At 53.5% G+C, this 57,671-nt stretch carries 47 protein-coding genes and 4 pseudogenes (1 of these 51 running past the window's edge); 17 read left to right on the top strand and 34 right to left on the bottom strand.

Features of this window, described 5'->3' with window-relative positions; all coding sequences use genetic code 11:
- Positions 1–447 precede the first annotated feature (447 nt).
- Positions 448–684 (top strand): hypothetical protein, encoded by a 237-nt coding sequence (locus LIW51_RS24000; protein WP_227377602.1) that lies wholly within the window; start codon positions 448–450, stop codon positions 682–684.
- A 329-nt stretch (positions 685–1,013) separates the two neighbouring features.
- On the opposite strand, the gene tbsP is transcribed toward LIW51_RS24000, so the two are convergent.
- The 11 genes and pseudogenes from tbsP to LIW51_RS23950 form a co-directional block, all read right to left on the bottom strand.
- Positions 1,014–1,832 (bottom strand): transcriptional regulator TbsP, encoded by an 819-nt coding sequence (gene tbsP / locus LIW51_RS23995; protein WP_227377601.1) that lies wholly within the window; start codon positions 1,830–1,832, stop codon positions 1,014–1,016.
- Positions 1,833–2,235: 403 nt separating this feature from the next.
- Positions 2,236–3,171, bottom strand: a complete 936-nt coding sequence (locus tag LIW51_RS23990; RefSeq protein WP_227377600.1) for a protein kinase family protein — start codon at positions 3,169–3,171, stop codon at positions 2,236–2,238.
- Between the two features lie 1,241 nt (positions 3,172–4,412).
- Positions 4,413–5,168, bottom strand: a complete 756-nt coding sequence (locus LIW51_RS23985; protein ID WP_227377599.1) for a DUF7260 family protein — start codon at positions 5,166–5,168, stop codon at positions 4,413–4,415.
- Between the two features lie 160 nt (positions 5,169–5,328).
- Positions 5,329–5,766 (bottom strand): SWIM zinc finger family protein, encoded by a 438-nt coding sequence (locus tag LIW51_RS23980; protein ID WP_227377598.1) that lies wholly within the window; start codon positions 5,764–5,766, stop codon positions 5,329–5,331.
- A 191-nt stretch (positions 5,767–5,957) separates the two neighbouring features.
- The gene (locus LIW51_RS23975) at positions 5,958–6,401 is read right to left on the bottom strand and encodes a hypothetical protein (RefSeq protein ID WP_227377597.1); all 444 of its coding nucleotides are present in this window, start codon (positions 6,399–6,401) and stop codon (positions 5,958–5,960) included.
- 3 nt (positions 6,402–6,404) lie between these two features.
- The gene (locus tag LIW51_RS23970) at positions 6,405–6,947 is read right to left on the bottom strand and encodes a DUF7342 family protein (RefSeq protein ID WP_227377596.1); all 543 of its coding nucleotides are present in this window, start codon (positions 6,945–6,947) and stop codon (positions 6,405–6,407) included.
- 404 nt (positions 6,948–7,351) lie between these two features.
- Positions 7,352–7,501 (bottom strand): hypothetical protein, encoded by a 150-nt coding sequence (locus LIW51_RS23965; protein WP_227377595.1) that lies wholly within the window; start codon positions 7,499–7,501, stop codon positions 7,352–7,354.
- Positions 7,502–7,790: 289 nt separating this feature from the next.
- A complete protein-coding gene (gene pdhA / locus LIW51_RS23960; RefSeq protein WP_227377594.1) occupies positions 7,791–8,909 on the bottom strand; it encodes a pyruvate dehydrogenase (acetyl-transferring) E1 component subunit alpha in 1,119 nt (372 codons plus the stop codon).
- Positions 8,910–9,186: 277 nt separating this feature from the next.
- Positions 9,187–9,360 (bottom strand): DUF8008 family protein, encoded by a 174-nt coding sequence (locus LIW51_RS40495; protein WP_497007396.1) that lies wholly within the window; start codon positions 9,358–9,360, stop codon positions 9,187–9,189.
- Between the two features lie 55 nt (positions 9,361–9,415).
- Positions 9,416–10,099: pseudogene (locus LIW51_RS23955) on the bottom strand (DUF8008 family protein); the annotation flags it as partial.
- Between the two features lie 483 nt (positions 10,100–10,582).
- Positions 10,583–11,215 (bottom strand): LysE family translocator, encoded by a 633-nt coding sequence (locus LIW51_RS23950; protein ID WP_368411837.1) that lies wholly within the window; start codon positions 11,213–11,215, stop codon positions 10,583–10,585.
- A gap of 504 nt (positions 11,216–11,719) precedes the next feature.
- Between LIW51_RS23950 and LIW51_RS23945 the strand changes: the two genes are divergently transcribed.
- The 3 genes from LIW51_RS23945 (at position 11,720) to LIW51_RS23935 (ending at position 16,232) form a co-directional block, all read left to right on the top strand.
- Positions 11,720–13,744, top strand: coding sequence for a hydantoinase/oxoprolinase family protein (locus LIW51_RS23945; protein ID WP_227377591.1), 2,025 nt, complete (start codon positions 11,720–11,722; stop codon positions 13,742–13,744).
- Positions 13,745–13,746: 2 nt separating this feature from the next.
- Complete coding sequence (locus LIW51_RS23940; protein ID WP_227377590.1) at positions 13,747–15,717, top strand: hydantoinase B/oxoprolinase family protein; 1,971 nt, start codon at positions 13,747–13,749, stop codon at positions 15,715–15,717.
- A 104-nt stretch (positions 15,718–15,821) separates the two neighbouring features.
- Positions 15,822–16,232: an SWIM zinc finger family protein gene (locus LIW51_RS23935; RefSeq protein WP_227377589.1), complete on the top strand. Its 411-nt coding sequence runs from the start codon at positions 15,822–15,824 to the stop codon at positions 16,230–16,232.
- A gap of 505 nt (positions 16,233–16,737) precedes the next feature.
- Here LIW51_RS23935 and LIW51_RS23930 read toward each other — a convergent pair.
- Positions 16,738–17,061, bottom strand: coding sequence for a hypothetical protein (locus tag LIW51_RS23930; protein WP_227377588.1), 324 nt, complete (start codon positions 17,059–17,061; stop codon positions 16,738–16,740).
- A gap of 581 nt (positions 17,062–17,642) precedes the next feature.
- Here LIW51_RS23930 and LIW51_RS23925 point away from each other — a divergent pair.
- The gene (locus tag LIW51_RS23925; RefSeq protein ID WP_227377587.1) at positions 17,643–19,508 is read left to right on the top strand and encodes a cation:proton antiporter domain-containing protein; all 1,866 of its coding nucleotides are present in this window, start codon (positions 17,643–17,645) and stop codon (positions 19,506–19,508) included.
- A 78-nt stretch (positions 19,509–19,586) separates the two neighbouring features.
- Here the strand turns inward: LIW51_RS23925 and LIW51_RS23920 are convergent, their stop codons facing one another.
- From LIW51_RS23920 to LIW51_RS23910, 3 genes are all read right to left on the bottom strand, one after another.
- Positions 19,587–20,831 carry a cation:proton antiporter gene (locus tag LIW51_RS23920; RefSeq protein ID WP_227377586.1) on the bottom strand — a complete coding sequence of 415 codons (1,245 nt, stop codon included), beginning with the start codon at positions 20,829–20,831 and terminating at the stop codon, positions 19,587–19,589.
- Positions 20,832–20,938: 107 nt separating this feature from the next.
- Positions 20,939–21,346, bottom strand: coding sequence for an NAD-binding protein (locus LIW51_RS23915; protein WP_227377585.1), 408 nt, complete (start codon positions 21,344–21,346; stop codon positions 20,939–20,941).
- 284 nt (positions 21,347–21,630) lie between these two features.
- Complete coding sequence (locus tag LIW51_RS23910; RefSeq protein WP_227377584.1) at positions 21,631–22,110, bottom strand: Lrp/AsnC family transcriptional regulator; 480 nt, start codon at positions 22,108–22,110, stop codon at positions 21,631–21,633.
- An 85-nt stretch (positions 22,111–22,195) separates the two neighbouring features.
- Between LIW51_RS23910 and LIW51_RS23905 the strand changes: the two genes are divergently transcribed.
- Positions 22,196–22,633 carry a hypothetical protein gene (locus LIW51_RS23905; RefSeq protein WP_227377583.1) on the top strand — a complete coding sequence of 146 codons (438 nt, stop codon included), beginning with the start codon at positions 22,196–22,198 and terminating at the stop codon, positions 22,631–22,633.
- Positions 22,634–22,971: 338 nt separating this feature from the next.
- Here LIW51_RS23905 and LIW51_RS23900 read toward each other — a convergent pair whose 3' ends face one another.
- The gene (locus LIW51_RS23900) at positions 22,972–23,829 is read right to left on the bottom strand and encodes a DNA-binding protein (RefSeq protein ID WP_227377582.1); all 858 of its coding nucleotides are present in this window, start codon (positions 23,827–23,829) and stop codon (positions 22,972–22,974) included.
- Positions 23,830–24,095: 266 nt separating this feature from the next.
- Between LIW51_RS23900 and LIW51_RS38720 the strand changes: the two genes are divergently transcribed.
- Both LIW51_RS38720 and LIW51_RS23895 read left to right on the top strand, forming a co-directional pair.
- Positions 24,096–24,224, top strand: coding sequence for a hypothetical protein (locus tag LIW51_RS38720; protein WP_255767535.1), 129 nt, complete (start codon positions 24,096–24,098; stop codon positions 24,222–24,224).
- 213 nt (positions 24,225–24,437) lie between these two features.
- Positions 24,438–25,727: a PQQ-binding-like beta-propeller repeat protein gene (locus tag LIW51_RS23895; protein WP_227377581.1), complete on the top strand. Its 1,290-nt coding sequence runs from the start codon at positions 24,438–24,440 to the stop codon at positions 25,725–25,727.
- A 926-nt stretch (positions 25,728–26,653) separates the two neighbouring features.
- Here LIW51_RS23895 and LIW51_RS23890 read toward each other — a convergent pair.
- The 6 genes from LIW51_RS23890 to LIW51_RS23865 all read right to left on the bottom strand — a co-directional run bounded on the left by LIW51_RS23890 (position 26,654) and on the right by LIW51_RS23865 (position 36,979).
- Entirely contained in the window at positions 26,654–28,159 is a 1,506-nt protein-coding gene (locus LIW51_RS23890; protein ID WP_255767534.1) for a primase-associated protein, read from the bottom strand.
- A complete protein-coding gene (locus tag LIW51_RS23885) occupies positions 28,156–29,055 on the bottom strand; it encodes a bifunctional DNA primase/polymerase (RefSeq protein WP_227377580.1) in 900 nt (299 codons plus the stop codon). Before LIW51_RS23885 ends, LIW51_RS23890 begins: the two co-directional genes overlap by 4 nt.
- Positions 29,052–33,257, bottom strand: coding sequence for an ATP-binding protein (locus LIW51_RS23880; RefSeq protein WP_227377579.1), 4,206 nt, complete (start codon positions 33,255–33,257; stop codon positions 29,052–29,054). The genes LIW51_RS23885 and LIW51_RS23880 overlap by 4 nt, the downstream gene beginning before the upstream one ends.
- 32 nt (positions 33,258–33,289) lie before the next feature.
- Positions 33,290–35,509 carry a VirB4 family type IV secretion system protein gene (locus LIW51_RS23875; protein WP_227377578.1) on the bottom strand — a complete coding sequence of 740 codons (2,220 nt, stop codon included), beginning with the start codon at positions 35,507–35,509 and terminating at the stop codon, positions 33,290–33,292.
- Positions 35,510–36,400, bottom strand: a complete 891-nt coding sequence (locus LIW51_RS23870; protein WP_227377577.1) for a TraC-like domain-containing protein — start codon at positions 36,398–36,400, stop codon at positions 35,510–35,512.
- Between the two features lie 186 nt (positions 36,401–36,586).
- Positions 36,587–36,979 carry a hypothetical protein gene (locus LIW51_RS23865; protein ID WP_227377576.1) on the bottom strand — a complete coding sequence of 131 codons (393 nt, stop codon included), beginning with the start codon at positions 36,977–36,979 and terminating at the stop codon, positions 36,587–36,589.
- A 133-nt stretch (positions 36,980–37,112) separates the two neighbouring features.
- Here LIW51_RS23865 and LIW51_RS23860 point away from each other — a divergent pair, with 133 nt between their 5' ends.
- Positions 37,113–37,745, top strand: coding sequence for a hypothetical protein (locus tag LIW51_RS23860; RefSeq protein WP_227377575.1), 633 nt, complete (start codon positions 37,113–37,115; stop codon positions 37,743–37,745).
- Positions 37,746–37,789: 44 nt separating this feature from the next.
- Here the strand turns inward: LIW51_RS23860 and LIW51_RS23855 are convergent, their stop codons facing one another.
- A complete protein-coding gene (locus tag LIW51_RS23855; protein ID WP_227377574.1) occupies positions 37,790–38,083 on the bottom strand; it encodes a hypothetical protein in 294 nt (97 codons plus the stop codon).
- Between the two features lie 144 nt (positions 38,084–38,227).
- Positions 38,228–38,503 carry a DUF433 domain-containing protein gene (locus LIW51_RS23850; RefSeq protein ID WP_227377573.1) on the bottom strand — a complete coding sequence of 92 codons (276 nt, stop codon included), beginning with the start codon at positions 38,501–38,503 and terminating at the stop codon, positions 38,228–38,230.
- 86 nt (positions 38,504–38,589) lie between these two features.
- Between LIW51_RS23850 and LIW51_RS23845 the strand changes: the two genes are divergently transcribed.
- Positions 38,590–38,964 (top strand): helix-turn-helix transcriptional regulator, encoded by a 375-nt coding sequence (locus LIW51_RS23845; RefSeq protein WP_227377572.1) that lies wholly within the window; start codon positions 38,590–38,592, stop codon positions 38,962–38,964.
- 703 nt (positions 38,965–39,667) lie between these two features.
- Positions 39,668–39,925, top strand: coding sequence for a type II toxin-antitoxin system RelE family toxin (locus LIW51_RS39475; protein WP_227377571.1), 258 nt, complete (start codon positions 39,668–39,670; stop codon positions 39,923–39,925).
- Positions 39,926–40,044: 119 nt separating this feature from the next.
- Here the strand turns inward: LIW51_RS39475 and LIW51_RS23835 are convergent, their stop codons facing one another.
- Positions 40,045–40,281 carry a metal-dependent hydrolase gene (locus LIW51_RS23835; RefSeq protein WP_227377570.1) on the bottom strand — a complete coding sequence of 79 codons (237 nt, stop codon included), beginning with the start codon at positions 40,279–40,281 and terminating at the stop codon, positions 40,045–40,047.
- 29 nt (positions 40,282–40,310) lie between these two features.
- Here LIW51_RS23835 and LIW51_RS23830 point away from each other — a divergent pair.
- Positions 40,311–40,520: pseudogene (locus tag LIW51_RS23830) on the top strand (hypothetical protein); the annotation flags it as partial.
- A 454-nt stretch (positions 40,521–40,974) separates the two neighbouring features.
- Here the strand turns inward: LIW51_RS23830 and LIW51_RS23825 are convergent.
- From LIW51_RS23825 to LIW51_RS23810, 4 genes are all read right to left on the bottom strand, one after another.
- The gene (locus LIW51_RS23825; protein WP_227377569.1) at positions 40,975–41,217 is read right to left on the bottom strand and encodes a hypothetical protein; all 243 of its coding nucleotides are present in this window, start codon (positions 41,215–41,217) and stop codon (positions 40,975–40,977) included.
- Positions 41,218–41,462: 245 nt separating this feature from the next.
- Positions 41,463–41,879, bottom strand: a complete 417-nt coding sequence (locus LIW51_RS23820) for a helix-turn-helix domain-containing protein (protein ID WP_227377568.1) — start codon at positions 41,877–41,879, stop codon at positions 41,463–41,465.
- A gap of 300 nt (positions 41,880–42,179) precedes the next feature.
- A complete protein-coding gene (locus tag LIW51_RS23815) occupies positions 42,180–42,455 on the bottom strand; it encodes a MarR family transcriptional regulator (protein WP_227377567.1) in 276 nt (91 codons plus the stop codon).
- Between the two features lie 171 nt (positions 42,456–42,626).
- On the bottom strand, positions 42,627–42,830 hold the full coding sequence (locus LIW51_RS23810) for a hypothetical protein (protein WP_227377566.1): 204 nt from the start codon (positions 42,828–42,830) through the stop codon (positions 42,627–42,629).
- Positions 42,831–43,113: 283 nt separating this feature from the next.
- Here LIW51_RS23810 and LIW51_RS23805 point away from each other — a divergent pair, with 283 nt between their 5' ends.
- Positions 43,114–44,904 carry an aldehyde ferredoxin oxidoreductase family protein gene (locus LIW51_RS23805; RefSeq protein WP_227377565.1) on the top strand — a complete coding sequence of 597 codons (1,791 nt, stop codon included), beginning with the start codon at positions 43,114–43,116 and terminating at the stop codon, positions 44,902–44,904.
- 120 nt (positions 44,905–45,024) lie between these two features.
- Here LIW51_RS23805 and LIW51_RS40490 read toward each other — a convergent pair.
- A pseudogene (locus LIW51_RS40490) lies at positions 45,025–45,138 on the bottom strand (DUF8073 domain-containing protein); the annotation flags it as partial.
- Between the two features lie 396 nt (positions 45,139–45,534).
- Here LIW51_RS40490 and LIW51_RS23800 point away from each other — a divergent pair.
- Positions 45,535–46,194 (top strand): helix-turn-helix domain-containing protein, encoded by a 660-nt coding sequence (locus LIW51_RS23800; RefSeq protein WP_368411814.1) that lies wholly within the window; start codon positions 45,535–45,537, stop codon positions 46,192–46,194.
- Positions 46,195–46,330: 136 nt separating this feature from the next.
- Here the strand turns inward: LIW51_RS23800 and LIW51_RS23795 are convergent, their stop codons facing one another.
- Positions 46,331–48,079, bottom strand: coding sequence for a BCCT family transporter (locus LIW51_RS23795; protein ID WP_227377563.1), 1,749 nt, complete (start codon positions 48,077–48,079; stop codon positions 46,331–46,333).
- Positions 48,080–49,088: 1,009 nt separating this feature from the next.
- Positions 49,089–49,794 (bottom strand): annotated as a pseudogene (locus LIW51_RS23790) (NAD(P)/FAD-dependent oxidoreductase); the annotation flags it as partial.
- A gap of 297 nt (positions 49,795–50,091) precedes the next feature.
- Here LIW51_RS23790 and LIW51_RS23785 point away from each other — a divergent pair.
- Both LIW51_RS23785 and glyA read left to right on the top strand, forming a co-directional pair.
- Positions 50,092–50,952, top strand: coding sequence for a methylenetetrahydrofolate reductase (locus LIW51_RS23785; protein ID WP_368411813.1), 861 nt, complete (start codon positions 50,092–50,094; stop codon positions 50,950–50,952).
- A gap of 176 nt (positions 50,953–51,128) precedes the next feature.
- On the top strand, positions 51,129–52,376 hold the full coding sequence (gene glyA / locus LIW51_RS23780) for a serine hydroxymethyltransferase (protein WP_227377561.1): 1,248 nt from the start codon (positions 51,129–51,131) through the stop codon (positions 52,374–52,376).
- Positions 52,377–52,602: 226 nt separating this feature from the next.
- Here the strand turns inward: glyA and LIW51_RS23775 are convergent, their stop codons facing one another.
- Positions 52,603–53,988, bottom strand: a complete 1,386-nt coding sequence (locus LIW51_RS23775; protein ID WP_227377560.1) for an aminomethyltransferase family protein — start codon at positions 53,986–53,988, stop codon at positions 52,603–52,605.
- 319 nt (positions 53,989–54,307) lie between these two features.
- The gene (gene folP / locus LIW51_RS23770; RefSeq protein ID WP_227377559.1) at positions 54,308–56,701 is read right to left on the bottom strand and encodes a dihydropteroate synthase; all 2,394 of its coding nucleotides are present in this window, start codon (positions 56,699–56,701) and stop codon (positions 54,308–54,310) included.
- Positions 56,702–57,020: 319 nt separating this feature from the next.
- Between folP and LIW51_RS23765 the strand changes: the two genes are divergently transcribed.
- Positions 57,021–57,671, top strand: the 5' end (the start) of a protein-coding gene (locus tag LIW51_RS23765; protein WP_227377558.1) for a formate--tetrahydrofolate ligase. Its footprint extends 1,077 nt past the window's final position; the window shows 651 of its 1,728 coding nt (coding positions 1–651); its start codon is at positions 57,021–57,023; its stop codon lies beyond the right edge, outside the window.

The raw sequence follows: 57,671 nt of genomic DNA, 5'->3' as shown, positions 1-57,671 counted from the left end.
ATGTGTATGATTTCAAGTAAGATTGTAACATTTAATAACATAATCTGTCTATTCCATGTATTATTAATACGTGACGAGTTGGTCCCCACGTATTTGGTTGGTAGTTCTTGGTTAGTATGATATACTAACCAGTACCCGGTATGTCGTGAACTCATTCTCATATGGAATAGACTCGTCTCGTTGTGAGCGCACACTTTCATCTAACGAAGGTGTTCATCCTGCAAGCCAGTGTTTTGTTTCACTTCCGCTCTGGTTGGCTGACCTCTTTATCGATGGCCTTCGAAGAAGGATCTGTTGTCGTCGTAACCCAGTACACGGCGTGGCTCCTATGCCCCTACCCACCCTGACACGCCGTGTGCTCCCCTTGCATCATCAGACCAATAACGAGGCGAGTGTGCATATTATCCCGAGGATTTACGTCGGTAGTAATTGTCCATGATTATATCGATGATTTCGAATCGGCGACCACCGCTTACACCACTTGCGCAAGACGCGCTCGATACACTCGCAAGCAAACTTCCGAGTGAGGGAGAACTCACGTACGAGCACGCGTACGCGATTCTCAAGGATCGCAAGGAGCTTGAGCAGCCCGCTGCTGAAGATATCATCGAACGACTCTACATGCGGGGCCACATCTACGAAGTTGAAGGAAAGCTTCGGCTGACTGATCACCGACCTGAATAGCGAGGATGGCATCGGTGGCAAAGCCATAATCGGCGCTCAAATTCAACGGTTCCTAACTCACTCCCTTCTCTGTTCGATTACCTCGATAATCTTCGCTGCCGTCGTCCGAATTCGTCCAAGCCGCTCTTGAATCACATCCACATCATCGTGATTCGGTCGTCCGTCGACATCACTACACAGTACTCGCGATATATATTAAGCAATAACAATAGCGTCTCTTCCCTGTTGAGCTGTGTTCCGCAATCCGGGCATATTTTATCTGGAACCCGAGTGACGCTCATCGATTCACAGATGAAATGAGGAATATAAATTTTTCACAGTCCACGATCTCAGGCGGTTATCTCGCTCTCCGTCTCTTCTATCATCTCGTCTGGATCCATATCTGCCATCGATTCATCACCAAGTTGGAGTCGGAGGCGGGGACGCCCCACATCGATTGGGACTTTTTCAGTATCGATCAATCCGAGGTCTTCTAATCGCGTTTTGGTGCGGGAGAACGTGGCTTTGCTTGCCACCCCGACATCTTCACCCCACTTACTGATATCGTACAGAAGGACGTTGTTTCGTGCGGCAATCATCAAGGAGATAACTACTTCATCTGTCCCATCAGCTTCAATTGTTTCTACAGACTCGAGAATAGCTTCGAAATCGTCTGCAGTGTCGTCACCGATTTCCTCTCGTAGCGTTTCCTTAACTTGCGACAACGGCGGTGTTCTAAGGGAAAATTCGCTTGCGTTTTCCCATTCGTTCATGAACGTTTCTCGCGCCTGGTCAACAAACTCGCTCTCATCAGACCGAAGTCCCTTCACTTCTCCGTCCATCGTGATCAGTGAGACGACTTCATCTTCGGTGACGAGCATCGAATTTCGCCGAATTTCTTCTGATGTTCGAAGCGAGAGTTTTTCTTGGTCAACGAGGTCCGCGGCTTTGCTCGCGATGATGAAATCATTGACCATCTCTTTCAGACCCATCGGATCAGATATCACGCGAAGTTCCGGAATATCCTCGTCTGATTCGGTAGTGACGGTGATGAGCGCTTCCAGTTCTTGTTTTGACGGATTTACAATGAGGATCGGCTCTGACGCCTCTTCGAGGATCGTTTCAGCCAATTCTTCGACGTCGCTGCCAATCAAATCTGCTGTTGACATACAATCCTAGTTAACAATGAAATACTTAGTTCTGAACCCGTTTCTAATGGGAAATCAAGGGTTGAAGAAACTATGATGTTGCTTACTGAACTAGAATACATGGTCGAAAAAGTAGCGGAGTTATCTGACATCAACTTGATGAGCTAGAGAATGCAGAGATTATCGCTGTCGACACGAAATTCGAGAATCAGGATGACTGGAGATACCAGTGCCAGGCAGACAAGCGAGCAAAGTAACGAGAATAGCCAGACCGGCGTTGCAGTTGCCTTAAACTACGCTGAAGACATCGAGCAGGAAAATGAAATAAACTTTGGAGATGGCCCGCCACCGCAACCGAATAGCCTCAGTAACCTCCCCTGGTAATCACACTGCGTAGCGACACTCTGATTCGACGACTTTTGACTTACTCACTACTCGTTCCGACTACCTCAATAATCTTCGCTGCCGTCGTCCGGATTCGTCCAAGTCGATCGTGAATCACATCCGCATCATCGTCCTGCCACGCCGCGAGGTAGAATGCTGATCCACTCGTATCGAGATCGAAATACTGACCGACGATGTACGCGACGGCTTCCGCCTCGACTTCGCGTTTCGCTCGTTCACACTCGTTGTCGATATCAAAATACAGCAGTGCGTGCGCGTATTCGTGGATAAGCGTCACAGCGAGATCCGCGTGATTTGCTCGAGCTTTTACCTCGACGATTGGCTGGAGGTCGTACAGACTCCGCTGTTTGTAGACACCCTTTGCCTCTCCGTGTTCCCAGTCGTCAACGTCGACGATTCGAACCGTCGCACCGAGATCATCGGCTGCATCTTGAAGGGTGGGCACGAGATTTCCAGCATCTCCTATTGCCGCGGTCTCCAATTCGGGAAGTGGTTCACCCTCCGTCTGAGACACATCGAAAACAGCCGTGAGTTTGAATCCGACCAGTCCCTTCGACCACGCTTCAGGTGGTGTCTTGTCATATTCACATTCACTTTGTTCGTGGTAACTGGGCGAGTTCTCGCATTCGGGACACTGCTTTGTGATGATCGGCGCCCAGATCCAGATTCCGTTCTCTCCTTCCTGGACGTGACGATCGAAGTCGGTCCGCCAGGTGTTGTACCCAGCGACCTTCGTCGCACTTGGACATTGAAGAGTGATCAAGAGCGTGTTCCGATGGGAGTAGTCGGGGAATTTGGATTGAACAGTTAACCACTCCTGAAATTGCTGACTTGCTCTCGCCTCGTCAGTCAACGCAGTGAGCTCATCGATCCATTGTTCGATCGTGTTGTGCATCTGGTCGCGTCGGGTGTCGTAATCGTCGAACGACACCGCAGAGTCGGTACTCGAAGCCATTGGTTTTTCGAACACGGACGCTTCTTTTGAGCGCCCCGCACCCCTGAGGGGCCGAAAAAATCCCCGTGGAGTAGTGGAATCAGAGCTACCAGCGCTTCTTGGGTGGTACCGCCTTCGATTCTGTCGTACCAATTCGAGATTGTGTGAGCCGTCTACTAGATTTCTGTGCGCCGCTTGGCGTCTCATCAACCGAACAGTGGCTGCGATATGGTTTTCGATGCTGATCGATGTCTACATCATTCTGATACCAAATTGAGAAGAGGCCGAATTATTTATTGTGTTGGGTAAAAAAGGTCAGATCATATGCCGCTCCCTGTCATAGTGCGGCGGTGGCTCTCTGTGGATGAGAGCGTTATTCGCGAGTGTCGCGATTGCGGGACGTCACTCGAAACTACCGAACAGCCGTGCCCTACCTGCGGATCGACTGAAACCGTGGCGTTCGACGTTTCATAATCCCGTTTTGACGTGGTTGGGAGCTGGCTTGACCTCCATATTAGGTTGATACTAGATACGTCGCAGTCACGCTTGCAATGGTCTATCTTGATTCAGGCGAGAGAATCCCGCCCTTGAGGGTGGGAGTGAATCGCCGTCTTTGTTCATTTCACTGTACGGTATAGTCTTAGGTGCTTTCCCGCCGTTTCTATGTTTATCCGACGCGGTATGTCCGCGCCCATGCCGGGACAATTGGGCAATATCGGAGTTCCAACCCATATCCATCAAAGGTATCCCCTTCGAAAGGACGGTGAGGATACCGACGAAAAACAATCAGGTAACTCCAAGTCCTTCGCAGGATAGGAGTAGCGGTCACGTGGCATGGCCAGCACCTCGTCGGTGTGTAAACCCTAAGAGAACAACGAAACAAGGACCGGCCTTGTGGGAACCCTCGTCGTTTACGACGAGGAGGATGTCACCTCCGCACTGAAGTCTTTGAGTGAGGGTTCAGTGTTCGTCTCCGTGATTTAAAGTTGATAGTTGTCGGCGAGGGCCATTTGCCGATGCACCGCTATTTCTGGTCGATTGCTCATCCGAATCGAGTCTCCACCTTCTTTCGGGGTGCAAAAAATTGCTTGTGATCAGCAATTCTGGTGATCAATGGCTCAAAAGAATCATTTGCCTACTGTGCCACCCAGACCTCCAATTTGAAGGCTTTTAGCGCTCGTACTGCCTGCTGACTTATGCACAGTATCTCGCCGTCTGGGGTCATCTCACTTACTCGGGGCGCCGGTATCATCGCCCCACTATTAGATCTTCCCAGCCCAGTGGCGAAGTTCGATCTGATCAAAAAGCTGGCGCGCTGTTGCGAGGGCCGCCAGCCCTGGATAGTCAGTCTCAATGTCTGCATAGATATATGACGTGAATAGGTTCTCATTCGATGTCTTGCGCTGATGGAGATACGCTTGCTGGTCGTGCGTCAGCTCTTCAAGTTGTTCTTGGATTGTGCCCAATCTATCACTTCGCTCAGCAAACAGGTACTCGCCTCGTTCGATTGCCGCTAATTCGTCACCGATTTCGGCAAGCGACCCGTGAAGCTCTTCCAGTCGTTGTCGTTCTGCTGCCAATATCGGCAGTGTTTGCTGGCGGGTTTCGATGGCCGCTTCACTCGCATCCTGGAGTTCGTTCCACAAGAGCTGTGACCACGTCGCGGACCCGCCGGTCAGTCCGGCTGCCACATCGGCGCCGAATTCATTTGTAATACTCTCGAGGGGAGTCTCCTCACCGTATTCGTCCTTCCAATGGTCGACTGCCAGAACCGTCTCATAATAGGCGGTTTCAACAGCCCCCTGGAACGTGTATTCGGCTTGAGATGGAAACCGAACCGTCTCTTGGAGTGATCCACCGTCAGTTCGATAGGGGTGTGGCGGGATCGCGGCAAGCCGGTCGAGAAAGTCCTCGAAGGCGTCGATTTCAGCCTGGAGGTAGGATTCTTCGTCAGTGAGGCGTCTCTGTACGTCCGGGAGTGACGTGCGCTCGATTAACTGGTTCCTGCTCTGTGCCATTGATACTCAATAACATACTACTGAGTGAGGATTATTATACTTTATTGCCAACTAAAAATAGTGAACTTTATACAATGAGGCGTTCTTATTGCCGATATCTCGATCAAGCTACGAAAGATAGACCATTCTGCGAGAAGAACAGACTCACACGTGATTCACGCTACTCCTCTGGGAGATCGCGACGCCCGGATCGGACACAGGACCAACACGGAAAGCCACTAAGTCTATCACAGTAACAGTCGGCTGGCTGGTTCGTGTCGCTGTCTTCCGCATGATTTTCAGGCTCGTTCTCGATTTGTATCCCACCGTCTGCGACAAGGGAATGGTCTGTCGCTGCCTGCAGGAGTGGCGTTCGAATCGCAACGCCAACCCGATGTTTGCAGGCTCCCTCATAGCGATCATCCGCAGGACATTCACAGGCGATGGGGATTCCATCATGAACAGTGACGAGATATTCGGGATCCGCTGGATTCGCGTGACTCGTATTCCGAACGAGGACACCCCTCGTTTCGAGTGAAAATTCGAGGGCTTCATACTGGGCGCGCTTTGCGACTCGTTTAATGAACGTCAATTGGGACAGGACGTTTTTACTGGACATACCCGCTCCACGAGGCACATCTGATTCGCCCCGCACCCCTTGGGGGCACAAAAACACGTTTCTGGCGATGAGTACTAATTCGATATCCAGTTATCCTTCACCTGGCTCTCTACAGAGTGCGGCACATTCAAACGTACGTTTCTATATAAGAATTACAGAATGATTAGTGACTATGTGTGCTCGGTGCGCAACTAACCGTGGTAGGTCGGGAGTCTTTCCTCCAAGAGATTCTCAATAATTTCCCAGAGGATGAGCGAGGAGGTCGTGTGCTGAAGCGTAACTGCTTGATGAGTCGTTTCTCCGTCAATCGAGTACTGGAAATGCGCTCGCCCGAGGTCTGTGTGATCTTTGTCTTGGTGCCATCCAGCGTGGAAATCTGTGTTTGGGTCGCTATAGTTGACGCGAAACCAATCATGTGGGATTTGACGATACCACTCGATAACGAGTTGGGGTGCCTCTGGACCAGTGGGTGGATTGATGCGGCTCGGATCAAAGGTTGCCTGCAGCTGTTTGGCTTCAACGTCATCCGGAACGTACTCGATCGTTGTGATATGTGGCACGCGTTCGAGGACATCGCGTTTGAGTTGCTCGTACAACTGTGCGTTCGGATTTCCGCCTGGATGTGGGACGGACATCCGTCAGTTACCAGCCTCGGCACGCTCTGTATTTGGGGCCAAGAAATCCCACTCACGAATCGCAAATCCAACAATCTGAATTCGCTGTTGGAGATGATCCCAGTCTCGAGCGATTGTCCGTCGCTGAGCTTCTTCATCCGAGCTGAGGGTCTCGTCTGCAATCGTTGCTCGCAATTGATTGGGTGACTCGACTGCGTACGTTTCTTCCCAATCCCGAATTTGGGTTTTCATCTCGCTAAGCCGATCGGTCAATTCCTCGACTGTCCGGTGACCATCACGAAGTCGGACTGCCTCTTGCATTGCCTGCCGACGATAGTCTGGATAGTAGGTTGTGTGAGCGCCACTCTCATCACGGCGAAGCACGCCATCATCCACGAGTCGCTCAAGGACGCGCTTGGTCGGCTCGTGTGACCACTCTGCCTCCGAGGCAATCCAATTCACGGTACGGGGTTCAGACACTTGGCGAGCGACCATCCGGACACGGTCTTCACCTGTCGTCTGACGCTCCATGAGCCCTGTTTCCGGTTCTTCTGGATTCTCGTCCATGTCTGTACTAATGGACTGCAACTCCATATAGATTGAGTCACATTCATCCTATATCGAACCTCTCAACTAAATCGATCTATCGACACTCTCCAGACCAAGTGGTGCTGATTTTATTCCTAGCCCCAGTAGATATGGATGAATATTGCTAATTGCACCCTTAGAGGCGACAAGACACGTTCTTGACGATCGCAGAAAGGGATCGCTCGTAGCAAAGATCGACAGGCGAATAAGTTGGTCAATCGAATCGGTAAATCGCAATCCCGTCATGATCGCATTCCGGACACACGCGCGTTTCGACCTCGACCGTGGTTCCACACTGCCGACACTCGGCGATGACAGTGCTGTGCGACCGGCTAGTAATTGCATCAGGCGGTCTTTCATGCGAGCTCTGGCCTGTGATTGATTCATTGTTCGTCGATGACGAGGCTACAGTCATCGCAAACTGTTTCGATCACGTTGGTAGTGACCTGGCCGCCACATCTGTGACACTGGTTGGTTAGTTCGCTCGGTACGTCTTCGTCGAAGTCGGTTGCGTAGCTGTCGCTGAGTATCATCGAAATCACTCCTCATCGAGACGCTCAATTTCGAACGCCCCGCACCCCTCTGGGGGTGAAGAAATTCCATGCAGTCGAAGCATATCGGCAGATAACACACGAATCAGATAATGACTATCAAAAATAATTTTATTTAATTTGATGGCTTTGAGCATCGGTCAACGTGTCTATTGTAGTAGTCTTCCCCCTCTCGTCGTCGATAGTTGGGTCTTATTGATGCTGAAGCAATGTTCGTGCACACACTGAGTGGGGAAGTAGACAAATATGAACAGATCGACCTTTAGATCGATTATTCCTCTTGGAGCAGCGCCTCATCGCCGTACGTCTTACGGAGCGAGCGTAAATACTCGCGTTGATTCCGAAGTCGATTAGTCGGTTCAGCGTACGTATAGTCGAACATCTCATCTGGATTGGCATCGTGTTCCTCCACTGGTTCGATCAGATTTGCAAGGGTAGCGTCGATTTCAGAATTAATATGGCTAATCTCGTTGTCATCGAGGCGATCTGTGTTGCGGAGGAATGATTCGAACCGACTCAGTGGATCACGCTGGCGCCAGCGTTCTACATCTGCTTGGTCACGATACACTGAGGGGTCATCGGCAGTCGTATGTGCGCCGAACCGGTATTGAACTGCTTCGATCAGAGTCGGACGTAAGTGACCGTCAGTCGGTTGTTTTGCCTTCTTGCGAGCAGCATGCGTTACGGCATACATCGCAAGCGGATCCATGCCATCGACCTGTACGCCTTCAAAACCATAGGCATGAGCTTTCTGTGCGAAGGTCGCACTGGCGGTCTGGCGCTCGACGGGGACGGAGATAGCCCATTGATTATTGTTGCAAATAAACACCGCCGGAACGTCAAACACACCCGCGAAATTGAGCGCCTCGTGGAAATCTCCCTCCGACGTAGCACCGTCACCGAAGTGGGCAACCGTCACGTGGTTATCATTTTGTAATTTTGCCGCCCATGCCATCCCGACCACGTGCGGGAGGTGATCGGCGATAGTGATATTGAGTGGCAGAATGTTCTCATCTGCGAGTGCTGCGTTCCCGTGTTCATCACCTGCCCAGTACAGTAAGTACTCCCACGGGAATCCTCGTGCGACAACAGCGCCGTGTTCACGGTATTGGTAGGAGATGATATCATCGTCGGCCAGTGCATACGTTGAGCCGATTTGTGCACCCTCTTGGCCAGCTAATGATGAGTAGGTTCCAAGACGACCCTGTCGCTGTAAACTGATGATCCGCTCATCAAACCGACGACAGAACTGCATATCGCGGTACATTGCCACAAACGTCTCATCATCAAGGTCGGGCACGAGCTCTGGTGTGACAACGTGGCCTTCAGCGTCCAATACTTGTATCCGATCACTTGGATCGCGTGATAGTAGCTTAGTTGTGCGTATCATTCACTATCGAATACGTTGCCCGACCGGTCACAAGAAACATAGGGTCGACAACGACGGAATTGACCATGTAGTTCCGACCACAATTGCGGTGGCCAGTATTCACTCTCTCCCTCCCGCTGGTTTGTCGCCGATAGCCGCCGATACAACTGCCGTACTCACGAGTAGCCGTACACCGTCAGTCCCGAACTGTGTCAATTCGGGACGTCCACACCCGCGGTCGTGTCGGAGTTCGTGGTAGAGTTGTTACCCTCTCGGGCGTGATTTCGTTCCGACCACGTTACTCTCCGGCAACCGTGTCTGTGGCCGGAGCAGTGTCCGTGCTCTTGTTCGTAACTTCATCTGGAAGCTCGACATCTGCTTTCAACACGAGCCGAGTTTCTTGATAGCACAATCCGTCCTTGGATCGCTGGCGTTTGATCTTCCCGAGCCGATTTTTCGATAGCTCGCACATTGCGTCCATCGTCCGTCGGGCAAGTTCCTGACAGTACTTCTTGCATCACCCCGGACTCTTTCAGCCGAATCCACTCGGCGAGATCTGAGGCATCGAGAAAAGCACGAATCTCGCCACTGCCATTCGACCAGAGTGAATACCGACTCGTATCGTCGCGTTCGCACCACACCTTGGCTGCGAGTTCGTCGGGTTTGCGGTTGGTCACTGACGTGAGCATTTCATCGTCGTAGCGAGCCAATCGTTGAATCGGCAAAAGATCGGCCGTTGAATGGGCAACTACACCACCGCGACCGAAAGCGTCTTCTTCACCGGGAAGGCGAAAGTAGGTCTTCCCATCGTCTTTCGTGATGCGTTTGAGTCTATTTCCCGCGACGGTGAGCCGGTCTTCCTCGACGTTCTCGGCGAGCAAGTGGGCACCTTTTTCGAACTCATGGGCTTGCAACTCGTCGATCCGCTCGTCGCAGGCCTGCGTTTTGCGGGCAATTGCTGTCCGATGGGCCTTTGCTTCGTCTGCTGTGTTCGCTATATTCTCTACGTGGTCTTCAAGCTCTTCGATCTGGGAGTCTTTCTGCTCAAGGTCGACACGGAGATCTGTGATTCGCTCGTCTTTCTCTGCTACTTTTGCTTCGAGGTCGTCGATACGGTCGGCAAGCGTCTGGATATGGTCGGCGAGGTCACTGACCGATAGCTCGTCGCCATCGAGAGTACTGGATGCTCCGGAAACAGTGGTGTTACTCATTGGCATGCACCTCCGTTCTGAGTGCGGTGCTGTCGTCCGGTGTGGAGAGCCGAGGAAAGTGTGCAATAGTGGTGAGCGAACCGATACAGCGGGCGGTCGTGCACTGGCGGTGTGCGTATACTCGATGACGGTCATGGACGAATCAGAAGGGCTAGCGGTGCAGTGGTAGGTGGCTTGCTGCGTAGCGTGCTGTGTAGTCGTCGTGAGCGGTGGTGCGGTCAACACGAGATGTGGTACCCGACTCGTCACGGGGTGTGTTTCTCGCACTGTGCAAATCGTCCGTGGCAAGTCAGTCGTCGTAATGCGAACGCGATCACCGGGTGAGAGCTGTTGGACGAGTGCCTCTGAATTCCGTGGATTCAGTGGCTTCGGAATGATCGAGTGAGACATTTCACACCGCACAAAACGGCAAGGTTATTTCAACGTTATATGGATTGAATAATTGGTGGCGACGCTAGTAGTAGCTCTTCTACTATGCCTGCGTCAGGGCGTGGTTCGTCGCTCAAGCGCGAGCTTCACACCAAAGCCGACAAGAACACTCCCACTGACGGTACGGAGAATCGATTGAACAAGTTCCCGCTCGGTGATCGTTTTCCGGGCACGCGATGAAAAGACTGCCAGTAGTGCTTGGTAGAGGAACCCAAGACTCGCAAACAACACACCAAGGGTAAAAATCTGGAGAGTGGTATCACTCCCTGGTTGGACGAATTGCGGAAGGAAAGCAAGGAAGAAAATCGCCACCTTCGGATTTAAGACGTTAATCATGAGTGCACTTCGAAAGGACTCGCGTGGCGTGTAGCTAGTACTCTCTGGCGTAATGTCGAATTCCTCGGTATTTCGGAACGTCTGTACTCCGAGATAGAGGAGATACGCTGCGCCAACAAATTTGACAATTGAGTATGCTAATGCAGATGTTCGCAGGATAGCCGATAACCCCACCACAGCAGCTGTTGTGTGGACGATGCTTCCCGTCGAGGATCCAAGCGCGGCCATCACCCCTGATGATTGCCCATCGCTCACACTGCGAGTCAGTGTGTAAATGCTGTCAGGGCCAGGTGAGATAATGAGGGCGATTGCAACTGGGACAAAGGCGATGAGTACACCGACGCCAAACATACACCACGTTTGTAAAGTAATTATTATCAATACAGGGGTTGTGGCAACTACTGAGATAGTTGGCCTGCCGAGACGGCACACAAACGCGCACAGTGGGAACAATTTACCTTCGATGTGGAGGCCCCAGGAATGGTCGATGTCACCAATCAGAGCCATGAGAACCCCGCAGAGCATCAATACGTGGTCTCCATCGACGACGTGACCGAACAACTAATGGCCTGTACGTGCCCCTACCACGTCCACCACGATGCATTCTGCAAACAAATGGCTGAAGTTGAGAATGCGACCGACGCCGGGGTGCATACGCTTTCCTCGTCATATATGAGGACGACGCAGAGTCAGACGAAGTTTCCTTGCAAAGATACCTCTTTCTGCATTATGACTATTTACTGAGTCTTGTTTTCACGTTATCAGATAACAGGTACTTATTGTAGCTTCTGTTCTATAGTGTATAAACAACAAAATACTATATATGGATATACTGTAATTATTTTTGGTGATTCAATGATACGATCGGGTGTAGACATCGGTGGGACCTTTACTGACGTTATCATCTTCAACGACGAGACTGGAGAGATCGAAATCGCGAAAACTCCATCGACGCCAGCGAATCCAGCAGAGGGTGTCATCAATGGGTTGACCAAGGTCGAAACGGACATTGCGAACTTGGATTTCTTCTCCCATGGATCCACGGTTGGCACCAACGCCCTCATCGAACGCGACCTTCCTCGAATTGGGCTGATCACGACCGAGGAATTTCGTGACGTTCACGAGATACGTGACGCAACGAAAGATGAGCTCTGGGATGCCTACGAGGATGTCGCTGATCCATATGTCCAGCGACGCGATCGACTCGAAGTAACGGAGCGTATCGATACCGATGGTAATGTGGTCACCCCGCTCGATGAGGAGATGGTCCGCGAGGCCTCCCGCATCTTCGAGAAACGTGGCATCGACACCATCGCCGTGTCACTAGTTAATGCCTACGTTGACGGCGAGCATGAACGACGGGTTGCCGAGATTCTCGCAGAGGAATACCCTGATGCGTTTGTCTGTACTTCCCACGAGATCCTTCCAGAGATGTTCGAACATGAGCGAACTAGCACGACGGTTATCAACGCGGCGTTGGTTCCGGTTGTTCGCGAGTATTTAGTGGATCTCTCGGTACAGCTCAACGAGCGCGACTATGACGGTGACGTGCTCGCCATGCACTCCGGCGGTGGCGTGATGACAACAGAAGCTATCGCCTACTATGCCGCTCGCATCGCCAATTCAGGACCGACTGCGGGTGCGATCGCGAGTCAATACATCGCCGAACAGTGTGGCTTCGAGAACGCTATCGGCTTCGACATGGGAGGTACCAGTGCCGACGTCTCGCTTACTTTCCAAGGTGATATCGAGATGACCGATGAGTGGTCCGTCGAGTACGGCTATCCCATCATGTTCCCGTCGACGGACATCGAAACCATCGGAGCCGGCGGTGGCTCAATCGCCTGGATCGACGACGGCGGTTCCTTACGCGTGGGTCCAAGGAGCCAGGGGGCCGACCCTGGCCCAGCTTGCTACCTTCGAGGTGGGGATAAGCCGACTACGACCGATGCCAATGTCGTTCTCGGGTGGGTTGATCCCAACAAATTCCTCGGTGGTGATATGGATGCCACTGCCGACCCCGCTCGCGAGGTAATCGAACGCGACATCGCTGACCCGCTAGGTCTCGATCTCACTGAGGCTGCTTCGGCCATCGAGCGGATCGCGGTCGCCAATATGTGTAATGCTGTTCGCCTGGTTTCAACGAGCAAGGGGTATGATCCTCGAGATTTCGCGCTGGTCGCCTTCGGTGGTGCTGGTCCGATGCATGCCGCTCACGTTGCCAAGGAAATGAGCATCCCGAAGGTCGTTATCCCCCCATATCCTGGCATCAACTCGGCACTGGGTTGTCTACTGGTTGATGTCGAACACGACCTCTCACAGACATTCATCGCAGACACCACCGGGGATACAGTAGATGATATCGAGGACACCTTCGCAGAGATGGAGAACGAGATTCACGGCCGCCTTGACAAGGAGGGCATCGACGATGATCAGATTCGAATGGAGCATGAGGTAAAGATGCGGTACGTCGGCCAGTGGCGCTCGCTGGAAGTGCCCTGTTCACGACCGACCGACAGTGTCGAATCCATCCGGGAACGGTTCCATCGTCAGCACGAACAGACCTATGCTTACTCCGACGAAGATCAGCCTGTCGAGATATACGGCCTCCACGTCACCGGCAAGGGTATCGTCGAGAAACCCTCGTTCCCCGAGATTAGTAGGGGTGATTCTGCTGATGCCCACCAGGATACTCGTGAAGCGTACTTTAAGGAGGTGGGAGAATACGTAGACACGGCCGTTTATGACCGTACGGCGCTCAGTGCAGGCGCCACCTTCGATGGACCCGCTATAGTCGAACAGATGGACTCCACTGTCGTCATTCCACCCAGAATGACGGCTGAAGTGGACGAAACTGGAAACATCATCATCACCGTCTAACCATGTCAGACACACAGCCACAGCAGCAGATTGACCTTGACCCGGTCACGTTCGAGGTACTCCGCAGTTCATTCACGAACCTCGTTGATCGAATGGCCGAACAGATACAACGAACCTGCTATTCCTTTGTCATCTACAACCGTGACTTCAGCAACTGTCTGAACGACGCAGAGGGCAATACAGTAATGCAGGGCTCACAAGACATTGCTGTCCACGTCGGCACCCTTCACTACACCTGTAAGGAGACGCTGGAGTACTTTGAGGGGGACATCAATCCTGGTGATGTCTACATAGTCAACGATCCGTATCTCGGTGGTACTCACATTAACGATGTCCGTATCATGCGCCCAGTGTTCCATGATAGCGAGCTCATTGCCGTCACCCAATCGAACGGTCACTGGGCTGACGTCGGTGGGCCTGCTCCGGGTTCGTTCAACATTAACGCTAATGATCACTTCGCTGAAGGTCTGCGCATACCCCCACTGAAAATATGGGACGCAGGGGAGTTCCGCGATGACGTTGCAAACCTATTAACAACCAATATGCGTCTTTCAGAGGATCGTCTCGGCGACATGCGGGCTCAAGCCGAAGCGACACGTATTGCCGAAGAACGCCTCCTTGAACTTGTCGAGAAGTATGGTGTCGACACAGTGATAACCGCCTTCGATGAGTCCAAGGACTACGTCGAGCGTATGATGCGCAAGCAGATTCACGACTTGCCCGACGGCACTTGGCACACCCAGGACTATATCGATGCCGACCCCAACAAGGGAGAGGGATTTGTGACTGTTGACGTCAAGATGACGATCGACGGTGACGAAGTTCACTATGACCTCTCGGGATCGGACGAATACATTGGGAACTTCCTGAACTCGACATTCGGAACCTCCTTTTCCGCTGTCATCGCTGGGACGAAGATGTTTTTCCCGGACGTGCCACTGAACTCGGGGATGTATCGAGTCGTCAATGCTGAACTCCCGGAAGGGACGGTGGTGAACGCACCGGAACCGGTACCCGTCACAGGCTCCGTCGCCGGCGCCTACGAGAAAGTGATGAATGCAATCTTCGAGTTATGGTCAGAGGTGTTGCCGGAACGCGCGATGGCATGTGCATTCAACCTCGAGTACCTACTCGCAGGAGGTCAGGACCAACGCCCGGGCCGAGACGGTAAAGAGTTCGCCTGGTATGATTGGATGGCCGGTGGTTGGGGCGGACGTGACGGCAAAGATGGCGCTACCGCCACGGCGCCGGTATTCGGTGCTGGCCTTGCTGTTCAATCTTTAGAGGGTCAAGAGCGAGACACCCCACTTCTGACAAGTGAACATTCCATCGTTACGGATTCTGCTGGTCCGGGAGAATACCGCGGTGGCTGCGGAGTTCGGAAAGGCGGTCGATTTTTAGAGTGCGAAAACAGTGTTATTTCGTATTGCTCGGATCGTGCCCGCTCTATCACTTGGGGAATCAAAGGTGGACTCCCTGGAATCCCTCACGGTGTCACTCTCGCAAAAGATGGAGAATCTGAGGAGCTGGGCACGGTATTCTCTAACGTCCCCATTCAGGAGGACAACGAATTCGTCCGCCCCTCTTCAGGCGGTGGTGGCTTTGGCGATCCTCTCGATCGCAACCCCGAGGATGTCTTGGTGGACGTTGAGGATGACTATGTGTCGATCGAGCGTGCTGCCAAGGACTATGGCGTAGTCATTGAAGAAATCGACCCAGATTTGTGTGAGTACGAGATCGACTTGGAAGCTACGGAACGAAAGCGCGAGTATATTCGTGAGAACCGGAAAGACTGGCTAAGCGAGGATCCCAAGTCTGTTACCAAGCGTTACAACGAAGGCGAACTCGATATACTTGATCTCATTCGACGTTATGGTGTCATCCTCGACTGGTCAAGCGGTGACCTGCTAGAGCAAACGACTGAGGATTTCCGAGAGATGCTTCACGACCGCGCTGTTAGCGAGTGGTCGTAACTTACAGTCTGTAGTCGCTATACTGCTCTTTCTATTCTTGGGCGTGTTGAAACACGCAGGGTGTTGGCACATCTTGCACTGGTCTTCCAAATTCTGAGAAGATCATGAGTACAAACCCATCCGCAGCCCGTGACGCTGCCGAGACGGCACAGAAACGCGCACAGGCCGAACAATTTTCCTTCAACGTTGATGCCCCCGGACTCATCGAAGTCACCAACGAGATCCACGACAACCCCGAAGAACACCAATACGTCGTCACGCTCGACGACGTGACGGGCGATGCACTGGCCTGCACCTGCCCGCACCACGTCCACCGTGACGCTTTCTGCAAGCACATGGCTGCGGTCGAAACCGTGGCGGACGACGGTACCCTGACGGCGTTCCCATCGGAAGAGGACGAGACCACCGACGAGACGGATGACGATGCTGAACCGGCAGAGTGCGATTGTGACGGTCTGAATGACTTCCCGTACTGGCCGTGTGTTCGGGCGAGTCGCAAAGAACTACCGGATTAACTACCGCTTTGATCCCTTTTCTTCATGCACATCAATTGTCATTCTCGGAAGTCACTGACCAGCGACCACTCGCAGAGAGTGCGAATACAGCAACTGCGGAATAAAAGAACGCACTATAACCCACCAACCTGTTCAGACCATGAATAGTTGTACGAGAAAGATTGCCGTTATTGCAAGCGAGAGACCAGCCATCCCATAGGCTAGTGGTCCGTATTTGGTTGGTTTCCGTTCTTCTTTCTCAGGTTTCCACAACCTAATGAGGCCAGTAAACAAGATCGTGAGTGCAACGCCAGCCCGGACGATACTTTCTAAATTCAGTTGAAACTGGGTGGCCACTAGAGACTGGGCTAACAAGACAGCCCCACTATATAGAAAACAGTACGTCACGAATCGAGCTGGGTGCATCAATATCAAAATTGTCGTCTAAACACCATATTATTACCGGTAACCGACACTATGCTACCGATTCAGGCGATGAATAGACGTGGCATATTCACCGAAAGGATTATTCGGTGTCGTAGATGTGGCCAATTTCAACGACGATGGGGATTCCACCAATTTGTTCGGGCAATTCGAGTGCGTCTGCCGAGGCTTCATCAGAAACGAGCACATGAATTGTCTCCATAGAGAATCCACCGATAGTCTTCGGCCCCAAGCCCCGGTCAATAGACTCCACGCCCGGCTTATGGAGGTAGGTTTCAACGACCTGGTTTTTGATTTTCTCTGCGTAACGGACTTGTGCTAACCAAATCGCATCAACTTCCGACCACGCGACGACATCATTTGAATCAGGTGGAAAAGACTTGAAGGGAGAGTCGGAGAATCGCAAGCCCAAGCGATCCAACAACGATACCAAGGATAATGAGGTGCTGTCGATCTACTCTTGAGGTATGTGAAGCCGCAGAAAGAGTGATCAATATGAACCCACTGACGCTCAGACAGACTCCACAGATGGAGAGCAAGAAATTGAGGATCGGGTCACGCTCGACGACAAATAGAGGATATGAGTAGGTGAGCCCCTCTATTGTCAGAATGATGAACCCTCCAATCCCGTAGATAGCAAGTCCGAGTATCGCCATCTCAGTCCCTATGATCATAATCCTGAGGATCGACCTGAGTAGTCGAATATGCCGTGGTTTCATTGGTATCTTGACTCAGAACGACAATTCTCGTATCGTTCGTGATTTTTGATTCAATTCACATTTCGGGTATGTAGTTTACTATTTGGAATCGAAGCGGTATCGAATAATAAAGGTCTATGGTGGATCAACAGAGCATATCATGTATGACAATCGTGCGCAGTCGCATCCCACCAGCTGGTTCTCCTCGATTTGGATGCGATTCTATTAGCGTCAATGAAGCAGGGCCACCACAACCACGTGCGTCAGTTGACCTCGGAGCGAGTGTCCTATGAGTGCCGTTGGCGTCGGACCGCTTGTCGCACTCATCATTGCCCTTGGGGTTGGTACGCAGGTACTCGCCAACCGCTTTCAGGTTCCGAGTGTCTTGTTTCTCATTCTGACGGGCATTCTCATTGGGCCAGAAGTACTGGGGCTAGTGTCGCTCAATACCTTCGGTGAGTCGCTCGGGACAATTGTTGGATTGAGCGTCGCCATCATCATGTTTGAGGCGGCGTTCCACCTCAAAGCCGAAAAATTTCAGGAAGCCCGAAACACCACGTTCCGGCTTATCACTATCGGGGCGGGTATCGCCCTCGTCGGAACAGCACTCGCCGTTCATGTCTTCCTCAATGCACGGTGGGAATTATCGTTTCTCGTTGGGGCTCTCCTTGTCGCAACCGGCCCTACAGTCATTACGCCAATCCTCCAGATCGTACACGTCCGGAATCGTGTGGCTGCTGCACTTGAGCTTGAGGGTGTCACCAACGACGTGACTGCCGCAATCTTGACCGTTGCCGTCTTCCAGTTCATCGTCACGCCAGAATCGGACTTTACCGCCGTCATCGTCTCGTTTATCCAACGGCTCGGGACGGGAGTGCTGATCGGGATCGTCGTCGCGGCGATCGCGTGGTACTTGCTCGAACATGTCGATTTTTCTCCGGATAACGCACCGCAGGAAGCACGACTCATTGCACTCGCCGCCGCCCTCGTCGCGTTCACGAGTGCCAATGCCATCGCGAGCGAGGCTGGGATCGCTGCCGCAGTCACAGCGGGGATTATTCTGGGCAATGCAGATCTCCCCTATGAGGAAAATATCGAGGAATTTAAGGGCGATATTTCGCTTATTGTCCTCTCGTTCGTCTTCATTACACTCGGAGCATTGATCGACTTTGATGCCCTGCTCACGCTCGGACTCGGTGGAATTGCGGTGGTAATCGCGGTCGCCCTGATCATCCGACCGCTCGTCGTAGGTGTTGCGACACTCGGAAGCCGGATCACACATCGGGAGCGCGTCTGGATGATAGCCGTCGCTCCGCGAGGGATCATTCCTGCTAGTGTCGCGACCTTATTTGCCCTCCAATTGCAATCCCAAGGATTGACCGATGCCGCAACGCTCCTCACGGGCACTGTCTTCCTCGTCATTCTCACGACGGTTGTGTTCGAGGGTGGCTTCGCCAGACATATCGCCCAGGCGCTGGACGTCATACCCATGCACGTCCTCATCGTTGGCGGTGGACGCGTTGGCCGCGCGCTTGCCGAACGTCTTGAAGACCGGGGAGAAAACGTTGTCATTCTCGATATCGACGACGACGTCATTCGGAGAGCCCGCGATGCTGGTTTCACTGTCGAGCGTGGTGATGCGACGGATCTTGACGTCCTTCGCCAGGCCGGTGCAGAAAACGCGAAGATTGTCGTTGCGGCGACCGGCGACGATGACGTAAATCTGCTTGTCGCACAACTCACGAACACGTCGTTTGACGTCGAAACCATCCTTGCCCGTGCGAACAATCCGTCGAACGTAGATGCATTTGAGGAGCTCGGCGTACGGACGATTTCATCCGGACTTGCAGTCGCGTGGGCCTTGGATAACGTTATCGAACGGCCAGCTCTGTCCAATTGGATGACGGAAGTGGGCCGTCAAGGCGATGTCCAAGAAATCGAAGTAACCGCCGAAGATATCATCGGAAAGTCAATCCGAGAGCTGAACCATGAAATCCCGCGTAGCTGTCATATTGCTTTAGTAGGACGAAACGGTGACACGCAAGTTCCGAATCCAGAGTTCGAACTTAAGCAAGGCGATCACCTCACGTTTCTCGGGCGAAAGGAAGCCGTCAGAGAAGCTATTGAACGGTGTCATCCCGACATGGGGTTCTAAAACTGATTCGTCTACGATATTGGATTATTATCTAACATTCTTTCTGTGACAAAAGCAGTCGACGATGATGCCGTCGGGTTAGTCAGCTTTGGCTTCGATGGGATCACGTGTATATACTAGTTCATCGGTTCGGTTGAGCCAGTCAACGCCCCATTTGACCGTCACTGGCACCAACGAGGTCGTGAACATCGCCAGGAACACGAGGATCGAGAATAGCCCTTGGTCGATGATGCCGTTTGAGAGCCCGATCGATGCGATAATGATCTCAACAGTTCCGCGGCCGTTCATCCCAAAACCGATAACGAGCCCTTCACGGGAGGTGAGCTTTGTCGGTAGGGCGAATAGCCACGAACCTACAATCTTCCCAACAAACGCCACAGTGACCAATAGAACGAGCAATCCCAGGTTCTGCGTGAAGACATCGAGGGTGATCTGGAATGCGACCGTCACGAAGAAAATCGGGGCGAAAAAGCCGATGGCGAGGTCGTACATGACGTTGTGCATGTGCTCGTAGAACTCCTCGTGCAGATCCGCCTGTCGCAAGAATAGCCCTGCCATGAACCCGCCGATGATCATGTGGAGGCCAGCTAGGTCGGCGAGTTCTGCGAAGACGAGCGCGACGAGCAATGCGATGGAGAATGCAGTTGTCTTATCGACGAAGCCGTAGCGCTTACGAAGCGTCTCGAATCGGCTCCACACGTGCGGGAGGAACCGGTAGCCAATGAACAGCGTAATGGCGAAGAACGCAATCGCTTTGAAGAGAATAAATCCAATCGTGGCCGCGTCAACTGATCCAGCCTGGATGAAGCCGAGGACACCCGCGAACACGACCAACACGCCGACATCGGAGACCAGCGCGCCACCGAGGAGGATGCTGGCTATCCGCGTGTCAAGAATGTCAAGATCAACAAGTATACGCGATTTCGTGGCGAGCGACGTGGCGGCCATCGCTAGTCCGAGAAACAGTGCGCCGTCGACGGTCGCGATGGTGAGCACTCCGCTTATGTATCCGAGCGCAAACGGAATGACGAATGCGCCGATAGCGACGACGAGTGCCTGCGGGCCTAATTCAAATAGATCGTCAAGGTCGACTTCCATTCCGACATACACCATCAGAAGGAATATGCCGAGTTCCGCAAAGATATCGAGCGTATTCGAAGGGTGAAGCAGCCCGAGAATCGGAGGGCCAAAAACGAGTCCGGCGAGCAATTCACCCATCATCGCTGGATAGCCGACTCGCTCGGCGATGGCACCACCGATCCACGCCAGTACAAGAACAAGCAGCAGATTAAGAAGATCGATTTGCGATGCTGCTTCGACCATTTTAGCACCTCCTGTAGACGATCGTCATTAGTTGGCTCTTTGACGGTGAGCCGTCGAGACGGTCAGGCAGTGCTACTGGTTGGTTGTTTTTTACGAACATTTGTCTCTCAGTGTCGTTGTTTTTCGGAAAGTACGTCCTCAATCGCAGTCGTCAGCGCCTGCGTTGAACACACGGTTTCAATCTCTAGTTCGTCCAACGGCTCCAAGTTCTGGGGTTGATTAACGAGGACGATGAGATGCTCCGTATCGAACGTTACCCGCAATAGCTGCGCGATAAGTAGATTTTTGCTATCGCTGTCAGTGGCAACGATAACGGTGTGTGCTTGTTCGAGACCAGTGTCAGAGAGCGACTGAATATCCAAGATATCTGTTTCATGCGCATCGATGCCTACATTCAGCGCTTGTTCGATAGTGGCTGAATCGTCTTCGAGGAACACGACGGCTATCTCTTGTGCAAGGAGACGCTCTGAGAGTTTTTGGCCGACGTGCTGCCCTCCGATGATTATTGTCTCCATGAATCTAGCTCAAACCGATGATCACGACCCCCACGTGCGTCGTCTGAACGTGTATCTCGGCGGACTGTACCGGCTGGTCTTCGATTGGTTCATACCCGACTAGAAAGAACGTATAGTGAAAAAGATAGCGGCCATAATCACGAATCGGTATTCATTACCCTATTTTATACCGATATGGTATCAACCTCCAGCATATCGAGTCTATTGTTTTAGTAAACCAGTACCGCTGGCAACCAGCATAAAATCAAAAGAATTCGTTTGGTCGCCTGTTTGTGTAACCGTATCTACCAATCGAGATCATCTCGAGCAAGGAAACCACGATAGGGGCAGACATACTCGTTGCGAATGATTTGTTCGTCTTCTATGTCGAGTCCTAGTTCATAGAGATCTTGCCCAATACGGCTCAGATCGTCGTGATCTGTGCCGATTATATTAATATAAACATTGTTATGCCCGTTCATGATCTCGCGCACTGCTTCGACACCAGGAATATCGCGTGCCTGTCGGGCGAGTTCTTCACGCTGCGGTATCGGTGCAGAGCAGACGAGCTTCGCATGTAAGGGGAGGCCAGCGGTCTCATAGTCAATAGCGACGTGATAGCCAGTAATGATGCCTTCTTCTTCGAGTCGCTGAATGCGTTTCCGAACCGTACTGGCCGAGACACCCTCTCTCTCGGCAATATCTCCGGACGAGGTATGCCGCGAGTCTTGTTGTAGGGCGTAGAGAATGGATCGATCAAGTTCGTCGAGCGTTCCGTCCTTCATCGACCCACACTAATGAGAACACTCTAATGAATGTTGCTGGATGTCTATCGCTATACCTGCTGTGTGAGGCAAGTACTGTATATCCATGACCGATGTTGCGGGCGTTACTAGGGAGAATATAGACCGCTTTGAACACGGCCGCGTTCGGGACGTACTCGAACTCCTAGTAGAAGAGCGATTCAACCCTGACCACGACCGCTGCCCGCACTATCTGAATATAAATGGCCACCTCTATGTCGGAGCCGATGGGATACACCGGACTATCGCGCTGAAAGCGACCGATGTCAAGGAAATCAAGGCAGACGTAGACACGCCTGTCGTCCCCAAGCAGGAATACGAACGGTGGACAGACCGACGTGACCGAGGTGCCCTTCGGCCCCTTCCAGGTGACCCGAATCCAGAAGCGTATATAGAGCAGCAGTCGGACGATACGAGCGGTGAGAACACTGACCAATCCAAGCCGAACCCGGATGAGCAGGGATTATTTTCGCGTCTCCATGGTTGGCTTGGAAAATGGTGGTAAATAATCGACTCCAATGTATCCGAATCAGGTAGTCTGACCCAATCCCACTTGGCGTGGATCACTCCGGTTTTCAAGTGAATTCCATTTTAGCAGATAGTCAGCATCAACCTCCTTGGCAGTCTGCTGGTGACACACCAGATTTCCGGAGTAACTAGGCAGTACACAGCTGATAGACATCCTCTCTTGACACAATCATTCTCGCCCCCATAGATAGAACAGATTAGATCTGTTCTCGAGGTCGTGGCTGCGCGCACAGCGAAGCGAGCACGGAGCGGAGGGTGGGGCGGCGGGGCTAGGGTCGGTTCGGTATACAATAAAAAGTAGCTCACGCTACCCGGCTACTCCCACCAGCGCCCGCGCTCGGGGATGTGAACTGCACTCCAGCCAGTTACCGCCACCGAGACGCGCCCCTCGTACCAGTTTATCGCAACTGACCGCAACTGCACGGTCTCTCCCTCTCGAACCATCGTCTTCCGCGACGCTCGCCACACAGTGAATTTGATACGACCACTCTCGTCTTCGATCAGTCCAACTTGCTGGATCTTCGGACTCCCAGGTGTCCAAAGCTGGGTTACCGTCCCTTCGATGCTCACTTCTTTGCGATTCACATCTTGCACATCCGCGATCGGAATGACTTGCCCGGGGGCCGTCCGCAATTCTTCGTACACCCCGACGACTGCACCCATCACGCTTGTCCCATCCACGACCCGCTCAGCTAACTGCCGACTAATCGCTGCTCGCGACCATCCATTGAGTTTCTTTGCTAACCGCATCGCCTGCTTGTTCACTGCCGCCAACTGCTCTTGAGCCAACTCCTCTCGAGGATCTCCTCTCTCCGGATCACACCACGGATCCACGCTTGCCGCCCGCTCCTGGAACGCATAGCGCCGCTCTCGACTCACTGCTTTCGATGCTCGCCGACACTGCACTTCCCGCTTCGAATCCTGTGTCCGATCCCATCGTTCACGCGTTCGTGTGATTTCCATCTCTCGTGCCACCAATCGCTCTTCTGCCGCTAACGTCAGTCCACGCCCAACCCCATCGGGATGATTTGTATCGACTTTCCCTTGGATCGTCTGCTCAACCGACGGCCGCAGCTCGGGTGTCTCCTCAACACTCTCGAATTGCTCTTCGTCGCATTCAATCGCCTGTTCGTCAACCGAAACTATTTGACCGATCGTCTGTTTACTACTCATTGGAATTAACCCGAATTCCGAAGGCGCGTCCACTACCGCGTCTTTTCCGACACTCGCCACTACACGAGTCACATCTCTACACTGCACAACGCATCCATTCCCCTACGCGCGCTCGCTTGCGCCTTCGCGAGCGACCCTTGGGCGCGAAGCGAGCGCGCGTTTTCGAAGGGAGCTTTCCAGCACCGCGCGGCGATCCGCCCGGAGCAAGCGTCTAGCACACAAGCCGGTTTCGTGTCCGTCGACCAGCGGGAGACGAAACCGACAGCGTGCTTGGTGCTGGCGTCGAAACCAGATGCCCGGAACGGCCGGAGGCCGCACGCCCGGACTGGTCGGTCGCGAGCGACGCGGAGGGCGGCATGCGACGAGCGGGGCGGGCCGGAGAGAACCACCAGTAAAACAGTGAGCACCAAATCTCGACTATCCCCTCCGGATGGGATTGAAAGGGGCCGTGCGCTCGTCGAGCGAGACGACGTAAGCACCGCAACAAAGTGAGGAGCGCAGCGAGGCGCAGTCGTCGAGCGCACGGGGGCTTTCGAGGTGATACTGAACCGACTAGCAGCTGTTGGTCCCACCAGAAAACGTTTACCATGGTCGTGTCGACACATAGCATGGCTCCACTGACGCGTCGCTCTCTCCTCCAACAGATGGCGATTGGAGGTGGGATAGTGAGTGTGAGCGGATGCATCGCTCCGACTATCCCAGGACTTTCGAACGGGAAGGCTGTTCCAGCGCCGTTCACAAATGACGCATACAAAGCGAGCTACGTCCCAGACGGTCGCTGGGTAGTTGAAGGCCATGACGGAGGACGAACCAAATATACTGAGTCAACACTCCCCCATGGCGATGTTGGCGTCGCGTGGCTTCGCCGTCCAGGCACGGACCCTCATGGAGCGACGCCACTAATTGTCGGTCCGAATCGTGTCTATATCGGCTATACTGAATCATCAACAGACGCTGACAATCCAGATGCCTATCTTGCTGGGTTCGATGCGCAAACTGGCGACCAGCAACTCGAAAAACATCTTGACACGGGTCGAACTGTGGGGCTCGCAGTGGCTGGTGACAGACTGCTTGCTGTGACCCGAAGCCCAGACTACGACCAGGCAACCCTGACGGCTCTCACGCGGAATGGTGCGATCCAGTGGACCGACACGCTTCCGGACGTGACTGGCTCGCCAGCAATTGTGGACAGAACGTGTTACGTGGCGACGCGAGACGAGGATAACGCCGTGTACGCCTATTCGCTTGATGGCACCCGACAGTGGCGAACATCCATCGATGGGCAGTGCTACACGGCGACCTGCGCGGATCGCGACGGCGTCTACGTCGGGTTAACGGACGGCCGTATTGCGGCGCTTGATGCGACCACTGGTGAGCAACGGTGGAGCAAACAGATCGCCACACCAGATGAGTGTTGTCCGGACATTCAGGGCACCCCCACGGTAGCCGACGGGCGTCTGTACGTCCCGGGCATCGCCGAGGAACTCGTCGCAGCCGATACTGCCGATGGAACTGTTCTGTGGCGGACGACCACTGTCGACGAGGACTACGGCAACGCGATCCCCTCACCAGCAGTCACGGCGGACACTGCGTACGTAAACACCTATCATGGAGGGCTCGTTGCAATCGATATCTCGGACGGGTCGATTCGCTGGCGATCAGCCGAGAATGGGTACAATCAACCCCCCGCTGCCGGTGACGGTAGTGTGGTCGTTCCACGGAATGACTCTGTTGTTGCCTACGAGATGAGTGACAGCCATGCGTGGACGATTGAGATCACAGTCCCTGATATCGGGATGGCGGCCTACATCATGGATACAGAAGTCGCACTGGCACACGGGATGTGCTACGTTGGGGTCGCTGATGGTCGGCTCTATGCAATTGGAGCTCGTGAGTAGTTTGAACGTTTTGATACCGATTTTGCTTCGAGATCACGAGGTCACACGGGCCTTCTTCCACACTGCGAAAGACCACTTCAGCGTCCTCAACAGGGTCATCATCCATACCTCCTTACAGTCCAACCACAAAGAATTCCGTCACTCTTGTTAGTGCAAATAGACCGTCTCAATATGCTCTAAATATGATAAATGACGATGGAAGCCGGCGATTATACTGCTCACGATACTGGGGTACCAGTCGATTCAAGCCATGGTAGTATGTCTTCACTTGACCGACGACGAATACACGCACTTTGCTCAAAATATACTATTGTTGAAATAATCGGTTGGTAGAGACTGCGATCTCATTCACGGGAGGACCGTTCATTGGTTGACCTCCCATTTTTATTCCTCGCTGTCGGATCGCCACCCTTCTTTGTACGATCCCAAATGCTCGAATCTCTTCCTTCCTATTATTGATACTTCCGTGATCTCGGCAACCTTTGCTCTCCCTCGCAATTCAGCAATTATATACTCTCCACCTGCACCCCTGTACCCCCCTATTACTTTGGAAGAATTTGGAGGTGCAGATCGGTCTCTGACAATTTTAAAATTGCGCATAGGTCCGTAGGGCTGGTTTCCAGCCGTAAAATCCAGCCTTAGGATCTTCTAGGGCAGTTCTGAATTGTAAATGCAGCCTTACAGCGTCTCAAACCGCTACTAACGCCACTTCTCAATTCGCCACTCAATTATGTAACTCATCCATCCTTAGGCTTCAAATTTCTTGTTACTATTCCAACCTTAGGATTCGGGGGCTAAAACCGTTGAGGAGCCGAAAATCCTTGCATAGAAGAGCTAAATCCAGCCTTAGGTTTGCAGCATTGTCGCCAACTGGAAAACGATGACTGACATTTGACTATTTTGTGGTAGAGTAGTCCATTTCCGGTTCAATTAGTTCCCGATGTCGATTGACTATCGAGCTGCTCGTACATTTCGTCTTGGAACGGAAGGCTCCCATAGATTGAGTACGGACACTGATCGCGCCCGATACAGTAGCGCTGCATATCATCGTTCGAACAATTCATTGGAAGGGGAATCTCGCCGTCGATCTCGTTCTCAAGTTCGTATCGAATCTGGTACTCCGTTGTCTCGTCATCGTACCAGGACCACCGGGAAAACAGGTCTTTCACATCACTGACGAATTCTGCTGTGCTTGCGTCTCGATACTGCGGCAACCACCATGCCATCCGCACGAGATTAAACAGGTCTTTGCGGACCGGTTTTTTCTCCTGGAGCCGTTCGTCCATCGCCGCCAGGCAGGGAAGTTCAAAGAGGTCCTCGAGATCGTCGATATGAATCGGTTGTGCGCCATCGCTGTACTCGGTAAGTGTATAACGATTTTGCCAGGCCTGTTCGACAGTTACGCTCGCGTGATTTTGCATCGCGGAGAGGATATTCCCGAGGCTTCGTGGGGTCGAAATCGCGTCACAAGCGTGTTGTTCCCACAGTTGATCGGGCTCATAGGCGTCCAATGCATCATAGAGTTCTCGTGCTGTCTGCGATTTGCCCAGCTGCGCCGTGTCGGCATCCGCAGCTTTGACAGCGTTGATGATCGTCAGCAAATCCCGCTTCTGTCGGCTCCAGTTCTTCCAAAGGCGATGGGTCTGGCCTGCCTCGAAAAAGCGGTCGATCCGCTCGGTAATCGCCGACTCATTTGCCGTCAGCCAACTTCGTTGCTCGGGCGTGAGCGCTTCATCTTGAGCTGTGAGGAGTCGTCCAAACGCATCTTCGGCATACGACCGATACTTCCGCATGAAATCAGAGACAGGCACATAGAGGTGGTTGTCGGCAACGTGTGCTTGGATCTCTCCCTGTTGATCGTCGTCACGATCAGTGCGTGCCAAGCATTTCCGCGAGGCAGCGACAAGTGGTATCTCAAGATAGTATCCGTCACCGAACGCAGGGCGTGTCGTGATGTCTGTACAGACGCGCCCAGAGTGAGGACCGTCTTCACCAGGCTCTTTCGCATAGAGGATTTCGGCGATCTCCTGGTGAAGGGTGAAATCATCATACTCGCGAATGAGCGAGCCGATGTTGTTCACATAGAGTTCGCGCAGATCACCGAGCAGAGCGAGATGCCGAGGCGGTGTCTCTTCGAGTTTGGGATGATCCATGATACAGACTGCACCAAGGGTTGTGAGTACTGCGAGCATTCCTGGATCATCAACATACGGTCGCTCTGCAGCCTTCCGGCGTGTGCTTGGAGCAAATGCATCACACGTGAACCGCTCAATATCCGCGAGCAACTTCTCTGTTTCTTGTGTATCATCAACCATCCAGCGCTGATATCCACGCTCGAATAACTGTGTGAGCTGGAATTGTCCTTCATCGCGGGGTAGTGCTGCCACTCGATACGCCATATATTCGTCGTTTAGCGGTGTTGTTCGGCTCATGCTTCGAGAAAATTGGGGACGGCTTCGGTTCGGAAGTCGAAATTCGGACTCTGGATTGGTTGGACGACCCGCGAGACATCGGCGTGCAACGAGTATGGTAGGCGCAATACGCGGCGGCGGTCAGCCGTGACAACCGGATCAATCGGGATCTCGTATTCATCGAGCAGCAGGTCGTTGATCACTTCCCGACTCTGTTCGTCGTAGCGGTGCTTGCGGTCGGTATCAAGCAGATAGACGTGACATCCCTGTCCCGAGTAGACAACCATCGTTTCCGTGGCCGCAAAGTCGTCCTCGAAGATCTCCCGGACAGCAAATCCGTATTCGAGAGCCTGCTCGATATCCGCAAACGTATAGGGGTAGCCCTCGGGTGCGCTGTCGAGAATGCCGGTATCTCGTAGCGTGTCAAGTCCGACTGATTCCGTAGGCTCGGCGGTCGTTTCTGTCTGGGAAGTCGCTCGTCGTGCTGCAATGTCTTTGGCGTCGATATCGACGGCAAGGACCCACGGCCGCTCCCAGTGGTCAAGCGCATAATAGACCGCGTCGGGTCGCGGTTCCGAACGTTCGAGGAGATCCGGATCGGCAAGCGCGTAATCACTTCCGTGGAACGGATCGTGCCGAGCTGGATACTGGATGAACTCGACCAGCTCGTCTAGTGAGTCGAAGTGTTGTGCAACTCGATCACCCGAGTCGCTAGTCTGCCACGTCTCCCGACGGATGAACGTTCGATCAGGTGTATTCTGCTTCCGAACGGGGTATGGCTCGCGGAATGCGAGAGCGTATTCCTTTGGTCCCTGGACAGTAATGAACGATGGCAGTACGTCGGTTTTCCCTGGAAATGACTCCGTGTAGTAGGTATGAAGCTCGTCGCGAGTTGCTTTGCGCCACGTCGACGTCATCGCTCTGTGTCAACCTCCGTTTTGAGGCTCCGGAACGTATTCACAGCGGTCATGCCGGGGATTGCCGTTTGGCTAAGAGCGGCGCGAAGCGCACTGACCGTCTGTTTCTGGGTGGCAGTCAGCGAAAGATCGAGCGGACCGGTCTCGATGAGCGTGTCGATCACGTCGATCGCACACCCTCGATCTTCGAAAGCCCACGCAGCGTTTGCATCGGCCTTCGCGAGCTTTTCGTAATCAGCGACCACGGCGTCCGTATTATGACTCTTCGTTTCAACTTCGCCTACCCAACAAAGGTCGCCTGAAGCGTCAAATCCTGCAACATCGAAAACAGTCCCCGAGTCGTGTTGATAGTAGCGTTCAGTCCGGTCGACATCGTGGTACTGGACTAGCCACTGTTCAAGGAATACGACACCGGCCTTGTGCGGGGTTTTCTCGCCAAGATCGCCCATCCCTGGATTCACAGCCAGTGATCGGTCGAGGAAGGTTCGACCGGCTGGCAACACGGTGTAGTACGTCTGCCGGAATGCTCGATGTTTCTCGAGGAACCTCTTTTGTATGAGTGTCTCTACGTCGAGATTGGCAAACGGCTCGTCGAAATCGGCCATACTCTCTGTGAGCGAGTACTCCTCAAGCTGGTGGTTCATCGCATCAAGTACGAGACCGAGGAACGCTGCCTCATCGCGTGTCACACCCTCTGCTCGAAGCGTCGTATCGGGAATATTCGTAGTTGCTTCGCTGAAACGACCTGCTATTGTATCAAGAGCCTGTGTCTGTTCGGGTTCTGGACGTGGCTCTGACGTCTCTTCCTCCGACGGGACGGATTCAGCAGCAGGAGCATCGAGCGATGCAAACTCTTGGATAGAGATTTCAATGCCGTAGTCTTCAGCATGGGCAGCGATTTTCCGGAGTCGATCGAGGAGGTCACTGGTAGAGTCAGTCGTTTTGTGTGCCCGCCGAGCGGCAACGAAGACTTCGTCTTTTGATGCGAACTGACAGCAGACGCTCGCTCGTCGCTCCTCAGACGCCGTATACTCAGTGCCACAGAGAGCACAGACGTAGCCGTCGACATCTGCATCGTAGTGGACGTGCTCGGAGAGTGCAGCATCACTTGATCGTTCGCCCTCGTCGTCCGTGTCCCTCGGCTCTTCGCCTGCGTCTGTGATTCCCGCCTCTCCTTCGCTACTATGTCCATTCTGGATATCTGTCGCAGTCTGATCGGACGACGGGGGGTTCGGTGGGTCGTCGGGTGGTGACTGCTCCGTCGTCGGAGCACCGAACATGGAAGCGCGTCCGAAATCCTGTTCGTCACTCGGCCGGTCGCTCGCTGGTGTGTCTTCTGTGTCCGATGCTACCTCGCCGTCTGCAGCTGTGCGTGTGGCGTCACTCACACCATCTGCACCGAAGAAGGGTGTCTCGGCTGGAATGCCACCGTCGGCAGCTTCAGCGTCGGCTGTGTGCTCTTGAGACCCGTCTGTGTCTGCAGTGTCCGCATCACCCATCTCCACAAGTGTGTCCCGTGCATCAACATGCCCGATCTTGCTCGGACGACTGGGGATACTGCATTCGGTCTGGGTTCGTCGTCTGACCTGCGGACGGGCCATCTCTTCAAAGAGGTGGCGTGCGTCACCGGCGAGTGGCTCATCACTTTCCGGATGTCCCTCGGGAATTGGCAACGGAGCAAGCGAGAATGTTGTCGGATCTGTTTCGCCAAAGCCGGGACTCGGAAGTTGCACGATCCACTCGCCAGACGGCAACCGTTGTATCCGCTTGCTGAGGTCTTGTTTAGACAAATTCTCATGAGCCATCGATTTCGCGAGCTCATCGTCAACCTCGATGTTCCCGATGATTTTCGTCTTCACATTGTTCAAAATCTCTTTGTACGGTCGATTTGACCGACTGTGATCATTCACTTGGTCGGGGTACTGCATGATCAGGCCAAGGCTCACACCGAAGCCTCTGCCTTGGGGCAAAAACTCCTCATAGACGAGTTCGGAAGTCGCAACCGCTGCTGCCTCTTCAATGATAACGTTCGCAATCTTCTCGTCACTCGCCATTGGTTCTCCCTCGCCAGTCCTGCTCTCATCGGACCATCCCTGCGCAGCATCCCAAAGGTTGCTCAGCAGAACCATCGTCAGCGCGTTACGCGAGTCGGTACGCAAATCACCGATGTCGAACAAAATCACTGCATCTTCATCGAGGAAATGCCGAAAGTCGAAGACGTTTTCGGTGTATTTGTTGGCTTCGTCGTCCCACTCGGGAACGTGATTGAAAATCTGATAGAGATGTTCGAGTTCGACTAGTTTGTTCAGTCGATTCGCAGCCCCGCCCATCGACTGCTGGAACTGCGCTTCTTCCAACTCACATTGCTGGAATAACGCCCGCTCGATGTGGGCATTCTCCACACAAATTTCCGGGAGGATGCGTTCATGGCGCATCTGATACACGGCCTCAATGAGCGTATCCAGGCTGAACGCGTCTTGCCCGTACTCCTTATCAAACAATGCTTTGATCAAGAACGTCAGGATCTCGTTCGCAACAAATGCTCGATCGTGCGTTTCTGTCCCGAGAATCAGCCGCATGACTTCATGGAAGTGCTCGACGGTATCCTGGATTGCATCTTCGCGGCGCCGCCCCATCGCAAGCTTGGGACGGATATCGAAAAACGAGAACGCTGGGAGCATATCCGGCGCATCAAAGTGATAGACATTATCCAGCGTGTCGAATTTCGCATAATGGGCTTTGAGATAGTTTTCAACCATCGCATCGCCTTTCGACTCGAGCAGCACCGTTGGCCCGCCGACGTGCTCACTCAGTGTCAGCATATCATTCAAGACGCTTTTGGACTTTCCAGAGCCGGTCGAGGCGGCGCGAAGATAGTGAGTGATGAGCGTCGATATGTGAACGTACACCGCGTCATCAAGTGGCTGGTTCCGGTCTTTGAGCGGCAAACCAATCGCCATTCCAGGTGCTGACAACCGATCCAGCATCTCCGGTGCTGGCAGTGACAACGGTTGGCGGAGCCGCTCTTTGCCACGAGTCCCACGAGCACCCTCTGTAGTCAGTGCATGGGCACTCGGGACGGCTACGAAATTCGCGAGTTCGTCTGCATTCAAAATGAGCTGCGAGCGTTTGCGTCCTTGGCGTGAAATCTTGAGTGACCGATTGAGCAGCCGTTTGAGCTCTTTCTTTGCTGGGTCACGAATGTTGGTCAGTCCTTTCGTGAGACGCTTCCCGTCGAGTTCATAGTACGCCCCATCAAGATGGTTGAACGCGTTCGCAAGCGCGTCGACCTCACTCTCTACCGTTCCGATAGCCGTATCGTCTGCATCAGCAGGTGGCACCCCCGCTGCACGCATATTTACCAGAAACGTCTGTGAAGGGTTTTTCTGGTCGATGAGTGCTTGCCGGGAGGCAGCTCCTCCACTTGTGGCGTTTGGTGACTGTCGGATATTCTCCCCGATCTGCGGCGCGTCTCGACCACGCCGTCGATCGCGAATATGCTCCTCATCATAGCCCCGAAGCATATCATTGAAGCTAGTTTTTGCGGACTGGACGAACCCATCATGTTTCGTCTGAATATTCTCTTTGCGAGTATTGGCAACCTTCTCCCAGTCCGCATACCGAGTGAAGAGCACTTGCAAAACGGTGGGGGCACTCGCTTTCGCAAGTCGCTCGACCGCTGTTGCGAGCGGTGCCTTTGCTGATGCACTGTCGCCGTGCTGTGTCGCGTGGAGCTGGGAATACTGTTTTAACGGCGTCATCCAATCGTCCGAACGCGTTCCAATGCCCCGCCATCGGGCGGCGATTGGTGTTCGGTTCAACAGTTCCGATCGCGCATCATCGATCGACTGGGACTCGACAGTATCTGTGTCAGTGTTCTCCGCGGACTGCCCGAGCAGTTCCTCGGGCAGCGTGAGTTCTTCTTCTGATAGGTTGTAACTCGCTGGATAGGCGGTATTCAACTCCGAGCGAATTGTCGACAAGAGCGATTCATCAGTGGCACCGAGATAGAAGCGCACCGGTGTTTGATTCCCCTGGGTGAGTGCGAGAAATTCAAACGTCGGAGCATTTTTCCGCGGATCATATTTGACCTTCCAGCCAGACTTCAGTTTGCGCAGGCCGGCAAGGCGAGAGATGATATCGGAGGGTGTGACACGTTCGTGGGCTGGTTCGATTCGAATGTAGCGACGAGTGATTGTCATTGGTGGTGAATTGATTCCTGTAATTTCGTGCGTTAGCTGGTGGTCGGTGTAGATTCGCGAGCCTGTTCGAGCAGTGATTGAGGAATGTCGTACTCCTCGGCGCGTCCGTCCGCAAGCAAATAGGAAACATCGCTCGTGTCGAGCGCGTTCTGCTCGATCAGGTATTCCCACGGATCGAGGTCTTCGTCGAGCACGTGGACGGCAAACTCATCCACGTGCAACTGGATGCGCTTTTTCCAGTCGTTGACGAGCAACAAGCTCTCCGAGTGGGTTCCGTCTTCACCGGTCTGTGCAGAGGCGATGAATCGCTGTTCGTTGTGGGTAAGATCGTGGGCAGCGATCATCTCCTCGCTCACTGATTCGTGTCGGAAGATCTGCTTGATGTTACAGAGGTTGTAGATTTCGCGGGCTTTCTCGAGGGCGTCTGCAGACTGTTCGGTGGACTCAACCAGGAACTCATCCACCGTTTGGGAGATCAGCGTCAGGCCGGTGTTGAAGTGGCGACTATGCCGGATGAACAGGTCGATCAAATCCGTCGTGGCTGCTCGGCGCAAGAGATAATGTGCCTCATCGATCGTCACCTGCGTCCGCCGATCACTGCTTTGAGCCCGCTGGTAGATCCAATCGAACATCACGTGCATAAACAGCGGCGCTTGCCCCGTATCGGAGAACATCGACATATCGATGGTCACCAGCCGATTATCGAGTTCGACGTTCGTCCGCCCATTTAGATTCGCGTTCTCGCCGCCCTCTTGGAAGGCTTCGAGTCCAAGCAACAGTTGGTAGGCAAGCCGCTCGTCCGTCTCTCGGAACCGATCGGCAATATCCTGGACTTTCGAGGCAACTCGTCGCTTGTCGACGCCCTCGTGATAGTCGATGAACTCGGTTGGGTTGCCGCCATCAGCGATGTGTTCAAGGATGTTGATGATATCCTGGATAATCGGACTCGTGTTCTCGTGCGTTGTTGGATCCTCGGTGATACCATATTGATAGTATGCGAGCAGGATGGCACGCCGGAGAATCCCTTCTTGCTCATTCGTGAGCGACTGCCTATCTCCGGCAGCAAAGTGGAGGCGGAACAACTCCATCACTGACCGGTATTTCTTGAGGAAGGGATCCTCCACCACGTCGTCGATCCCACGACGGATTTCGAGCGGGTTAACCGTATTATCACCGCCAAAGCGGATGACTTGCCCACCAAGATCCTCTGCAAAATCGACGAAATCAGCCAGTGGATCCAGTACAAGTAGTTCGATTTCCGGATCCATCATCATGCGATGGAACATCTCGTACTTCTCCGCGAACGTCTTCCCCGAGCCTATCTCGCCAGCAATCACTTTCGAGTACGAGGAAAATCGGTAGCGATCCAAGAGAACGGGTGTATGCGTTCCGTCGAACCCATAGTAGACGCCTTCGTCATCGGCCAGTGCTGGCTCGATGAACGGAAACATGGTCGCGACAGCCGTCTCCTGCATGAGTTGGGTGGCTTTGATCGGATCGCTTCCGAGCGGTGCGAGAGCTTCCTGTGACTCGACTTGCCGTTTTTCGAGTGGAACGGCTTCCGTATTGGCCTTGGCAACGATCTCAAGCGCGCGTTCGGTCGCTTCATTCAGTTCTTGCTTGGAATCAGCGATGATCTCGAAGTAGATGGCAAAGCTGAACAGCTTCGTCTCGCCTTGGATAATGTCCCAGATGAGATCAGAGACCGCCTCGTGATCTGATTCGAGTTCGTGGGTATCACTCTGGTTTTTCTCGTCTTTCCGATAGAGGCGGGCGCGAAGTTGCGTGAGTCGCTTGCGGAGTTTCCGGAGAATTTCATGCGAATCACGCGGCCGGATGTGCTGTGTGACTCGAATATTGTCGTGAGTCGTATAGAGGTCATCAAGCCAGCCGATCGGAACACGCTCCGGATAACCATGGATCGTCATGGTGCGGACGTACTGGCCACCACGCACCATGTACCCTGACTTTAAGAGCTCCGATTGCTCGGTGATCTCGTGTGGGGCGATGATATCCCGATCGGCCAGCGACCGTTCCGTCTCGTCTTGGAGAACGCCGATGCGGACTTCACCGTCTTCAGCATCTTCGAGTTCGAGGAGATGTTGTGCCTGTTCGTGGATGTTTTCCTTGGACAACTCGTCGCCGTTTGCCTCGAGGATGGCCGTCGCTCGGTCAAAGACCTCATCATCGATTTCATCGAGTCCAGGATCACTCTTCAGGCCAGGAATGAGTGACCGAAGACGGGAGCCCATCTACACCACCCCCTCGGAGAAGGTCGCATGATCAAAGCGATCGAACTCTGGTTTCACGTGATTGTAGTAGTGATACAGGAGTTCCATCGTCTCCTGCCGAGTGCTGACAAGCTCCGTCGTGACATCTGTCCGTCCGAGTTTGTCGATGACGCGCCGCTGGCGATTGTGCACTTCGCGAATACAGAGCTCGGTTTCTGCCTTCTCGTGATTCTTGACCCACGGAAGGCGTTCGAGCACGGCTGCTCCAGCACGTCCAATCAGAGGAAGGCTACTGAGTTGGTTGAGCACGCTCCCAGTATCAAGATTTGTCGCCACCTGCGCGGCGTTGACGCGGATGACGATGTAGTAGTCCCGTGCTTTGATCCCTGAACCATCGATGTTGTCCTGCGCCCATTGGATGTAGTAGCGTCGTCCGTATTGGAGGATCGGAGATTGGCCACGTGCGGCGACGCTCGTCCCACCGCGGATGAATTTGTTGTAGTGTTCACCGAGATCGAACTCCCGGGGGTAGCACGGAATGGCGATCGCCCAGTCAAGCGCCATGAGGAAGGATATGTAATCGCTCATCACCTGCCGGCGCTGCTCGTAATTGAGTGTGAGCCAGTTCCGTGGCTTGACTTTCACGAGGCCAATGTAGTTGTCACCATCAACTGCAATCCCATCATCACGAACGTAATCAAAGCCAAGTTGCGCCTGTGTCGTCGTTTTCTTGTTGAGTTTGTCCTCAAGTTGGAATTGGTCGCGAGCACGCACTTCTTCACGAGCCGTTGGGAGGTCGGTGTCAATGTCCCCAAGGGCGGCATCCACCGCCCGGAGGACGTCAAGATCTGATTCAGGCCGCTCTCCATCAGTATTGAGTGCTCGATCGGTCATCCCCAGCGCTGTGCTCACGCTCGGCTTCTCAGTATCCGATGACTGCGGGGTGGATGATTCACTTCTATTGGACGTGGTGGCTGGAGCGTCTTTTTCTGACGTGGGTTCGGCTGCCTCAGTCTCATCTTCTGCGTTGTCTTGAGTGACTGACTGTGCAGGAGTAGCTGTGGGGGAATCGGTAGCAGGCGGTGGTGAATCCATGGTTCATTCCTGAGTGGAGTCGTGGTCGTCTTCCGCTTCGATCGTTTCGATGTCGAGGCCGACGTGGCGAACACCGACCTCGTCTTGGATGTGCATGATTTCGGTGGCGGGGCGTGTCCGCCGATTTCGGTAGGTCGTGGTGCCAAAGTAGTAGTGAGCACAGGCTCGCGCGTAGCTCAGCGGCCGTTGTGCGGCAGGCGTGATGAGGAGAATCACAACGCCGAGACCGAGCGCAATGCCAGTAGCGATGAGGAAGATGTCGCCACTCGCACCAAGACTTTGGGCGATCCCAAGGCCGAGGAACGGGAGGACGAGTGCTTCGCCAATGTCGCGGGCAGTCAGACCGAAGATGAACTTCGTGTTGATGATCTGGCCGGCGATTGGGAACGTTTCCATACGCTATTATTGTATGCTATATCTAGTTAATAATTACTCCTTGTATCGATTTTTGTTTTGGTTTTCACCAACAATAAGGTGTTCAAAATCGAGCTGATCACTACCGTCACCACCTTCTTACACCGAGAAGGGCATGATTGTGGTCTCGGTCTCTAGTTCAATGATGTTAAAAGCGATATCTCGGCCATGGAATCGGCGCGAAGTGTTATTGAGAGTAACTCCTAACCTCTCTCATATGGTCGTGTTTCCAGCTCGTGAGTACACGAGCTATGATGAGTTTGTTCGTGAATGGTGTGAAGCGACTCTTGCTGATGAGGAGTGTTCATTGGCAGAGGCGCGTGACCGTGGGTTGATTGACGAACAAGCGACACGGTTACGGTGGCAATTGCTCGGAGAACTCACCACTGATGAGCTACTCATCAAGATACCGAAGTGGCTTGCAAAGGAGAAAGTGGGGTTCACGGATGGTGGCACGCCGACCGAGTTTGTGGGGCGAATCGGCGATGAAACCGAGAAAGCGATTTTGTTCATCAATTCTGCACCAGCCCACTCGCTCATGAAACGCGCCCATCGCATTCACACCCTTGAAACCAGTCTCAAAGAACAACCTACTGAGGCGACCGATGCCGATCAACGGGCGTGGCTGCAAGATCGACTTACTGAGCAACGCAATCAGTATGCCACAGAACGAGAAACAACAGGGCTCAGCAAAGAATGGCTGCCGACATCACAAATCATCCGTGCAGTTCGACGTTCCAACCCCTGATTCGAGATATCCAGTTATCTCTCATTCCTGCCGCTAACCCGTCATCAGGCACGGTGTGATGCAAGGCTCTCGAATACCTTCTTTCCCTTTCGTGTTGCGAGTTCCGACGGTGGTGCAACGCGATATGCGAGTTCGGTTCGTTGCTGCTCATCGGATGGTGAGGTGGCACGAAGAATCGCGACCAACATTCCATCTTGTGAGCGCAAGAGGATTCCGTCCTCCGTGACTGACGACCGCAAGCCCTTCAATGTCTGCTGGACGAGTTCTTGGGCTTCCGCTGGCTCGATTGCGAGTTGCACGGTGTCAAATTCTGGCCGATCGCGAGTCGTTGCTGTCATGCTTTGTTTCCACCGGGACAGGCGTCTGTAAACCTATCATTCACATAAACCTGTGGACACGCGTTCTTCCCTGTCCAAGTTCTCTAAGTACTCGTTCAATGATGCGGCTAGCATGCTCATCCAGCAGGCTCTTCGCTGTGGCACTCACTGACATGATTCCTTCGGTTTGAGCGCGTCCACACCTACTCGCTCAAACGCAGCATCGTTTTCGCGTCTAAGATCATGCATCTCCTCGACGTGTGAGTAGTAGTATGAAAGAGCTTCATACACCTCCGCAAGTGTAAGATCAAGCTGGTCAGCAACATATGCAGGAGATTGGCTAATGTCAATTACTCTTGCTGCGATGTGACGAACACCAATTCGAGTCCCGTCAATTCGTGGTTCGCCACCGAGAACATCGTCGTCGCGAGTAATCGTCATGGGTCAAAATACGCCTCTCTTCTGAGCGCTAGTTCATTACTATATATGATAGTAGGATTTAAGTGGGAAACATTAGTCGCTCCGTTATGACTGACACGGACACAGAGAGAGATACCACCCCATCTGACACAGACGAGAGCAAGTCTTTGTCACTTGATTTTGCGACATACAATCTGCCAACAGATCTCACCGCGTTCCAAGCGCACCTCTTGTGTGTTGTCTATCGGTTAGGGCCAGCTGAGGGCGTTGAACTGCAGGAAGCCTTAGAAAAGCTGTATCCAGAGCCCATCAACCACGGCCGATTATATCCAGGCCTTGATCGCCTCGTTGAGAAGGGGTTGATCACCAAGCAAACAAAAGCAAGTGATAAGCGCCGCAATGCATATTCGACTGTCGATCGTGGAGATTGGGCAGTGGAAGAATACTACCAGTTTCTGCATGATATCGTTACACCTGAATAATCATCACATCACCAGAGTACTCGAGGCAAGCAGTCGTCGAGGATAATATGGACATTGCCTTGCATGATCGAAGGGGCACCAAACGGGGTGGTGGTAACGGGACACCTAGTATTTAGATTGCTATTGACTGGAAGAGTGTGACCCGTACAAGCAAGCCAACTGGACGGAAAGTGTCCTGGCCTCGAAAAAGGTGTGTCTTTCAGTCCGCGTCGGCCGCCGCCCCACTCCTACCGGTTGGGTCGGGGCCGAAATGGAGAATGAGGTTTGGTAGACTCTTGATTATGTTGCTATGCAAGCGACAAAGTTATGTAGCTAGAATGCGAACATTTCCATATTATGGGGGGTGCGCGAATCCGTCGTCTGATCAAAACCAGCGATGCAGCACAGACAACGATTCGCTGCGCGTTCGAGTTAACAGAGCCATACGAGGCTGCATCCACGTACTCTCCCTTCCGGAGGCTATCCAGTCACTAACGACGATCCGAACCACCAGAAGAAGCGATTCGACAATATTGACGATGGACACCTCACCCGACCCTAAACCGACAGAAAAGACGGATACACCGCTGCGAGAAATCGAGTATGAATAACTACACCACTTCCTTTTCGGCTGAGATCATCGCTGCACTCCGCCGAAGTGAACAGCAAGCAATGCGTAGTGAAACAACGTCACACGATGATATCAAACATCAATTAGGAATCGATGACCAAGATTAGGTGGACTGATGAAGCAGTTGAGTGGCTTGAAGAGCTTGACCTTCCAGTTCAAGAGTTGATCATAGCACGTCTCGATGACGTACAGAAGCAGGCAGAAGAGTTGGTTCTTCCACTTGATGAGTCACCATATGATCTGCTTCGAATTGGTGGTTATCGAGTGATCTGTTCGTGGGATCGCGACACTGATGTTCTCACTGTACTCCTTGTTTGTCATCAACAGTCTTTCTCCGATGTAACCACCTAATCACTCTTTCATATATTGTGACGCCGGAGCAGGCATCAAAAGACCTATAACTGCTGGTCATCGCTCTCTCTGTCGGCCTTATCACAGTCTACGATGGGCTTGATTCGGGTTTAATTATCTCACGAGAACGCTCCTGCAAACGGAGAGAGTGCAAAGATGACTGTACCCATCGCGAGCACGTCAAGCAGCAAGAAGACGGTGTTTGTGAGCGTGCTAGCAGCACGAAGGCGTGAAAGTGAGATCCACCGCCGAGAGAACGGAAGGAATGGCTGGATGCCACTGACCGTAATGATGTCGCCGGCGAGATGCACATAGATTCCGAGAACGCCAATTGCAAACCCAAGTCTGACGAGCATTCTGCAGTTTGGCGATACCGCAAGTGACTTTGATCGGTGACGCACACACCAACTCCTGCGAAAATCGGCATAGCTTTGTCCGCCAGTGGCTCAGCAAGTTACGAGGCGTCTCAAAGCATCATCTCCAAGGACACCTTAACTCCCACGCTCTGTTGCTGAATAATAACGCCGACTGGTTCAGCAAGATCCTGAATTACGACTCATCGAGATGCCCGTTGCTGTTTCGCCCGTTGAGATGACCTTCAGTTTAATCGACTCTGCAGTGTCAGTTCGACAATTGTCGTATAAAGATTTAATCCATTGTCGAACATGCCTGGACTTGTATGCGATGCCCAAAGTGCGATAAAAGACTCGTCACATTAGAAAAGTATCACGACAGAGAGTTCATTTGCGAATCGTGTGGGTATTTCTTGCCCAGAGGTTCTGATTAATTGTCTAAGAAAGCGGATATCCGCTGCATGACGGTGTATGATGAACTCATGATTTCGCTGCAATGTTGGGCAGTGACATTCCAGCCCCACGTCCAAGACATTTGTATAATATTTGTTAGCTTACAGACGTCCTGCTGAAAGGCAGCATTGACGGTTAAATGGACTATACGGCTGTTCTGACCGCTAGAAAACGCGTCAAGCTGATTTCGTCAACCTTGCTTTGCCCGAATATTCATCTGAAGCGAGAGACGACTTCATACTCTCAAATTACAGCATCGCGATCCGCGTCCTCGACATCTACGTCCGGCACCTGCGACCGAACCGCCCGGAACTTCGAGGGCGCATGCTCAGTAGGAAATACTGGAAACTCCGGGGTTGCTGGGTCGAGTTCGTTCTGCCACTGTCGGAGTGGCTTCTGTGCGATCTCGAGAAGTGGCGCGTACTCGTACGCTTGACCCTTCCCGAGGACACTAAGGGTACCGTTTTCCAGTCGACATCGGCCCACGTCACACCGTTGCGGCGATCACCCTTTGGATGCGCAAATATCTCCGCCCCCAAACACCTGTTTACGCGAGCAACACGTCGATAGTGTGTTACCGGAAACGCGTTCGCTTCTCACTCGCATCTCCGAACTCGATGACATCCAGTGCTCGCTGGTGGACGTACGATTCGAGCTGGCGGCGGTTGTCAGGACTCCAGAAAGTAGTGTCCCTCCGTCCGTCCGAAGACGATCATGAGTTTCAAAATACATTACTCGAATTTCGAAAGTAGTCTGTATGCATTCGTGCGCGAATAGGTAACATCGAATTGTTCGTCCAACAGCCGTTGCACACGTGGAATATCCCATTCTTCGATGTTGTAGCCAACGTTTGCAGGTGGATCACGCAGTAGTTGTGCGACTTTGAATTGTTCTTCACGATCCAGTTTCGGTGGCCGATCTGGGCGGGCCTTGTCCCGGGCTGCGTCGCGAACCGGCTCTTCCTCGAATCGGTGCAACCAGTTATAAATGGTCTTCCGTAAGTACCCGTACCACTCGGCTACATCCGTTTGTGCGACGCCTTGTTTGTAGGCGATCGCTAACATGAGTCGCTTCGTTGCGTGTACGTCATCCACATCATCGAGCGCAGTCCGGAGTTCAGAAGTCGAGATGTTCTCCAGGTGAGACATCACGGAATACGACGAGAATACCGTGTAAATAATTTTGTGATGATGAATGACTTACCCGCTCTCATTTCAAGTATTTATCTAGGAGATTGAACCAAAAGAGAGGATTTTACCTTTAGTCCGACGGACTGTCAAAACAGAGGTTCTCAAGACGCGTTTCACATTCACTGAGCGACGCATTGAGTTCCGAAACGACAGCTTTCGGGTTTTTGTCTGGTCGCGCACCATGTGGTGTCGGTTCACTCAACTCTGAATTGCCCGGTTGTCTGTGCTGGCCACTGTTACTGCTGTCGTCAGTAGTTACTAGTCAAACGTGAGTGAGTAACAGCGTTTTCGCGCATCGACAAAGGAAAAGCGTGACTCAACGAGGTCGTGGTCTTCAAGCCGCGTGAGCGCGTACCGAACCGTTCGTGGGGGGAGCAGGGTTTCTTCCTCAAGTTGACCTTGGTTGAGTGTGTCGTTGTATTCGAGTACTTTGGTGACCAACTTAGCGCTTGGTGGCAGTTCGTTGAGTATTTCGATTGCCTGACGCTCTGTTCGATCGTGCTCGTCCGTCTGTACTGGCCTGGATTGCTGCATTATACCACTGGTATTGCATGCGTTATCATAATACTTTCTATGGATATTATTCTTGTTGGTAATAGCAACCGAATGGCGATGGTCTAATGCAAGTAGGAACAATAACGGTGTTTTTCAGTAAAATCACAAGCAAGCGTGGTCTAAATTGGCCCACGGAACATTCGTATTCGGTTAAGAGGCTAAATCACAAGCCGCAGCTTCCTGAACTCGTAGAGCGAAGGGGAGGATAATGAGGTTCTCCCCGGATGCAATTACGTCGCTGTTAACTTCGCTGTTTCCGTCAGGCAGAAGTTGTACATTGAGAAGACTTCCTTCAGTCACGATGGAAGCGGGAGCAACCACCTCGTGCGGAACAGTCATGCGGAGATACTTCATCACGATTAACGTGAGACAGCGAGTGATGTATTTGTATAAGGCGGAGCCTCACCATGAATTTCAGCCAATAGCACGACGACCACAGTAGAGACAATCGGTCGTTTAAAACTCAAAAACCGGTCAAGTTTCAGCCGCATCAGCTCTATCCTGATTGCCAAAGCGCATCGACCGGTCGCCGGCGATGATGACTCCCGTTGGCAGATATTCACGCTTACTCATACAGGTGGAATGAGTTCCGTTCGCTACCGAAAGAGCCTTAATTTCTCTGGCACGTTTTCCAGTAATGCCACGCCGTACGTCTGATAAACTGCTTCGGGTCGACCTGACCGCGGAGTGCATTAAAAGTGAGGCTGTGCCCAAAAAGTGGCTACGGCGGTACGTCGGAGGGAAAGGATTGGGGGCGCGATACCTATACGAGGAGCTATCGCCCAGCGCCGACCCGCTGGGCTCCGAGAATGCCTTACTATTCATGCTTGGGCCGTTGTCGGGTGTACTGCCTGGGGAACCACGGTATGCAGTCATAACGAAATCACCGCTAACTGGGGCGTTCCTCGACTCCTACAGTGGCGGCGAGTTCGCCGCCAGCCTTGCAGGAGCGCTCGGAGAGCACATTGGGATGCTTGTGACGGGACGTGCCGACACTCCCGTGAGAATCAAGATCGAGGACGGCACTGCGACAATCGCCCCTGCTAGCGACCTCTGGGGTGCGGACACCGTCGAGGTGTGCGCGTCCGTCGACGCTCCCGTCGCCTGCATCGGTCCAGCGGGTGAGCACCGCGTCAAGTACGCGACCATCGCCTCCGACGCTGGGGAGCACCATGCCGGACGTGGAGGGGCGGGAGCAGTAATGGGCGCAAAGCGACTTAAGGCCATCGTCGCCCGAGGTAACTGTCCGGACGCCCTCTCGTTGCTCCGGAGGAAGTACGCCGATGAATTCAGGGACGCCAATGTCGGTCAGTGGCAGGCAGCCAGCGGGACGCTCGAGAGCGTCGACTTCGCCAACGAAGTTGGCGTCCTCTCAACTCGCGGGTGGCAAGAGGGAAGATTCGAGGGGACAGACGACATCGGTATCGAGGCGGCGAAGGCCGCGGCTTATGAGCGCGAGCGCGACGATGACGCTGTTCCTGGCGGATTTCGCGTCGAAACCGATGAGGGCAAACACGTTCCTCGAGGTGCGAACGCCATGAGCCTCGGCGCTGGCCTTGGTATCGATGAGTTCGACAGTGTCGCCGTCCTCGGAGAAACATGCAACCGTCTCGGGGTAGACGTCATCAGCGGCGGGAGCGCTGTTGCATGGGCGATTCGGGCGAGTCAAGAAGACATCATTGAGCGAGACCTCCGGTTCGGCGACCCTGGCGGTGCGCGTGCCCTCATTAAGGAGATCGCCCGCCGCGAGACGCCATTCGGAGATGCTCTCGCCGACGGCGTTCGTGTCGCCGCGTCATCGTTCGGTGGAGACGATCTCGTACCGACGGTGAAGGCCATGGAGGTGCCTCCTTACGACCCTCGTGGAGCGAAGGGTATGGCGCTTGCATATGCGACTAGTGACCGCGGAGGGTGTCACCGCCGCGCCCGCCCCGTCGAAACGGAGGTGTTCCGTGAGGAGGAGCTAAGCGATGTGGATCGCGTTCGTAGAATCATCGCTGAGCAGAATGCGCGCTCCATTCTGTGGAGCCTGATAATCGACGACTTCGTCGGTGAAGTTCTCTGGAGCGACCTCGGCGCTGAGTGGCTCTCCGCTGTCGGGCACGACTATACGGTGTCGGAACTGTGGACGGTTGGCAAACGTATTTGGACGCTCATCCGCCTCTTCAACGTCCGTGAGGGGTTCTCGCGATCCGACGATGCAATTCCGACAATGTTTACGGAGCCACTGTCTAAAGGCCCCTCTGACGGAAAGGCGCTCAACTCGGGGGAGTTCGAGGCAATGCTAGAGCAGTATTACGCCGAACGCGGCTGGAGCGAGAAGGGACGACCAACATGGGCGCTTCTTGAACGGCTTGACCTCGTGGACACCGTCGATGGCGAAACGCCGATCGCATTGCACCCGGTACGTCCACTGAACGACAGTTGACGGTGTAGAAGACATCAGTACTGACGACTGCTGTTAAGTATCAATGTGACGGTGATTATAGTGGTAGTGAGGCAAAAACCCATGGCTTTAATGGCCGGGGAAGGATGTTAAACCTCCAACTCACATCTGCGAATTGTTCATGACGCTCTGACGGATCCGATCGGCGATTTCGGTTCTGGATATTCTGCGGTTATCCTGTTTCCACACTCGTGTGAGGACGAGGTCTAATAAGTTTAGCCGCTTTAGTTATTCTCGCGCCTCATCTCGTTCGATATTCAGTTCCCGCTTGACCTCATGTACCGTTAGCGAGCTATCGCTATCACCTTGTTCCGGCGACGTCACGTTCTCGGCGCCGGAACTTGACACGGTATTATAAGATTTAAATATAAAATATTCAATATATAAACAAACGGATAATTAACTACAGCAAAAATAAAAGGAAAACAGATTAAGAAAACGGTTCGCCTTATCTTTTACTTTCTCTGAAAGGAATTCCACAACAACTGTTAATGTTATTGTGCCTCGGTAGTATACCTTCGAGAAGGACAATATGCCCGGTCGAATTACAACGATGATGCGACCAAATCTGAACGCGGCGGTGAACAGTTGTGGACCATTTATAACACAATTATGTCAATAATAGTTAAATCTTACATCCAGCACGAACGACTGGCTCTCGCTCCTACGTTGCGAAAACTCGATGATATCGAAATCAACGTTGTCACTCAAGTGAACACAAATCCAGGCACAACTGTCTTCCCGTTTCTTATCAAATATCATGATCGTGCAGAATTAGAGAATGTGATCGACGATGATTTAACAGTAAAGAGATATGATCTCGTAGATTGGACCGACGGAAGAGGGATTTACTATATCGAACATACACACGAGACGAAACTCATTAGCGCTGTAGTAACCGATGTAAATGGATTCTTAATGCACACTGAGACGAAGGGAGAGGGCTGGCTCGTCCGACTGCTCTTACCCGACAGAGAGGCCCTCAATACAATCTGGAAGTTCTCAAATGAGAACGACATCACGCTCGACATCCTCGAAATATATAGAAATGATAACGGAGGAACGGAGATGACCTACGGGCTAACCGACGAACAAAAGGCCTCGCTAAAAATTGCATACGAAAAGGGATACTTTTCGGAACCACGCAACGGTTCACTGAGCGAGATTGCCGATGAGCTTGAGCTGTCAACGACAGCGATGAGTGGCCGACTGCGCCGGGGAATGCGAAACCTCATCGCAGCGACGATCGCGGAAGACAACGATGAGAAATAATCGATGTGAAAATTGTCAATCAGTATATTTCTCTATGAATTGTGAGACTTGTTACATACTAGACCAAAATGTAGCTAAGTCGGAAACAGTTTCCAATGAGAACTTGTGGAAAATGAAACCGTTGTCGAAAGAAAACTCAGTCGATGCTTTCAGCGTCAGCACCTCCCTTGCCGTCTGCTATTGGACCACCACTGGTGACGACGTCAACATCATCCTCCCCAGGTCGGTCCTGGATGCGTTCAACGAATTGCTCTGACGTCAAGATTTCGTACTCGTTACTGAGTCCCTTGTAGACCGTGTAGCACATCACGACGAGGACGAGCGCTAATGGGAAGCCGGTCGCGATCGCCGCAGTCTGTAGTGCATCGAGACCGCCACCCCATAGCAGGAGCGCCGCGACGACGCCTTCGGTGACCGCCCAGAAGATACGCTGTGTCCTGGGTACATCGTGCTTACCGCCGGAGGTCAGGTGGTCGACAACCAGTGACCCCGAGTCAGACGATGTGACAAAGAATGTAACAACAAGTAATGTGGCGAGACCACCAGAGATGGCGCCCAACGGGAACTGTTCCAGGAGAGCAAACATCGCGACGGTTTGACCGACCTCGTTGTAGACGCTGAGGGCTTGACCGTTACCATTTAGAGAGTTGAATAGTGCGCTGCCACCGAACGTCGATAGCCAGAGAGTGGAAAATAGCGACGGGAGGAATAGCACGCCGATGACGAACTCCCGGATCGTTCGGCCTTTCGAGATACGGGCGATGAACATCCCAACGAACGGCGACCACGCGATCCACCATGCCCAGTAGAACACTGTCCAGCCAGAAACGGTAGCACCGCCTCCTCCTTGCGTGCCGGTGAAGAAAGAAAGCGATAGGAAGTTTCCGAAATAGGTGCCCAGACCTTGCACCCACGTGCCGAAAATGTACACAGTAGGACCGACGAGAATCATAAACGCCAGCAGAGTGAACATTAGATAGAGGTTCACCGTGCTCAGGCGTTTGATACCGGACTCAAGCCCTGCTGCAACCGAGGCCGTCGCGATGGCCGTGACCCCGACGATGAGGATTATTTGTGGAACTGTTCCCGTCGGGATGTTCGCGATACCGAGGATGTTACCACCAACGTACGAGAGTCCAGTATTAATCTGAGCAACCCCGAGACCGAGCGAGGTCGAGAGCCCAAATAGGGTTGCGAACACCGTCACTAGGTCGATGACGTGGCCTGGCCACCCATAAATCCGCTCGCCGAGCAAAGGCCAGAAGATCGACCGGAACGTCAGCGGTAGGCCGCGGTTGAACGAGAAGAAGGCGAGGCCAAGGCCGACCAATCCGTAGATAGCCCACGGGTGGAATCCCCAATGGAAGAACGTCTGTGCTATCGCGGCCGACGCTGCTTCACCGGTCTGGGCCTGGTAACCGAAGAATCCCGGGACATTCCCGAAGTAGTACAGCGGTTCGGAGACGCTGAAGAACATGAGGCCGATTCCCATCCCGGCGCTGAACAGCATGGCCATCCACGAAAAGTCACTGAACTCCTTCTCGGCTTCGACGCCGCCGATTCGGATCGACCCAAATTTCCCGAGTGCGAAGTACAGAATCGTCACCATGAAGATGTTTACTGCCAGGAGGAAGAACCATCCGAAGTTCCCCTCGAAAAAGCTACGAACCGACGAGTAAACTGCTGCCGCCTCAGATCCGAGAAGAAGGGTTGCTGCGATGAACAACCCGATCAACCCGAGCGCAACCGGAAATATGACCGGATGGATGTCGAACCCGAACTTCTGAATGTTTCTATCGCCGGGCTCCCGGTCAGAGTCGGGGTGGAACAGCTCTACCTGCAAACCATCCGACATCTCCCCCGTGGTTTCCTCACTTTCTGCCATACGTTGCCTCCATTACGCGGAGTCGCTGTTTTTTGTTCGACGTTGTATTCCTTACCTTTCGTTTCATGTGTTTATCACTTTTTATATCTCGTAACGTAATGATGCGGATTACACTCGTTCGCTTCTGTCTTGGCGTTCGTATTATGAGGGTGGGACACTGCCCCACTATCTATTAGTCCGTGCCGTATCGGACTGCGGTGTGTTACCCAACCTCAACCCCGTAATTTTATCGAAAAGTAATAAAACTTCGGCACAACCCGAATGTCGACAGCTATTCACCATTTAATCATGGAAATAAACCACCTCCGTCGGCTTATGCGTAACAGCCGTCACCGGTTCGAGAGTAGGACATGCATCATTGGTCGGTCAAACCATATATTATAAGATGATTTACACCTCGTGTTTGTCGCCTCATACCGATATTCGCAGTAGTTATTAATTCGTTCCGAACTGATGCTGGGAGCGACAAATCGATCATCAAGACTGGAGATAGTCACGACCATCGATATCGTTGGAATCCGAACAGCGTTTCTGAGGCTGGTATAGGGAAAAACCTGGCGGCAGTATTTTTCCTGACCGGGTTATCACCAATATGATAAATTTGCTCGCGACGGCCACCGCCGGTCTCGTTATCCTTCTGTTCGGCATCGCACTGCTGACGAGTCGTCCGGGAACTCCCAGGTAGCCGGGCTTTGCTTCCTGAGCGCGATGATCGTGATTTATTTCAGAGAACGTGGTTGGCTCCTTCCTTTGCTTCTTTGCTCCCGTTGTAGGGAATCAAGATGGTGTCGTACAGAATCAATCGGATCGTGTATCCTCTGGTATCTGTCATCAAATAAATTTTCCGTCTCTCCGGTTGTCGCAAGCGTCGAAGAATCGAACACTCCCCTCGGACGGTGAACGATGATTAAATCATCTTCGTTATATTCTCGACCGAATAACCGGCTCCTTCGACGGCGTTGATTATCGAACTCGCGTGTTCCGCACCGCTGGAAGTTCCGGCATCGGCCAGCTCGTCCATCGGTTCGGTGACAACGTACTGATGTTCGACAGGCGCGATCGGGAGATCGACCCCGGCCATCTGTCCGGTCTGGTACCCCCAGTTATTCGTCGCGATGACACAGCGGTCGCATTCAATACGGCCCCGGTCAGTGACGACTGCTTGTATCTCTCCATCCGTCACCTTGGTGCCACCCCAAGAAGTCCGCCTGAGTGTTCTCGATGTACCACTGAAGAGCTGCGATGCCATCGACGCAGTCGTCGGTCGGCGAGTAGTAGCCCCCAAGGATCTCGTCCTCGTTCACCAGCGGGAGGTGTTCGGACACCTCCGCAGGTGAGAGTAACTGCGGATCCACTACACTCTAGGCTTTCCCCCACTCGACGCGGCGTTGAAGGAAGTCCATCCGTTCTTCGCTCCACGCCACCTCGATGCCCCCGACCTCGTTGTAGGCCTGCTCGCCGTCTTGACCCTCGAGTGTGGAGTACAGCTTCCGGCTGTAATTCGCGAATTTGGTAAGGATCTTTGAATCGGCGGTTTGGAACATGATGCCGGGTGCGTGAGACGAGGATCCACCGGTCGTCGGCATTGGTCCTTGGCCGACGACAACGTCCTCTCTACCAAGCTCTGTCAGCCGATACGCGATGTTGCAGCCGACGATGCCGGCACCGACGATGACGGTGTCGGCTTGGGTCGGCAAGCTGTCTGTCGTATCTATAAATCTGGTTCAAAAGTGACTGAGGTTCGCAATATAGTTATCGCTCGAGTGATCACGTTCTTCCAATTGTATGGGGAGTTACAGTTCAATTTTGCAGAAATAGAGATGGCCTCGGTGAGAGATTATCATCCTAACAACTCAAAAATAGCCACAAATTACCTTCGCGGGTCGGTGAAACCTTAAAATTGGATTCGCAGCGATTGGACCGCTGGCAGGACTTCTGCTATCCACTTATATGGGTTTTCAGGGCCACCCATAGACAAAAGTACCTCCATAAGCATCATATTTGCGTAAGAGATGTCCTTAGGATTGCGTTCCAATACGGAACAAAAGGGTGTCGACAAACTCCTCACTGGCGCACGGTATGAATTGATGCCGTTTGACAGTTTCGATGACGAGATAACGTACTTGCCCGACGACGCGACCATTGCCATCACCACATCACCGCAACTTGGCATCGAACGGACGGTCGAACGCGCTGAACAAGCGGCTGAACAGGGGTATGAGGTCGTACCCCACATCGCTGCACGCTACGTCACCGACCGTGAGCATCTCGAAGAGATTGCGCACCGGCTGACCGTCGCCGGCGTTTCAGAAATCTTCGTTCCAGGTGGCGACCGTGAGGAGCCAGCCGGGGAGTTTGAGTCAGCCTACGACTTGCTTTCGTCACTCGATGGTACGGAGTATTTATTCGACAAGGTCGGTATCACTGGTTATCCGGAAGGACATTCCTTCCTTGACGAAAAGACACTAACGGATTCGATGGCCAAAAAAGAGCCATACGCAACCTATATCGTCACCCAACTCTGCTACGACTCGGCGACCGTTCTTGAGTGGATCGAAAATATCCGTGACCGAGGCGTTGATCTCCCCGTCGAAATTGGCATCCCGGGCGTGATGAAGTATCAGCGACTGATGGACATTTCTCAGAAAGTCGGCGTCGGCGACTCGATTAAATTTCTTAGAAAAACTACGGGAATTCTTGGATTCGTGCGCCAACTTGTTAGCTCGCGCGGAAAATACAAGCCAAACGAACTCGTCGACGGTCTTGCACCGTACATTGACGATACGACGTACAAAATCCGTGGTATCCACATCTACACATTTAACCAAACGGCGGACACCGAATCGTGGCGTCGCGATCGAATCCAAAAGTAGCCTCGGACGGGTACACGAAGTTATCGAGCGCTAGTTACGTGCTGCTATTCTATCGACTGTATTCACGAACAGTGATAGACCTGTCATACTATGGTAGCCTCAAACACAGATAGTCGACAATCTATCATCTTCTGTCGAAGATAAAATTATTCTATGTCCGGATCGGTATGCTACTCATGAAGTACGACACCCTCCGCGAGACTGATCCAACCGTCGCTGAGTTCCTCAAGGCCGAACGCGTTCGTCAGGACGATACGCTGGCGATGATCGCGAGCGAAAACCACGTCTCAGAATCGGTCATGGAGGCCCAGAGCTCAGAACTCACCAACAACTACGCCGAAGGGTATCCGGGGGAGCGATACTACGGCGGTTGTGAATATGCTGACGAGATCGAACAATTGGCCATCGACCGAGCCAAAGAACTGTGGGGCGCAGACCACGTCAACGTCCAGCCGCACTCGGGCTCGCAGGCGAACATGGGAGTGTATCTGGCGATGCTGGAACCTGGTGATAAGATCCTCTCCCTGGACCTGACCCACGGTGGTCACCTCTCACACGGCCACCCTGCTAACTTCGCCGGTCAGGTCTACGATGTTGAGCAATACGAGATTGATCCTGAGACGGGATACGTTGACTACGAGGGTCTGCACGAGACGGCCGAGAAATTTGAACCGGATATCATCGTCTCCGGGTATTCAGCGTATCCCCGAGAGGTCAACTTCGAGCGCATTCAGGCGACCGCAGATGCTGTCGATGCCTATCACATCGCTGACATCGCACACATCACCGGACTGGTCGCCGCGAGCGTTCACGAGTCGCCCGTCGGTGTGGCGGACTTCGTTACCGGTTCGACGCACAAGACCATTCGCGCCGGTCGCGGCGGTATTATCATGTGTGGCGAAGAATACATTGCCGACGTCGATAGCGCGGTGTTCCCTGGTGCGCAGGGCGGACCAGCGATGCACAACATCGCAGGGAAAGCGGTCGGGTTCGGCGAAGCTCTCGACCCCTCGTTTGACGAGTACGCCGAGCAGACCGTCGCTAATGCGAAGGCACTCGGTGACCGTCTACAGGAGCACGGCCTTGACCTCGTCTCGGGTGGCACGGACACCCACCTCGTCTTGGTGGATCTTAGGCCGTCCCATCCTGACACTACGGGGAAAGAGGTCGAAACGACACTGGAGGGCGCTGGCATCGTTTTGAACGCAAATACAGTTCCGGGCGAGACACGATCTCCTTTCAATCCCTCAGGTATCCGTATCGGCACGCCAGCGCTCACGACCCGCGGCTTCGATGAGGAAGCCTGCCGCGAGGTCGCTGACCTCATCTACGACGTCATCGACGCCCCCGAGTACGAAGCCGTCATGGCCGACGTCAGCGCCCGCGTCAACGAACTCACGGACGAGTACCCACTCTACAACTGACGGGTCCGTCCGGGATTAGTTCTGTTGTCAGTTCCCCACGACTTCAGTCGTGGGCTTTCGCGCTGTTATTGTGTGAGCTACCACATCCTTTAGGGCGTGGAGGAGGTCAATGTCCGACACTTGGATCAGCAAGAAGCTGAAGATAAATCTGCAGAATATACTGCCTATCTACCCATGCGAAGTAAAAAATCTATTGCAGTTGTTTGGCCCGGGCGACTACGGTCGATCAGTCGTCGCTGCTTTCAGCTTCCGCTTCCTTCTTTGCGTTTAGCTTGGCCTGTTCGCGCGCGCTCGGATTGACTGACTCCTTGAACGGAACTCTTGCCACAGTAGCGTACACTGGCTCGTCCTCCTCTTCAGCGTACTCGTCCGGTAGGTGCACCTCGAACTCGATATCGAGATCTTCCTCGTAAATTTCGTCGTTGAGCGGCACGCTGGTCTCCGACCGGAGTTTGTCCGCCGGTACGAAGCCGAGTCCGATATTCGTCTCCAGGTCGGGATTCCACCACGGTGACGTCATGTAGCCGCACTCCTCACCCGACTCGGGATCGGAGATGAGCCAGAAGTCGGGAGCGTAGTCCCGAATTGGTTCGCCGGCCATCTTCAGGCCCACTAGCTTGTGGTTGAACGGGAACTCGCCGCCCTCTACCAGCTCTTTCTGCCGTTCGAGTTCCTCTTTGCCGATGTAGTCAGCCTCCTTGCCGTCCGGCACCTGATATCCCAAGTTGACTTGGAACGGGGAGGTCTCGTGATCCATGTCCTGCCCCCACGAGAGGATGCCCGCCGCAATGCGACGATGATGCCCGGGTGCGATCTGCATTCCGCCATGGTTTTTGACCGATTCCATGACTGGATCCCAGACGCGCTCGGCGTTTTCCATCGCGTCTTTCACGTAAATCTCGAACCCCTTCTCGCCCGAGAAACCGGTCTGGCTCACCAGCACCGGACAACCATTAATCTCAGCCTCCATAAGGCCATAGTACGGGATTTCGCTGACCTCCTCACCGACAACGTCGATCAGCACATCTTCGGATAGCGGACCCTGTATCTGCATCGGTGCAACGTCGATTTCGTCGATCTCAACGTCGAAGTCCTTACCGACGTTGACACCCTGCAACCACTGCATGAGTGTGGAGTCGGAGAGAGAGAACCAGAACTCGTCCTCCGAAATGCGTAGTAACACCGGATCGTTCAAGATACCACCATTCTCGTTACAGAGGATGACGTACTTCCCGCGCATCGGCTCGATTTCGGTCGCATCCCGAGTGATGACGTAGTTGGTGAGCGCTTCCGCGTCCGGTCCCTTCACACGAATCTGACGTTCGACGGCGACGTCCCACAACGTTACCTTCTCGGTCAGCGCCTCATATTCGGCCATCGCGCCGCCGTCTTCCGGCTCGACAAGACCGCGAGGGTGGTAGATTCGGTTGTACACCGTACACCGCCAGGCACCTTCTTCGTTGAAGGACTTATCGAAGAAAGGAGATTTGCGAACGCGCGTGGAGACCAGCATCTCAATGCCGGGGTCACCAGTCTGACGCAGGTTTCTCGGTAGTACGCGATCTGACTGATCGACACCAGGATGATTTGGATGGTCGTTGCTCTCTGGCATACCTGTGGATTAGGTTTACAGAAGGTAATAAAAGACAGTGTTAATAATTCCTGCTATTTATATAGGTCACGTGTGAGCCGTAGAACCCGGTGTAGTTACGGTTATGAAAAATGCCGACATCTCCCAGAACTGCACTTATTGATCTACATATCTGCTATATTTGAGAGACGAACAGATTCGGTGATATGAATACGAGCGCATACCTCCGTCTTTAGGCGGAGGTCGAGCAGTAGGCATCGTGCGTCCATTCTCTGGTACCTGTATGGTGGAGGGCGTCCTCCGAATCGAAGGGCATAGTGCGGAGGAGGTCAAATCCTGATCACACGTTTTTCGTGGCAGTAACTGTCCGAATCACGGCCATGTTCTCCGGGATATCGTGCACTCTAACTACGTCGGCCCCTCGTTCGGCTGCCATCGCCGTCACTGCTAACGTCGGGGGAAGTCTCTTTTCGCTCTGATAGCCGATTTGCTCGAACATGGATTTCCGAGAGTGACCGACCATTACGGGACAGGCGAGTGCCCGGAACTCCGGTAGTCGGTCGACCAGGTCGAACGACTCGGCCGCGTCTTTTCCGAACCCACAGCCTGGGTCGACGACGATCTGTTCCCGGTCGATACCTGCTCGTTCCGCCAGCAAGATTTGTTCGGCGAGTTCGTGAAGGACATCCTCGACCACGTCATCGTAGGTTGCGGTTCGGGTCGGGTCGACGGGCGTTGACAGGCTGTGCATGAGGACTAGCGACGCGTCGTGGTCGGCGACGACGAATCGCATCTCCGGATCAGCGAGTCCTGAGACATCGTTGACGATGTCGGCCCCGGCGTCGAGTGCGGCTTCCGCGACGGCGGCTTTCCGGGTGTCGACAGAGATGGGGACATCGAGCGACGATATCGATTCAATGACGGGTACGACACGGTTGATCTCCTCACTGACGGAAACTGAATCAGCACCTGGTCGGGTACTCTCCCCGCCGACATCCACGATATCCGCACCGGAGGCGACCATCTGTTTGGCACGCTCGACCGCCATGTCGAGCCGGTCGTATTCCCCACCGTCGTAGAAACTGTCCGGGGTGACGTTCAAGATCCCCATCACGGCCGTCCTATCGGTATCGAATGGGTCATCCGGTGTCGGCCCATCGAGGGTCGTCTTAAGTTGTCGTGCGAGATGTCGTAACCCCAGATCATCAGTTTCGATGGTGTCGGCCAGTTCACGGAGCTGGGTTACTGTCCCTGAGAGACCCGTCGCAACGAGCTTCTCAGGCGCGCCTGCCTCAGAGCGCACGCACGTACCGTCGATGGCCGTGAGACGCTGATCAACCCGCTTGGCCTGGTCGCGTCGTAGAGATGTTGTGAGATTCCGATGAGCGAGGTGGTTGACGGTTACCTCAGGGAATTTGGCCCCCGAAAACACCCTACGTTCGTTTGCCTGCCGTCCGCAATCTTTTGGGACGACTAATCGTGTCCACCGATCTCGCGCCTCTGCGACAGCGTACAGTGAGCCAGTGACGAGCACGAAGTCCGTTTCGTCTGCCGCAGCAAGAGCTCGCTCTGTGGCTTCTTGGACGGACTCGACCTGATAGACCGTGTTCGCCTGCCCGTCGAAGGCGTCGGCCAGTACGGCGACATCCTCAGCGCGATCGACGTCAGGGCGTGTGACGAAGGCGGTATTGACAGTTGGGAGTTTCGAAATCATCGCCTCGTAATTCTTGTCCGCCATCGCAGCAAAGACGACGTGCAGGTCGTCGTAGTCGTAGCGTCCGAGCAGGTCGCTCAGCTTTGCGGCTGCTCCCGGGTTGTGGGATCCGTCGAGGACGACCATCGGGTCGGTGGAGACTATCTCGAACCGTCCCGGCCAGGTTGCCTTACGGAGTCCTTTGGCTATCGTCGATGCGTCGACTGCGGCGACCTGTCGGGCAAGGGCCGCGGCGACGCCGGCGTTCGTCGCTTGATACTGGCCAAGCAGTGAAAGGTTGGTTTCCAGTGTCCAGTCGGGCCCCGTGATGGATACGTCGCTCTCGACGTCGGATTTCATCCCGTTCTCGACCGCGATAACGTCCGTGCCGGTTGCGCCAACCGTGATAATGTCCGTCTCCGCCCGGATGGCCTCCAATGCTGCCCCGTCTGCCCCTGTGACGAGCGGTGCTCCGGCTGGAGCGACCTGGGCTTTGTCGCGCGCGATCTCCTCCACCGTATCTCCGAGCAGATCGGTATGCTCTAGGCTAACGCTTGTAACCGCACTCGCAATCGGGTCGATCGCGCTGGTCGCATCGTAGCGACCGCCGATACCGACCTCAAGGATCGCGACGTCGACGTCTTCGACACTGAAGTGGTGGATAGCGAGCGCGGTGAGAACCTCGAAGTGTGTCGGCATATCATCATCTATCTGAAGTTGCTCGAGGCAGGGATCAATGCGCTCGACATACTCCACGATCTGCTCTTTCGGTATGGGCCGGCCATTGACACGGATCTGTTCACGAAAGTCGTTCAGACACGGGGAAGTAAATAGTCCTACATCCAGACCAGCAGTCCGAAGCACGCTCTCTAGCATACATGTTGTACTCCCTTTGCCGTTGGAACCGGCGACTTGCACGAAGTCGACGTCGGCTTGCGGATTTTCGAAGTGAGAGAGCATTCTGGCCGTCGTCTCCGTCCCGAATTCGGGACGGCGCCGTTGTAGGGACGTCAAAACATCCGCCGCTTCATGATACTCCATGACACATATCCACATCGGTGACCTGATTAACTTAACGACGAACTCACCGCCGAGTTCGGCACTGATGGCGCTAGAACCATGCACTGAAGCCGGTTTCGCCGACGATTCAGAGGTCGTTGATTGCTTTTGAGAGACTGTGATCGGTTGACTCCACTTTCCGGTCAAATGGATACGACTAAAACATCGAACCTCCATACATCATTTGAAACTCATGATGAGTGACGTTACTTATTCTCTTGACGACCGCAAACACATCCTATCCCGATATTAACAAATATGACAATATTCTTACCGTGATGCGATAAAACCTCTGAGCACGATGCCTGTATCCGACGAGAGCCAAGAGCCAATTCCAACGGACTACAAGATAGCACAGTCGACCGATATGGAACCGATTTGGGAGTTGGTCGAACCGTGGGGTCTCGGGCTCGACGATCTCCAGTACTTCGGCGAATACACGGCGAAGGTCAAACATCACGCCATCAATCGCCTTCGCGAGCAAGCGGAGAGCAAGAACCAGAACCTCGTACTCGTAACGGGGATGACGCCGACTCCAAAGGGCGAAGGAAAGACCGTGACGACCGTCGGTCTCGGACAGACACTCAACCACATCGGCGAGGACGCGATGATCGCCATCCGCGAACCGTCGCTTGGGCCAGTGTTCGGCGTCAAGGGCGGCGCAGCCGGCGGTGGTCACTCGCAGGTTCTTCCGATGGAGGATATCAACCTCCATTTCACTGGTGACCTACACGCGCTCACCTCGGCGCACAATCTCATTGCGGCGATGCTCGACGCCAAGATATCACAAGGGAACAAGTTGAATATCAACGTCAACGACATCTCCTGGACCCGCGCGCTCGATATGAACGACCGAGTGCTTCGGGAGACGGTGATCGGTCTCGGCGGCGAAACCGGTGGGACACCGCGCGAAGATGGATTCCTCCTCACTGCGGCGTCTGAGCTGATGGCC

This window comes from Haladaptatus halobius (assembly GCF_020618475.1).
GTDB lineage: Archaea > Halobacteriota > Halobacteria > Halobacteriales > Haladaptataceae > Haladaptatus > Haladaptatus halobius.
Note: the sequence above shows the minus strand (reverse complement) of the source record. Positions and strands in the feature narration are given on the sequence as shown.

Bases quoted from the DNA above. Each gene is read 5' to 3' on its own strand.
- LIW51_RS23850 (WP_227377573.1), bottom strand. From the start codon at position 38,503: ATGACGATTACTCGCGACGACGATGTTCTCGGTGGCGAACCACGAATT.
- LIW51_RS23880 (WP_227377579.1), bottom strand. From the start codon at position 33,257: ATGACAATCACTCGTCGCTACATTCGAATCGAACCAGCCCACGAACGT.
- LIW51_RS23950 (WP_368411837.1), bottom strand. From the start codon at position 11,215: ATGTTTGGCGTCGGTGTACTCATCGCCTTTGTCCCAGTTGCAATCGCC.
- LIW51_RS23975 (WP_227377597.1), bottom strand. From the start codon at position 6,401: ATGTCCGTCCCACATCCAGGCGGAAATCCGAACGCACAGTTGTACGAG.
- LIW51_RS23855 (WP_227377574.1), bottom strand. From the start codon at position 38,083: ATGACAGCAACGACTCGCGATCGGCCAGAATTTGACACCGTGCAACTC.
- LIW51_RS23815 (WP_227377567.1), bottom strand. From the start codon at position 42,455: ATGCAGCAATCCAGGCCAGTACAGACGGACGAGCACGATCGAACAGAG.
- LIW51_RS23860 (WP_227377575.1), top strand. From the start codon at position 37,113: ATGATTGTGGTCTCGGTCTCTAGTTCAATGATGTTAAAAGCGATATCT.
- LIW51_RS23785 (WP_368411813.1), top strand. From the start codon at position 50,092: ATGTCCTTAGGATTGCGTTCCAATACGGAACAAAAGGGTGTCGACAAA.
- LIW51_RS23845 (WP_227377572.1), top strand. From the start codon at position 38,590: ATGACTGACACGGACACAGAGAGAGATACCACCCCATCTGACACAGAC.
- LIW51_RS40495 (WP_497007396.1), bottom strand. From the start codon at position 9,360: ATGTGCGAGCTATCGAAAAATCGGCTCGGGAAGATCAAACGCCAGCGA.
- LIW51_RS23800 (WP_368411814.1), top strand. From the start codon at position 45,535: ATGTCAATAATAGTTAAATCTTACATCCAGCACGAACGACTGGCTCTC.
- LIW51_RS23820 (WP_227377568.1), bottom strand. From the start codon at position 41,879: ATGTCTCACCTGGAGAACATCTCGACTTCTGAACTCCGGACTGCGCTC.
- LIW51_RS23905 (WP_227377583.1), top strand. From the start codon at position 22,196: ATGACCGATGTTGCGGGCGTTACTAGGGAGAATATAGACCGCTTTGAA.
- LIW51_RS23795 (WP_227377563.1), bottom strand. From the start codon at position 48,079: ATGGCAGAAAGTGAGGAAACCACGGGGGAGATGTCGGATGGTTTGCAG.
- LIW51_RS23970 (WP_227377596.1), bottom strand. From the start codon at position 6,947: ATGGACGAGAATCCAGAAGAACCGGAAACAGGGCTCATGGAGCGTCAG.
- LIW51_RS23890 (WP_255767534.1), bottom strand. From the start codon at position 28,159: ATGAGCCGAACAACACCGCTAAACGACGAATATATGGCGTATCGAGTG.
- LIW51_RS23920 (WP_227377586.1), bottom strand. From the start codon at position 20,831: ATGGTCGAAGCAGCATCGCAAATCGATCTTCTTAATCTGCTGCTTGTT.
- glyA (WP_227377561.1), top strand. From the start codon at position 51,129: ATGAAGTACGACACCCTCCGCGAGACTGATCCAACCGTCGCTGAGTTC.
- LIW51_RS23775 (WP_227377560.1), bottom strand. From the start codon at position 53,988: ATGCCAGAGAGCAACGACCATCCAAATCATCCTGGTGTCGATCAGTCA.
- LIW51_RS23900 (WP_227377582.1), bottom strand. From the start codon at position 23,829: ATGAGTAGTAAACAGACGATCGGTCAAATAGTTTCGGTTGACGAACAG.
- LIW51_RS23925 (WP_227377587.1), top strand. From the start codon at position 17,643: ATGAGTGCCGTTGGCGTCGGACCGCTTGTCGCACTCATCATTGCCCTT.
- LIW51_RS23895 (WP_227377581.1), top strand. From the start codon at position 24,438: ATGGCTCCACTGACGCGTCGCTCTCTCCTCCAACAGATGGCGATTGGA.
- LIW51_RS39475 (WP_227377571.1), top strand. From the start codon at position 39,668: ATGACCAAGATTAGGTGGACTGATGAAGCAGTTGAGTGGCTTGAAGAG.
- LIW51_RS23990 (WP_227377600.1), bottom strand. From the start codon at position 3,171: ATGGCTTCGAGTACCGACTCTGCGGTGTCGTTCGACGATTACGACACC.
- LIW51_RS23875 (WP_227377578.1), bottom strand. From the start codon at position 35,509: ATGGGCTCCCGTCTTCGGTCACTCATTCCTGGCCTGAAGAGTGATCCT.
- LIW51_RS23980 (WP_227377598.1), bottom strand. From the start codon at position 5,766: ATGTCCAGTAAAAACGTCCTGTCCCAATTGACGTTCATTAAACGAGTC.
- LIW51_RS23885 (WP_227377580.1), bottom strand. From the start codon at position 29,055: ATGACGTCGACGTGGCGCAAAGCAACTCGCGACGAGCTTCATACCTAC.
- LIW51_RS24000 (WP_227377602.1), top strand. From the start codon at position 448: ATGATTTCGAATCGGCGACCACCGCTTACACCACTTGCGCAAGACGCG.
- LIW51_RS23935 (WP_227377589.1), top strand. From the start codon at position 15,822: ATGAGTACAAACCCATCCGCAGCCCGTGACGCTGCCGAGACGGCACAG.
- tbsP (WP_227377601.1), bottom strand. From the start codon at position 1,832: ATGTCAACAGCAGATTTGATTGGCAGCGACGTCGAAGAATTGGCTGAA.
- LIW51_RS23940 (WP_227377590.1), top strand. From the start codon at position 13,747: ATGTCAGACACACAGCCACAGCAGCAGATTGACCTTGACCCGGTCACG.
- LIW51_RS23835 (WP_227377570.1), bottom strand. From the start codon at position 40,281: ATGCTCGTCAGACTTGGGTTTGCAATTGGCGTTCTCGGAATCTATGTG.
- LIW51_RS23945 (WP_227377591.1), top strand. From the start codon at position 11,720: ATGATACGATCGGGTGTAGACATCGGTGGGACCTTTACTGACGTTATC.
- LIW51_RS23810 (WP_227377566.1), bottom strand. From the start codon at position 42,830: ATGAAGTATCTCCGCATGACTGTTCCGCACGAGGTGGTTGCTCCCGCT.
- pdhA (WP_227377594.1), bottom strand. From the start codon at position 8,909: ATGATACGCACAACTAAGCTACTATCACGCGATCCAAGTGATCGGATA.
- LIW51_RS23910 (WP_227377584.1), bottom strand. From the start codon at position 22,110: ATGAAGGACGGAACGCTCGACGAACTTGATCGATCCATTCTCTACGCC.
- LIW51_RS23865 (WP_227377576.1), bottom strand. From the start codon at position 36,979: ATGGAAACGTTCCCAATCGCCGGCCAGATCATCAACACGAAGTTCATC.
- LIW51_RS23805 (WP_227377565.1), top strand. From the start codon at position 43,114: ATGCCACGCCGTACGTCTGATAAACTGCTTCGGGTCGACCTGACCGCG.
- LIW51_RS23965 (WP_227377595.1), bottom strand. From the start codon at position 7,501: ATGATACTCAGCGACAGCTACGCAACCGACTTCGACGAAGACGTACCG.
- folP (WP_227377559.1), bottom strand. From the start codon at position 56,701: ATGGAGTATCATGAAGCGGCGGATGTTTTGACGTCCCTACAACGGCGC.
- LIW51_RS23985 (WP_227377599.1), bottom strand. From the start codon at position 5,168: ATGGCACAGAGCAGGAACCAGTTAATCGAGCGCACGTCACTCCCGGAC.
- LIW51_RS23915 (WP_227377585.1), bottom strand. From the start codon at position 21,346: ATGGAGACAATAATCATCGGAGGGCAGCACGTCGGCCAAAAACTCTCA.